The following is a 56085-nucleotide window of genomic DNA, read 5'->3' on the forward strand; positions in this document are numbered from 1 at the left end:
ACAAGAAGGCCGAGGACATCCTTGCCTCAGTCGCTCGCGCGGCACGAGCGCTGGGTAGATGATTTTCAGTGGTATTTCTGAAACACCACACTAGAAACGGGTAAGAAAACGTGAGGGGAAAAACGACTGGCCATTCAGCGAAGCACGGCTCAAGACCTCACCTGAAGCACTGCGAACGCCTCCAGCAGATCTTGCCAGGAGATCACACTTCATCAGGGTCGTTGAGGTAGGCGGCGTTTCTTTCCAGAATATGCAGGCGCAGCTCGAGAGGCCGCTGGCCCTGCGTACAAATATAGGTGAAAGGATTATCTTTGAACGTGTGCAGCATCAGTGGCGCACGTTCGCCAGCCGGAGTAAGGCGCACGATAACCTCGTCCCCAAGGTCGTCGAAGGTGATCGGTGTATCGTTGGTATCCAGCAAGTCGAACAGCGTTGGATAGACGCCATTGAATGGCGAGGTCAACGCGCACACGCAATGTTCCTCATGAATATAAAGCGCGTGCTTGTAGCGAACGGAGGAGCGAACAAACAGCCGATAGCCATCATCTACGCAGCGAAAGTACAGTTGCAAAGGCGTGACGTCGACGACGCTTGGTAGGTGGCCCAAGTAATTCGACTTGTCTTGTTTCTTGCCAGGTATCACTTCGGGTGGAAAGTCGACATATATAGATGCAAATCTGCCTGGCGCGATGTTTTCAGTTCTAGCTGGGATAGTGATTGAAGGCGTCACGAATTCGGCAGGCTTGCCGAGCAACTCGTCGAGAAAGTTCAAGCTACCGTCCACGGCCTCGGCAGTGGCAATAAACGAGCGTTGTCGGTGAGTCAGCATAAGCGTTCTCCTGGGTTGGATGGGCTTATGCAGGGTCCGGTAATACTTGGATGACAGGCACTTGGAAATACGCTCTGAGCACGTTGGGTGATTCTGTTGCCTTGCTTAACCTTTCTCCACCCCTCAGAAAAACAAAAGGCCTCTTTCGAGGCCTTTTCAACGCATCAGCTCAACGCTTGAGCCCGTAGCTCTCATCGAGCATACCCGGCGAGTTCGGCGTTTTTGGCGCGTAGTCGCGTGGCACTTCGGCGGTGTCCTTCGGCGGGGTCAGACGGTCGCGTGGGCCTTGGGCCGCTTCGGAGTGCAGGGCGGCCAGCAGGCGCTGGCGGGTGACGTCGTCGAGGGCCAGGGTGTTGGCGCCATCGGCGAGGTGATCCTGGACATCCTGGTAGCTCTGGGTGAGTTTCTTGACCAGTACGGCGGTGCTGTTGAAGTGGGTGACCACTTCGTTCTGGTAGCTGTCGAAACGCTGCTGGATGTCATCCAGTTGACGTTGCGTGCTGCTCGGCGCGGCATTGGGCAGCAGGCGGGCTACGACGAAACCAACCACCACGCCGATGACCAGGGCCAGGGTCGGCAACAACCAAACAAGGAGCGAGAGTTCCACGAGTCCTTCCTCTATAAACGGCTTTGCTTTACGTTAACGGCTCAGACCTGCGCTGTATACCGCGAGCGATCGCAAATCAGAACAGAATTCCTCACCTAGACGAATCGACCCTTCCCGAGGTCACGGAGTAGTGCCTTGCTTGTCCGCGAAACCCCCTTGTTCATCGATGGCCCTTGTGGCCAGTTGGAAGCCTTGTACCTGGACGTGGCCGATGCCCGCGGCGTGGTGCTGATCTGCCACCCCAACCCGGTTCAGGGCGGCACCATGCTCAACAAGGTGGTTTCGACGTTGCAACGCACCGCGCGTGACGCCGGTTACGTGACCCTGCGCTTCAACTACCGGGGTGTCGGCCAAAGCGCCGGCAGCCATGATATGGGCGCGGGCGAGGTAGCCGATGCCGAGGCGGCCGCCGCCTGGTTGCGCGCGAAGCACCCTGAGCTGCCGGTGGTGCTGATGGGCTTCTCGTTCGGTGGTTTCGTCGCGACCAGCCTGGCAGGGCGCCTGGAAAGCGCTGGGGTTGAGTTGCAACACCTGTTCATGATCGCCCCGGCGGTGATGCGCCTGACAGACGAATTCCCGTTGCCGCAGCGCTGCCCGATCACCCTGGTGCAGCCCGACAGCGACGAGGTCGTCGATCCGCAGTTGGTCTACGAATGGTCTGACACCCTGTCGCGCCCCCATGAGCTGCTGAAAGTGGCAGAATGCGGACACTTCTTCCATGGCAAGCTGACCGATCTGAAGGATCTGCTGCTGCCGCGCCTTTCGAATTGAGCCAAGCCTGAATAAGCGAACACCCATGACCACGCGCATCCTTACCGGTATCACCACCACCGGCACCCCGCACCTGGGCAACTACGCCGGCGCCATTCGCCCGGCGATCCGCGCCAGCCAACAACCCGGTGCCGATTCGTTCTACTTCCTGGCCGACTACCACGCCCTGATCAAGTGCGACGACCCGCTGCGCATCCAGCGCTCGCGCCTGGAAATCGCTGCCACCTGGCTGGCCGGTGGCCTCGATCCGGACAAGGTGACCTTCTACCGCCAGTCCGACATCCCGGAAATCCCCGAACTGACCTGGTTGCTGACCTGTGTCGCTGCCAAGGGCCTGCTCAACCGTGCCCACGCCTACAAGGCCTCGGTGGACAAGAACGTCGAGAACGGTGAAGACCCGGACGCCGGCGTGACCATGGGGCTGTTCAGCTACCCGGTGCTGATGGCCGCCGACATCCTGATGTTCAACGCCCACAAGGTGCCGGTCGGCCGTGACCAGATCCAGCACGTGGAAATGGCGCGTGACATTGGCCAGCGCTTCAACCACCTGTTCGGCCAGGGCAAGGACTTCTTCGCCCTGCCGGAGGCGGTGATCGAAGAGAGCGTGGCGACGTTGCCGGGCCTGGACGGGCGCAAGATGTCCAAGAGCTACGACAACACCATCCCGCTGTTCACCAGCGCCAAGGACATGAAAGACGCCATTTCGCGCATCGTGACCGACTCGCGCGCGCCGGGCGAAGCGAAAGACCCGGACACTTCGCACCTGTTCACCCTGTACCAGGCCTTCTCGACGCCGGAGCAATGCGCCGGGTTCCGCGAAGAGCTGCTGCAGGGCCTTGGCTGGGGCGACGCCAAGCAGCGTCTGTTCCAGCTGCTGGATGGGCAACTGGCCGAGAAGCGCGACCACTACCATCAACTGATCTCGCGTCCATCGGACCTGGAAGACATCCTGTTGGCCGGCGCCGCCAAGGCCCGCAAGATCGCCACGCCGTTCCTCGAGCAGCTGCGCGAGGCCGTGGGCCTGCGTTCGTTCCGCAGCAGCGTGCAGGCCAACACCGAAGTGAAGAAGAAGGCCGCCAAGAGCGCGCGTTTCGTCAGCTTCCGTGACGAGGATGGCAGCTTCCGCTTCCGCCTGCTGGCCGCCGACGGCGAGCAACTGTTGCTGTCGCGCAGCTTTGCCGACGGCAAGAGTGCTGGCGCTGTAAGCAAGCAGCTGCAGCAAGGTGGCGAAGCCGATGTGCGTGCTGAAGGGCTGAGCTTCAGCCTGTGGCTGAATGGCGAGCAAGTGGCTGAAGGGCCGCAGTTCGACACGGCCGAAGCCCGTGATGCGGCTGTTCAAAGCCTGCACGAGGCCCTGGTGCCACAGCAGGGCTGAGACAGTTTGACGCAAGTCTGATTGCCATTAAGCGGGCCTGTCGCTACAGTGACGGCCCGTTTTTTGTTGCCTCGCTAACGAAATCATGACGCCCCTAGAACGATACCAAGCAGATCTGAAACGTCCCGACTTCTTCCATGATGCGGCGCAGGAGACTGCGGTGCGTCACTTGCAGCGCCTGTACGACGACCTGGTGCACGCGCAGAACAACAAGCCGGGCGTGTTCGGCAAACTGTTCGGCAAGAAAGAGCAGACGCCGGTCAAAGGCCTGTACTTCTGGGGTGGGGTAGGGCGTGGCAAGACCTACCTGGTCGACACCTTCTACGAGGCGCTGCCGTTCAAGCAGAAGATGCGGACGCACTTCCACCGCTTCATGAAGCGCGTGCACGAGGAAATGAAAACCCTCAAGGGCGAGAAAAACCCGCTGACCCTCATCGCCAAGCGTTTCAGCGACGAAGCCAAAGTCATCTGCTTCGACGAGTTCTTCGTCTCCGACATTACCGATGCGATGATCCTCGGCACCTTGATGGAGGAGCTGTTCAAGAACGGCGTGTCCTTGGTGGCGACGTCCAACATCGTGCCGGACGGCCTGTACAAGGACGGCCTGCAGCGTGCGCGCTTCCTGCCCGCCATCGCCATGATCAAGCAGTACACCGACGTGGTGAACGTCGACAGTGGCGTCGACTATCGCTTGCGTCACCTGGAGCAAGCCGAACTGTTCCACTTCCCGCTCAATGACGCCGCACACCAGAGCATGCGTGCCAGCTTCAAGGCCCTGACCCCTGAGTGCACCCAGGCCGTCGAGAACGACGTGCTGATGATCGAGAACCGCCCGATCAACGCCCTGCGCACCTGCGATGACGTCGCCTGGTTCGACTTCCGCGCCCTGTGCGACGGGCCGCGTAGCCAGAACGACTACATCGAGCTGGGCAAGATCTTCCATGCCGTATTGCTGAGTAATGTCGAGCAGATGGGCGTTGCCACCGATGATATCGCCCGCCGGTTCATCAACATGGTCGACGAGTTCTACGACCGTAACGTCAAGCTGATCATTTCGGCTGAGGTGGAGTTGAAGGACCTGTACACCGGTGGCCGGTTGAGCTTTGAATTCCAGCGGACCTTGAGCCGGTTGCTGGAGATGCAGTCGCACGAGTTCCTGTCGCGCGCGCACAAGCCTTGAATACTGGGGCCGCTTTGCGGCCCATCGCTGGCAAGCCAGCTCCCACAAGTACCGCGCGGTCCCTGTAGGAGCTGGCTTGCCTGCGATGGGGCGCGTAGCGGCCCCCTAGGCCTCAAGCCTCTTGCATGAACTGCTGCCGATACTGGTTCGGCGACAACTCCGTGTGCTGGCGGAACAACCGGGCAAAGAAGCTGGCATCGTCGTAGCCCACTTCGTAGCTGATGGTCTTGATGCTCTTGCGCGTGCTCGACAACAAGCCCTTGGCGGTCTCGATCCGTAGCCGTTGCAGGTAATGCAGCGGCTTGTCGCCCGTCGCGCCCTGGAAGCGCCGCATGAAGTTGCGAATGCTCATGCCGTGGTTGCGGGCCACGTCCTCGAAGCGGAACTTGTCGGCGAAGTGCTCTTCCAGCCAATGCTGGATCTGCAGAATGATCAGGTCCTGGTGCAGTTTCTGCCCACCAAAACCCATGCGCCCCGGGGTGTAGTTGCGCTGCACTTCGTAAAGGATGTCGCGGGCCACGGCGCGGGCCACGTTGGCACCGCAGAAGCGCTCGATCAGGTAGATATACAGGTCACAGGCCGACGTCGCACCGCCCGCGCAATAGATATTGTCGGCATCGGTCAGGTGCTTGTCCTGGTTCAGGCGGATTTTTGGAAAACGCTCGGCAAAATTGGCGAAGAAACGCCAGTAGGTCGTCGCCTCCTTGCCGTCGAGCAGGCCGGACTCGGCCAGCCAGAACACGCCAGAGGCTTCAGCGCACAGCACGGCGCCACGGGCATGTTGCTCACGCAGCCACGGCAACACCTGTGGATAACGCTGCATGAGGTTGTCGAAGTCGTCCCAGAACGCTGGGAGGATGATGATATCGGCATCGTTCAGGCCGCCGTCTACCGGCAGCTGGACATTACTGAAGCTGTCCACGGGCTGGCCGTCTGGGCTCACCAGGCCAATTTCGAACATGGGCTGCAGGCCCAGGCCCAATTGCTTGCTGTACCGCAGGCTGGCGAGGTGGAAGAAATCCTTGGCTTGCATCAAGGTCGAAGCGAACACCTTGTCAATGGCCAGGATGCTGACGCGCCGCAGCGACGCGGAGGGTTGGGTAAACATCATTGTCATTGTTCTTATAGGGTAGAGTGGTCAATCACCGGCTGGATCGTCTTATTTTTTGGCGATTGTGTCTACCCCGCAGAATTGCACGGTCCCTTTCGCGAGTTCACCCGCGAAAGGGACAGCGTTGCACTGGGTTCAGGGCGCCGGGTTAGGCTGGTCCTGATGAATCGCCTCGATCGCCGCCAGCAGCTCATCGCTCAGCTTCAGGTCCAGGCTCGCCAGGTTGCTCTCGAGCTGTTCGACGCTAGTCGCACCGATAATGTTGCTGGTCACGAACGGCTGGCGTGTGACGAACGCCAGGGCCATCTGCGCCGGGTCCAGCCCATGTGCCTGGGCCAGTTGCACATAGCGGCTGCAGGCCGCCACGGTCTGCGGGTTGGAGTAGCGGGCGAAGCGGCTGAACAGCGTCAGGCGGCCTTTTTCTGGCCGGGCGCCGTTCTCGTATTTGCCCGACAGCATGCCAAAGGCCAGCGGCGAATAAGCCAGCAGCCCGCATTGCTCACGGATGGCGATTTCCGCCAGGCCCACCTCGAAACTGCGGTTGAGCAGGTTGTACGGGTTCTGGATCGACACCGCGCGCGGCCAGCCGCGGGCTTCTGCCAGTTGCAGGAACTTCATGGTGCCCCACGGCGTTTCGTTGGACAGGCCAATGTGGCGGATCTTGCCCGCGCGCACCTGCTCGTCGAGCACTTCGAGGGTCTCTTCCAGTGGGGTGAAGTGGTCCTGTGGCAGGTGCTGATAGCCCAGCTTGCCGAAGAAGTTGGTGCTGCGCTCCGGCCAGTGCAGCTGGTACAGGTCGATGCGGTCGGTTTGCAGGCGTTTCAGGCTTTCGTCCAGCGCCGCGACGATGTGCTGGCGGTTGTGCTTGAGCTGGCCATCACGGATGTGGCTGATGCCGTTGCCGGGGCCTGCGACCTTGCTGGCCAGGATCCAGTCGTCGCGATCACCCTGCTCGCGGAACCAGTTGCCGATGATGCGCTCGGTGGCGGCATAGGTCTCTGGGCGCGGTGGCACCGGGTACATTTCGGCGGTGTCGATGAAGTTGACCCCGGCGGCCTTGGCCATCGCAATCTGCTTGAAGGCCTCGTCCTGAACGTTCTGTTCGCCCCAGGTCATGGTGCCCAGGCACAGGGCGCTGACGTTGAGATCGGTACGGCCGAGCTGGCGGTATTCCATCGGGAAAACTCTCCTTGGTAAAGAAGCCCATAAAAGCAGGTTGAAATTTTTCGCGCAATCTGGATAATTCGGCACCTCTCCGTGTGGCGGAAGTGATGCACCACCACGCAGGAAGAACCCCGTCGAACATTGGCGTGCCCGACCCGAGCCCCCAAAAGCGTCTGTGTTCGGCTGCGCGCTTGCCCTTGGCAAGCTGTGCACTATCCAGTAAGATTCGCCGTCTATTTTTCGCTGGGCGGCCTCTGAGGCTTTAGAGAATGAAAACTTTTACTGCTAAACCGGAAACAGTAAAGCGCGAGTGGTTCGTAGTCGACGCCGCTGGCCAGACCCTGGGTCGTCTGGCTACCGAAATCGCTAGCCGTCTGCGTGGCAAACACAAACCAGAATACACCCCTCACGTTGACACCGGCGACTACATCGTCGTCATCAACGCCGAGCAAATCCGTGTAACTGGCGCCAAGTCTTCCGACAAAATGTACTACTCCCACTCCGGCTTCCCAGGCGGTATCAAGGAAATCAACTTCGAGAAGTTGATCGCCAAGGCCCCTGAGCGTGTTATCGAAACCGCGGTCAAAGGCATGCTGCCGAAGAACCCGCTGGGTCGCGACATGTACCGTAAGCTGAAAGTGTACGCGGGTGCTGCTCACCCACACACTGCTCAGCAGCCTCAAGAACTGAAGATCTAACGGGATAGTTCATTATGTCGGCGACTCAAAATTACGGCACTGGCCGTCGCAAGACCGCAACCGCTCGCGTTTTCCTGCGTCCGGGTACTGGTAACATTTCCATCAACAACCGTTCTCTGGACGTGTTCTTCGGCCGCGAAACCGCTCGCATGGTTGTTCGCCAGCCGCTGGAACTGACCGAGACCGTTGAGAAGTTCGACATCTACGTCACCGTTGCTGGTGGTGGTGTCAGCGGTCAAGCCGGTGCGATCCGTCACGGTATCACCCGCGCTCTGATGGAATACGACGAAACCCTGCGTGGCGCTCTGCGTCGTGCTGGCTACGTCACCCGCGACGCTCGTGAAGTTGAGCGTAAGAAAGTGGGTCTGCGTAAAGCGCGTAAGCGTCCTCAGTACTCCAAGCGTTAATTTCGCTTCGGCAGTCGAAAAAGCCCGGTTCCTTTGGAACCGGGCTTTTTTTATGTCTTGAACTAACCTGTCAGCATGTCCGTGACGGCTTACCGCATAGACGCAGATCAAGCAAAGCGAGGGTTGTAGCCCGCAACCGGGTAATCACCTTGTCAGTGTGTGGATTTGTTTCTTACCATGGCGGCCAATTTTTAGTGCCACAGACATTACCTAAGTACAGGCCTGATCCAACAGGCCAAGCAAGCTGATGGGAGAGGACTGAATGAGCAATGACGGCGTCAACGCAGGCCGGCGCCGCTTCCTCGTAGCCGCGACCTCTGTGGTCGGGGCAGCGGGGGCAGTGGGGGCTGCGGTACCGTTCGTGGGGTCATGGTTTCCCAGTGCCAAGGCGAAAGCCGCGGGTGCACCGGTGAAGGTGAATATCGCCAAGGTCGAGGCCGGGCAGCAGATGGTGGCCGAGTGGCGTGGCCAGCCTGTGTTCATCGTACGGCGAACGGAGGAGATCCTCGGGAACCTCAAGAAAATTACCGCAGACCTGTCCGACCCCGAGTCGAAGGCCTCGGTGCAACCCACCTACGTCGACCCGCAGGTGCGCTCGATCAAGCCGGAAATACTCATTCTCGTAGGCCTGTGCACCCACCTGGGCTGCTCGCCGACGTTCCGCCCTGAAGTGGCGCCCGCCGACCTGGGGCCAAAGTGGGTAGGGGGCTATTTCTGCCCGTGCCACGGTTCCCACTACGACCTGGCTGGCCGTGTCTACAAGTCGCAGCCGGCGCCTCTCAACCTGCCAGTGCCGCCGCACTCGTATGAGTCGGACGACATCATTGTCATCGGCGTCGATCAGGAGAACGCATGATGAGCAAGTTCATGGACTGGATTGATGCGCGCTTCCCCGCCACCAAGATGTGGGAAGACCACCTGAGCAAGTATTACGCGCCCAAGAACTTCAACTTCCTGTATTTCTTCGGCTCCCTGGCGTTGCTGGTGTTGGTCAACCAGATCGTCACCGGTGTGTGGCTGACCATGAGCTTCACGCCCTCGGCAGAAGAGGCCTTCGCCTCGGTCGAGTACATCATGCGTGACGTGGAATACGGCTGGATCCTGCGCTACCTGCACTCCACCGGCGCGTCGGCGTTCTTCATCGTGGTCTACCTGCACATGTTCCGCGGGCTGCTCTACGGCTCCTACCAGAAGCCACGTGAGCTGGTCTGGCTGTTCGGCATGCTGATCTACCTGGCGCTGATGGCAGAGGCCTTCATGGGCTACCTGCTGCCTTGGGGGCAGATGTCGTACTGGGGGGCCCAGGTGATCATCTCGCTGTTCGGTGCGATTCCAGTGATCGGCGACGACCTCACCCAGTGGATTCGTGGTGACTACCTGATTTCCGGTATTACCCTGAACCGCTTCTTCGCCCTGCATGTGGTAGCCCTGCCGATCGTCATCCTGGGCCTGGTGGTGCTGCACATCCTGGCCTTGCATGAAGTGGGTTCGAACAACCCCGATGGCGTCGACATCAAGAAGAAAAAGGACGAAAACGGTATCCCGCTGGACGGCATTCCGTTCCACCCGTACTACACCGTCAAGGACATTGTCGGCGTGGTCGTGTTCCTCTTCGTGTTCTGCGCCGTGGTGTTCTTCTTCCCGGAAATGGGCGGTTACTTCCTGGAGAAACCGAACTTCGAGCAGGCGAACGCCTTCAAGACGCCTGAGCACATTGCGCCGGTGTGGTACTTCACGCCGTTCTACGCGATCTTGCGTGCGGTGCCTGACAAGCTCATGGGTGTGATCGCCATGGGTGCCGCCATCGCCGTGCTGTTCGTGTTGCCTTGGCTCGACCGCAGCCCGGTGCGCTCCATGCGTTACAAAGGCTGGATCAGCAAGCTCTTCCTGCTGGTGTTCTGCGTGGCCTTCGTCATCCTCGGCATATTGGGCGTGCTGGCACCGACACCAGGGCGCACCTTGCTGTCGCAGGTGTGCACGGTGCTGTACTTCGCCTACTTCCTGCTGATGCCGTTCTACACAAGGCTCGAGAAGACCAAACCGGTTCCGGAAAGGGTGACTGGCTGATGAAAAAGTTGATTGCAGTATTTTTGCTGGCAGTGATGCCTGCCTTTTCCTTCGCTGCGGAACACGGCCTGGAGCTGGACAAGGTCGACATCGACCTGACCGACAAAGCGGCCATGCAGGATGGTGCGCGTACCTTTGCCAACTATTGCATGGGTTGCCACAGCGCCAAGTTCCAGCGCTACGAGCGGGTCGCCGATGACCTGGGTATCCCCCACGAGCTGATGCTTGAAAAGCTAGTGTTCACCGGTGCCAAGATTGGTGACCACATGAACATCGGCATGAAGCCAAGCGATGCCAAGACCTGGTTCGGCGCCGCGCCACCCGACCTGACCCTGGTCGCCCGGGTGCGGGGTACCGATTGGCTGTACACCTACCTGCGCAGCTTCTATGAGGACAAGTCGCGTCCTTATGGGGTGAACAACAAGGTGTTCCCTAACGTCGGCATGCCCAACGTACTGGTCGGCCTGCAGGGCAACCAGGTGGTTGGCTGCAAGCAGGTGCAGAGTGTGGTCGATGGCAAGAAGCAGTTTGACCCGCTGACGGGCAGCCCATTGACCCATGAAGCGTGCGACCAGCTGACCATCACGCCGAATTCCGGTACCCTGACGACCGAGCAGTTCGACGAGAAGGTCAAGAACCTGGTGACCTTCCTGGCCTATTCGGCCAACCCGGTCAAACTGGAAAGCCAGCGCATTGGTACCTATGTGTTGCTGTACCTGGCTTTCTTCTTCGTATTCGCCTATTTGCTCAAGCGTGAATACTGGAAGGACGTGCACTGATCACGCAGTAATTTCTGGTAGTTGAACGCGCCCGGGGGGCCCTAGCAGATTTGCCAGGGTACCCCGGGCGCGTTTTCATTTAGAGTTTTACGAGCATCTCGTGCGAGGAGGCGCTACATGGGCGCAACCAACAGGTTAGCCTGCTATTCCGATCCCGCTGATCACTATTCTCATCGGGTACGCCTCGTTCTTGCCGAAAAAGGCATCAGCGTGCAGATCGTCGACGTCGATCCTGGCCGTCTGCCGCCCAAGCTGGTTGAGGTGAACCCCTATGGGAGCGTGCCGACCTTGGTCGACCGCGACCTGGCGTTGTATGAGTCGACCGTGGTGATGGAATACCTCGAAGAGCGTTATCCGCATCCACCCTTGATGCCGGTGTACCCTGTGGCGCGTGGCAACAGCCGCCTGCTCATACACCGCATTCAGCGCGACTGGTGTGCCCTGGCGGACACCGTGCTCGACGCGCGCAGCACTGACGCTGCCCGGGCCGAGGCGCGCAAGGCGCTGCGAGAGAGCTTGACCGGTGTCTCGCCGCTGTTCGGTGAGTTCGCCTGCTTCATGAGTGATGAGCAAAGCCTGGTCGATTGTTGTCTATTGCCCATACTCTGGCGTTTGCCGGTCATGGGTATCGAATTGCCGCGGCAAGCCAAGCCGCTGCTGGATTACATGGAGCGACAGTTCGCCCGCGAGCCTTTCATGGCGAGCCTGTCCTCCGTAGAACGTGAAATGCGCAAGCTTTAAGGAGCTGTTGATGAACTCCAGTCGCCCCTATCTGGTTCGAGCACTGTACGAGTGGATCGTCGACAACGATTGCACGCCCCATATGCTGGTCAATGCCGAATTCCCGGCAGTCCAGGTGCCGCAAGGTTTTGCCAGTGATGGTCAGATTGTCCTGAATATCTCGCCGAGCGCCGTGCGCAGCCTGCACATGGATAACGATGCGGTGAGCTTCGAGGGCCGCTTCGGCGGCGTCGCCCACACGTTGTTCGTGCCGATTGGTGCGATCCTCGGTATCTACGCCCGTGAGAACGGGCAGGGCATGGTCTTCGAGCTGGAGCCGTCGTTGCTGGAAGGCGATGAGCTGGAAGACGACGACGTCGAGCCGGATGATGACGGCCCACCTGAAGGGGGTGGCCAGCCGCCGCGTCCGACAGGCCGGCCGAGCCTCAAAGTGGTCAAGTAACAAAAAAGGCGATCCAACCGGATCGCCTTTTTATTTGCAGCTTCGATTACAGGTCGCTGATGGTGCGCACCTGGTCTTTGTTGATGCGGGTACGTTTGCCGTCGAGTTGCTGGAACTCGTAGAAGCCGGTGGCCTTCTCGTAGCGCGGCGCGTCGACGGCCTGGAACTCGCGGCCGTCGTTCAGGGTGATCAGGCTAGGGGGGGAGCAGCCGGCCAGGGTGGCGAAGGTGCCAATCAGCAGGGCAGGCAGCAGGAGCTTCTTCATGCGGTGTTTCCTGAATTTCTGAAGGGTAAAGCTTTGTGGTGGCCTGTATGCGCCTCATCGCCGGCAAGCCGGCTCCCACAGGTAAACCACGAACCCTGCGAGAGCCGGCTTACCGGCGATGAGATCGGAACAGGCCAATGAATCAGTCGATGTACTCGAACAGCTTGACGATCTTCTGCACGCCCGACACGCTCTGGACCACGCCGGTGGCGGCGTTGGCCTCTTGCTGGGTCACCAGGCCGAGCAGGTAGACGATACCGTTTTCGGTAATCACCTTGATGCGCGAGCTTGGCACGGCGTTGTCGGTCAGCATCTGGGTCTTGATCTTGGTGGTCAGCCAGGCGTCGTTGTTGCGCGCGAGGATGGAGGACGGCTGCATCACCTGCAGTTCGTTGTGCACCTTCTTCACGCGCTGCACTTGGCCTGCAGTCTGCTCGGCCAGGCTCTTGAGGTCGGCGCGCGGGGTTTGGCCGGCGAGCAGGACAATACCGTTGTAGCTGCTGACAACGATGTGCGAGCCCTTGTCCAGGTCTGGGCTGGCCTTGGAAATATTCACCGCAGCCTTGGTTTCGATCAGCGAGTCATCGATCTTGCTGCCAATGGTGCGCGTGCCGCGATCGTCCTCGATTGGCGAATTGCGGGTGGAGGTCAGCACCGAGCTGCAGCCGGTAACGCTCAGGCACAGGGTCAGGGCCATCAGGCCGAGGCGCATAGGGGTCATTCTTCACTCCCGAACAGTTGGCTGTCGATCAGGTCGCACAGGCAGTGGATCGCCAGCAGGTGGACTTCCTGGATACGCGCGGTGACTGTCGAGGGCACGCGGATTTCCACGTCCTCGGGCAGCAGCAGCGAAGCCATGCCGCCACCGTCACGTCCAGTCAATGCTACGACAATCATTTCGCGATCATGTGCGGCCTGGATCGCTTGAATCACGTTGGCCGAGTTGCCGCTGGTGGAAATCGCCAGCAACACATCGCCGGGCTGGCCCAGGGCGCGAATCTGTTTGGAAAAGACTTCGTTGTAGCTGTAGTCATTGGCAATCGAGGTCAGCGTCGAGCTGTCGGTTGTCAATGCGATGGCCGGCAGGCTCGGGCGCTCGCGCTCGAAGCGGTTGAGCAGCTCTGACGAGAAGTGCTGGGCATCGCCGGCCGAGCCGCCGTTGCCGCAGGCGAGCATCTTGCCCTCGTTGAGAAGCGCATTGACCATGACCAGGCTGGCCTGCTCGATGTGCGGTGCCAGGATGTCCATTGCCTGTTGCTTGGTATCGATGCTGGCCTGGAACAGCCGGCGAATTCGGGATTGCATGTCCATCTGGTGACCTTAAGTGGGGCGGTGGCCTTTGCTGCGCGCATCAACGACCAGCCCGCGAAACATAGAGCAAAAAATATGAAGTGGGTTCAGCATTCGAAGGCGTTTTTCAGCCATTGAAGCGGTCTGCCTGCGTGGTGGCTGCCCTGCAGGGCGACAACGTCGAAGCGGCAGGGGTGTGTGGCCCAGCGGCATTCCTTCTGCAGGAAAAGGCTGGCAGCCAGCACCAGCCGTTTCTGCTTGCGCCCGTCGATACTGCCGAGGGCGCCACCGAAGCTCGCGTGCAGCCGGTAGCGGACTTCGACGAATACTACTGTATCGGCGTCGAGCATGACCAGATCAAGCTCACCGCCTTTGCATCGCCAATTGCGTGTCAGCAGCTGCAAACCTTGCCCTTGGAGGTACTCAAGGGCTTGGTTTTCGGCTGCATGGCCGGCCTGGGTAGGCGATGCGTCGGGCATCAGCGGGCGGTGTCTGGCAGGCGCTTGACCTGGCCACCTGCGAACTCGGCCCACGGCAGTTGACGTTCGATGCGCTGGTTGGCGTTCATGCTCAGGCTGCCGGACAGGCCCTGGATGCGGTTATCCGGCAGGGCTTTCAGCTGGCCCAGGCGGGGTGCCAAGCTGTAGGCATCCACACCCATGGCGTACAGGCGGCCGAGGCTGCCGGCTGCTTGTGGCCATTGCTGGACCACTTGCTGGCGCAGGCTGTTGCTGGTGTCGAGCAGCCACGGTGTTTCGCAGAAGCGAATGCCGTTCATGTCGTTGTACTGGTTGACGTCACCGCTGGCGCTGTACAGGTTCGAGGTGGCGTAGACCGGCACGTCGCCCGCGTACTGGAAGTTCAGCGTCGGCTTGATCTGCTGGGCCTGCTGCGGCGTCGAGGCGAGGAAGATGAAGTCAATGTCCTGGCGGCGCGATGGCTGCGCGGCGATGTTGCCGCCTACCGTGCTTTGCAGGCTCTTGGCGCGGCCTTCGCTTTGGCGCAGTTGGAACAGGTCGGCAATTTGCTGGGCCAGGGCGACCGGCTGAGCGATGCGCTCGGCGGCGAGCAGGGTGCCGCCGTTGCTTTCCCAGTCTTTGCGGAAAGCGGCGAGCACGCGGTCGCCCCATTCACCGCTTGGCACCAAGGCAACGGCACGTACCTTGCCGTCGGCGCGGGCGCGGCGCGAGACTTCACGGGCTTCGTCTTCAGCGGCGAGGCCGAACTGGAAGAGTTGCGGCGGGGCTGTTTGGCCGGCGTCTGCGTAGTTCAGTGCCAGTGTGGTGATTGGCAACTGCTGATTAGCAGCGAGCTTCTTCACCAGGGGCTTTTCCAGTGGGCCGACTACAAGTTGCACCCCAGCGGCCTGGGCCTGGCGGTAGAAGTCGTCCAGCGAGGTGATGCGCGAGCTGTCGAATACCTGCACGGCTGGCGCCGGTTGGCCCGACTGCTGGGCCTGGAAGTGAGCGGCCATGAAACCATCGCGCAGCGCGCGGGCGACACCCGCCAAAGGCCCTTCCTGGGGCAGCAGCAGGGCGATCTTGGTCAATGGTTGGCTGGCCAGCTCCTTGAGCTTGACCAGTGCCACCGGCAGTTGCTGGGCGCCTGGGTGGTCCGGGTGCTGTTTGCGCCAGGCATCGATGGCGGCTTGCTGTTGCTCCAGGGTGCCGGCGGTTTTCACCGCCAGGGCCAGGCTGGTCCAGCCGGCCAGGACCGGGTCGGTGGCGGGCTGCTGCAACTGCTCTGCCGGCAATGCGGCGACCAGTGCCCAGATGGCGTCATTGTTGGCGCTGGCGGCCTGGCCGCTGAGCAGCGGGGCGAGCAGGATGCGCTGTTGTGCCGCTGCCAGCGACTGGCCATCGGCTTCAAGGGCGGCCGCGTGGACGCTGTAGGTGCGTGCTTGCTGTTCTACCGGCAGTTCGCCAACGCGCTGCAGGCTGGGGTGCGACAGCGCGCTCAGCGCCGCTTTGGGCTGGTTGCGGCTCATCGCCAGCTCGGCGCCAAGGGTGCTGGCGAACACTTGCTGGGCGGGCTTGAGCGTGTCCATCGGGACCTGCTCGAGAATGCGTGCGGCGCGCGGGTAGTCCTTCTGCTTGTACGCAAGGTCTGCGGCGCTCAGGCGCAGCAGGGCGGCGTCTTCCGCGGACTTGCTGGAGGCGGCCTTTTCGAGCAGTTGCTCGATACTGGCGTCCGGAGTGCGCGGCAGCTCGCCCAGGCTGGATGAGGGCGAGCTGGCGCAGGCTGCCAGCAGGGTAGCGAGGCAGAGGGCTGAGAGCAGCCGCAGGCAAGCGATCATGTAAAGGTCCTGTTACTCGATCAAGTTGGCCGGCAATTGTACCCAAGCACTGGCCGGGGCGCGATGTTGCTGATGCTGATCCTTCACTATAGGCGGCTGGCCGGTGAACGCCTGCGAAGTTCTTTGCGCCCTGTTGCGGGCGCTCGGGCTACAATGGCGCCTTTGATCCGAAAGACAGGTGTGCGCAGTGACTGATGTGGCAGGGGCTTCGAAATCCACCGTGGGTACGCTGTATGTGGTCGCAACGCCCATCGGCAACCTCGACGACATGAGCGCCAGGGCGCTGAAGGTGCTGGCGGATGTCGCCCTGATCGCGGCCGAGGACACGCGCCACTCGATCCGCCTGCTGCAGCATTTCGGTATCGACACACCGCTGGCGGCCTGCCATGAGCACAATGAGCGTGACGAAGGTGGGCGTTTCCTGACCAAACTGTTGGCCGGCGACAACGTGGCGCTGGTGTCCGACGCCGGTACGCCGTTGATTTCCGACCCTGGCTACCACCTGGTGCGCCAGGCGCGGGCGGCGGGTGTGAATGTGGTGCCAGTGCCCGGTGCGTGCGCGTTGATCGCCGCGCTTTCTGCGGCGGGCCTGCCCTCCGACCGTTTCATCTTCGAAGGTTTTTTGCCGGCGAAGACGGCGGGGCGCCGGGCACGGCTGGAGCAGGTGAAGGAAGAGCCACGTACGTTGATCTTCTATGAGGCCCCTCACCGCATCCTCGAGTGCCTCGAAGACATGGAGGCAGTGTTCGGTGCTGAGCGCCCGGCGCTGTTGGCGCGCGAGCTGACCAAAACCTTCGAAACCCTCAAAGGGCTGCCCTTGGCCGAGTTGCGTGCTTTTGTCGCGGCCGATAGCAATCAGCAGCGCGGAGAGTGCGTTGTATTGGTGGGCGGCTGGAGTGCGCCTGAGGGCGAGCAGGCCATCAGTGTCGAGGCGCAGCGTGTGCTGGACTTGCTGTTAGCGGAGTTGCCGCTCAAACGGGCGGCGGCACTTGCGGCGGAAATTACCGGCGTACGTAAGAACCTGTTGTATCAACTTGCCTTGGAAAAGCAGAAAGCACAGTAGTGGCAATTTGATATAGTTTACGGTATCGCTTGTTCTTGAGCGCGGCTGCCGTTAACCTTGTCAGCGGAGAGTCGATTGGACAGTCGCTGCCTGCTTTTGTTCCGCAGCTTTTGTTGCGAAACGGCAGGGGGAGGAAAGTCCGGGCTCCATAGGGCAGAGTGCCAGGTAATGCCTGGGAGGCGTGAGCCTACGGAAAGTGCCACAGAAAATAACCGCCTAAGCACTTCGGTGCCGGTAAGGGTGAAAAGGTGCGGTAAGAGCGCACCGCGCGACTGGCAACAGTTCGTGGCTAGGTAAACCCCACTCGGAGCAAGACCAAATAGGGTTCCATTAGGCGTGGCCCGCGTCGGAACCGGGTAGGTTGCTAGAGGCGTCCAGTGATGGCCGTCGTAGAGGAATGACTGTCCTCGACAAAACCCGGCTTACAGATCGACTCTCCACCTCTCCCTCCCTGCTTGAATCGATAGCAGGCGCGCTCTGGTAATACCGAAAAAATCTTACTCTTAATAAATCACTTTAACTTCGAACTCCATACGCTTGCGTGGGTTTGATTTTTCTCGTGTTTTTTTCCCGCCTGAACTCTTTCCACATTCCTTTATCGCGCTAAATCTCGGTCCTGTAAGGCTTTTCCTTATGAACGTGCCTTGACGGTGCAGCGGGCGGATTCCTATAGTGTGCGCAAGTGGCAGAAAGTGGGATGAAGTGGGTTTTCTGGCACAAAAAAGCTACCATTGTGGGGAATCGCAGCCGTGTTCCGCGGAGCCAACGCCGTCAGCCTCGATGCCAAAGGCCGTCTCGCCATGCCGAGCCGGTACCGCGACGAGCTCGATTCGCGTTGCAATGGTCAGCTGATCGTGACCATCGATGCTGTAGACCCCTGCTTGTGTGTCTACCCCCTCGATGAGTGGGAACAGATAGAAGCCAAGTTGCGTGCCTTGCCGTCGTTGCGTGAGGAAAACCGCCGCCTGCAGCGTTTGCTGATCGGTAATGCGGTTGACCTGGAGCTCGATGGCAGTGGGCGTTTCCTGGTACCGCCCCGCCTGCGTGAGTACGCCAAGCTCGACAAGAAGGCGATGCTGGTGGGGCAACTGAACAAATTCCAGCTGTGGGATGAGGATGCCTGGAACGCGGTTTCGGCAGCCGACCTTGCAGCTATTCAACAACCGGGCGCCATGCCCGACGAATTGCGTGACCTGATCCTGTGACCATAGATAGCGGCTTCAACCACATTACCGTCCTGCTCGACGAAGCTGTCGAGGCATTGGCCCTGCGCGCCGACGGTTGCTATCTGGACGGCACCTTTGGCCGTGGCGGACACAGCCGTCTGATCCTCAGCAAGCTCGGGCCGCAAGGGCGGCTGCTGGGCTTCGACAAAGATCCACAGGCGATTGCCACAGGGCAAGCGCTGGCGGCCGAAGACGGCCGCTTTGTCATTGTGCAGCGCAGCTTTGCCGAGTTGGGCGCGGAAGTGGCCGAACGCGGCCTGGCTGGCAAGGTCAGCGGTATCCTGCTTGACCTGGGCGTTTCCTCGCCGCAGCTGGATGATCCTGAGCGCGGCTTCAGTTTCCTCAACGATGGCCCGCTGGACATGCGCATGAACCCTGACCAGGGCATCAGCGCTGCCGAGTTCATCGCTACCGCACCCGTGGAAGAAATTGCCCGCGTATTCAAAGAGTACGGTGAGGAGCGTTTTGCCGGGCGCATGGCGCGCGCCGTCGTGGAACGCCGCGAAAAGCAGCCCTTCACCCGTACTGCCGACCTGGCCGAAGTGCTCAAGGTCGCCAACCCGGCGTGGGAAAAGGGCAAGAACCCGGCCACCCGCGCCTTCCAAGGCCTGCGCATCCACGTCAACAACGAGTTGGGTGACCTTGAGGCTGGGCTGGAGGCCGCGCTTGATGCGCTGGAAATCGGTGGTCGCCTGGCGGTCATCAGCTTCCACTCGCTCGAAGACCGCATCGTCAAATTGTTCATGCGCAAGCTGGTCAAGGGCGAGGCAGACAACCTGCCGCGCAACCTGCCGGTACAGCACAAGGTCTTTGAACCGAAAATCAAGCTCATCGGCAAGGCGCAGTTCGCGTCCGAGGCTGAGCTCAAGGCCAACCCGCGGTCGCGCAGCGCCGTGATGCGGGTGGCGGAGAAGCTGCGGTGAGCAGGCTGTTTGCCAAGCCATTGCCAGGCGGAAGCTTCCTGATGCTTCTGCTGTTCGTCGGTGTCCTGGTTTCGGCCATCGCCGTGTCCTACAGCGCCCACTGGAACCGTCAGTTGCTCAATACCCTGTACGGCGAATTGAGCGAGCGCGACAAGGCCCAGGCTGAGTGGGGGCGCTTGATCCTTGAGCAAAGCACCTGGACCGCCCACAGCCGTATCGAGAGCCTCGCTTCCGAGCAATTGAAAATGCGCGTCCCTGCGGCTGACGAAGTGCGGATGGTGGCGCCATGATGAAGCTCGAAGGCGCACTCTACCCCTGGCGCTTCCGGGTAGTGATCGGTTTGCTGGCACTGATGGTGGGTGCCATCTGCTGGCGCATCATCGACCTGCAGGTCGTCGACCGTGACTTCCTCAAGGGCCAGGGTGACGCCCGCAGCCTGCGGCATATTCCGATTCCTGCGCACCGTGGCCTGATCACCGACCGCAACGGCGAGCCGTTGGCGGTCAGCACGCCGGTCACCACCCTGTGGGCCAACCCCAAGGAAATGCAGGCCGCCAAGGACCGTTGGCCGCAGCTGGCGGCTGCATTGGGGCAAAACGCCCAGCAGTTGACCGAGCGCCTGACCCAACAGGCCAACAAGGAATTCATCTACCTGGTCCGCGGGCTGACCCCGGAGCAGGGCCAGCAGGTGCTCGACCTGAAAGTGCCGGGCGTGTATGGCCTGGAAGAATTCCGCCGCTTCTACCCGGCCGGTGATGTCACCGCGCACATGGTCGGCTTTACCGACCTTGATGACCACGGGCGTGAAGGGGTAGAGCTGGCCTACGACGAATGGCTGGCCGGCGTGCCGGGCAAGCGACAGGTGATCAAGGACCGGCGCGGCCGGCTGATCAAGGACATTCAGGTCACCAAAAACGCCAAGGCCGGTAAGACCTTGGCGTTGTCGATAGACCTGCGCCTGCAATACCTGGCCACCCGCGAACTGCGCAACGCCATTGCCGAACAGGAAGCCAAGGCCGGCAGCCTGGTGATCATGGACGTCAAGACCGGTGAAGTCCTGGCCATGGTCAACCAGCCGACCTACAACCCGAACAACCGCCGCAGCATGTTCCCTGCCGCGATGCGTAACCGGGCGATCATCGACGTGTTCGAGCCAGGTTCGACCGTCAAGCCGATCTCCATGAGTGCGGCGCTGCAGAGCGGGCGCTGGAAAACCACCGACAAGGTCGAGGTTTACCCGGGCAGCCTGCAGATCGGCCGCTACACCATCAAGGACGTTTCTCGCAGCGAGGGCCCGATCCTCGACCTGACCGGCATCCTGATCAACTCCTCTAACGTCGGCATGAGCAAGATCGCTTTCGACATCGGCGGCGAGGCCATCTACCGGGTCATGTCCCAGGTTGGCCTGGGGCAATACACCGGCCTGGGCTTCCCGGGCGAGCGGGTGGGCAACCTGCCTAACCACCGTGAGTGGCGCAAGGCCGAGACCGCGACCCTGTCCTATGGCTATGGCGTATCGGTGACTGCTCTGCAACTGGTGCATGCCTACGCGGCGCTGGCCAACGACGGCAAGATGGTGCCGCTGTCGATCCTCAAGGTGGACAAGGCGCCCGAGGCTGTTCAGGCGATTCCGAAAGAAACCGCCGAAACCGTCCAAGGCATGCTGCAGCAGGTGATCGAGGCGCCGCGCGGGGTATTCCGTGCGCAGGTGCCGTTCTATCACGTGGGTGGCAAGTCCGGTACGGCGCGTAAGGCGACCGTCGGTTCCAAGGGTTACACCGAAAACGCCTACCGCTCGCTGTTCGCAGGCTTCGGCCCGATGAGCGATCCGCGTTACGCCATCGTCGTGGTCATCGATGAACCGAGCAAGGGCGGCTACTTCGGTGGTCTGGTTTCGGCGCCTGTGTTCAGCAAGGTCATGTCGGGCACCCTGCGTTTGATGAACGTGCCGCCAGACAACCTGCCGCCGCCACCCACCGCACAACCACAAGTCACTGCAGCTACCGCCAAGGGAGGGCGTGGATGATGACAATGCCATTGAGCAAGCTTTTCGCCCACGCCAGCCGCGATCCGCTGATCCGCGAGCTGACCCTGGACAGCCGCGCCGTGCGTCCGGGTGACCTGTTCCTGGCCGTGCCGGGTGCCAAGGTCGATGGCCGCGACCATATCGCCGATGCCTTGGCCCGTCGTGCTGCCGCCGTTGCCTACGAAGAGCAGGGCGCTACCGTGCTGCCGATCACCGACGTGCCGCTGATTCCGGTCAAGGGCCTGATCGCCCAGCTGTCGGATATCGCCGGTCGCTTCTATGGCGAACCGAGCCGCCAGTTGAACCTGGTCGGGGTTACCGGCACCAACGGCAAGACCAGTGTCACGCAACTGGTGGCCCAAGCGCTTGACGTGCTGGGCCAGCGTTGCGGCCTGATCGGCACCCTGGGTACCGGCTTCTACGGTGAGCTGCAGAGCGGCCGCCTGACCACGCCAGACCCAATCGCGGTGCAGTCGACGCTCTACGACCTGAAAAAGGGCGGTGCCAAGGCCGTGGCGATGGAGGTGTCCTCGCATGCCCTGGAGCAGGGGCGCGTCGCCGCGCTGGAATTCGATATCGCGGTCATGACCAACCTGTCCCGTGATCATCTGGATTACCACGGCAGCATGGAGGCCTATGAGGCCGCGAAGGCCAAGCTGTTCGCCTGGCGTAGCCTGCGCTGCCAGGTGGTCAACCTGGACGACGATTTTGGCCGCCGCCTGGCGCTGGCGTATGCCCGCCGTCCGAGTGCCGATCATATCGAGACACGGCTGCTCAGCTACAGCCTGGAAAACCCGGAAGCGTCGCTGTATTGCCGTGAAGCCACCTTCGATGACGATGGCGTGCGCGCAATCCTCGTGACCGCCCAGGGTGAGCGTACTTTGCGCAGCCAGCTGCTTGGCCGCTTCAACCTGAGCAACATGCTCGCGGCCGTGGCCACGCTGCTGGCACTGGATTATTCGCTGGACGAAATTCTCAAGGTCACCCCGCAGTTGCAAGGGCCGGTTGGCCGCATGCAGCGCTTGGGTGGCGGCGACAAACCGCTGGTGGTGGTCGATTACGCCCACACCCCGGATGCCCTGGAAAAAGTACTCGAGGCCCTGCGCCCACATGCGCACGGCAAGCTGCTGTGCCTGTTCGGCTGCGGTGGCGACCGTGACCGTGGCAAGCGCCCGCTGATGGCCGGTGTGGCCGAGCGCCTGGCTGACCGCGTGCTGGTTACCGATGACAACCCGCGCAGTGAAGACCCACTGCGGATCTTCGACGATATCCGCCCTGGTTTTGCCAAGCCAGACAGCGTCGAGTTCGTCGCTGGCCGCGGCGAAGCCATCGCCCACCTGATCGCCACTGCCGCAGCCGATGACGTCATCGTCCTGGCCGGCAAGGGGCACGAGGATTACCAGGAGATTCGCGGCGAGCGCCACGATTTCTCCGATCTGGTCGAAGCCGAGAAGGCACTTGCAGCCTGGGAGGCTCCACATGCTTAAAGCCATGACACTCAGCCAGCTGACCACAGCACTGAGTGCTCGCCTGGTCAGCGCCGACGCCAGCTTCGACGGCGTCAGCATCGACAGCCGCAGCGTCACTGCCGGGCAGTTGTTCGTCGCGCTGACGGGGCCACGCTTCGATGGCCATGATTACCTGGCCGATGTAAAAGCCAAGGGCGCCGTTGCCGCGCTGGTCGAGCGCGAAGTTGCCGATGTCGACCTGCCGCAGTTACTGGTCGCCGACTGCCGTCTGGCCCTGGGCCAGCTCGGGGCGCTGAACCGTGCTGCGTTCGACAAGCCTGTCGTAGCCATCACCGGCTCCAGCGGCAAGACCACGGTCAAGGAAATGCTGGCCAGCATCCTGCGCACCCGTGGCCTGGTGCATGCCACGCGCGGCAACCTGAACAACGACCTCGGTGCCCCGTTGACCCTGCTGGAAATTGCCCCGGAGCACAGCGCGGCGGTGATCGAGCTCGGTGCTTCGCGCATCGGTGAAATCCGCTACACCGTCGGCCTGACCCAGCCCCAGGTGGTCATCATCAATAACGCCGGCACCGCCCACGTGGGTGAGTTTGGCGGCCCTGAGAAAATCGTCGAGGCCAAGGGCGAGATCCTCGAAGGCCTGGGCGAGGGCGGCACGGCCATCCTCAACCTGGACGACAAGGCCTTTGGTATCTGGAAGGCACGTGCAGGGGCGCACACGGTCATCAGCTTCGCCCGCACTAACGCTAGCGCCGATTTCCATGCCACCGACATTGGTCGTGATGCGCGTGGTTGCCCGTCGTTCAAGCTGCATGGCGCCGGTGAAGCTGTAGACGTGCAACTCAACGTGCTGGGCGAGCACAACGTCAGCAACGCGCTGGCCGCCGCCGCCGCTGCCCATGCCGTCGGTCTGAGCCTGAGCGGCATCGCCGCCGGGCTGAACGCCGTGCAACCGGTCAAGGGCCGCACCGTGGCGCAGATCGCGCCGAACGGTGTGCGCGTGATCGACGACAGTTACAACGCAAATCCCACCTCCATGTGCGCGGCCATTGATATACTCGCCGGCTTTTCCGGCCGCACCGTCCTGGTGCTCGGGGATATCGGCGAATTGGGCCAATGGGCGGAAGAAGGCCACCGTCAGGTGGGTGACTACGCGCGTGGCAAGGTCGACGCCCTGTACGCAGTGGGTACCAACATGACACATGCGGTCAAGGCGTTCGGCGCCAATGGCCGTCATTTCGCTACTCAAGCTGAGCTGATCGACGCGGTTAGCGCCGAAAATGCCAGCGACACCACAATCTTGATCAAGGGCTCGCGTAGCGCTGCGATGGAAAACGTCGTGGCGGCTTTGTGTGGTTCAAGCGGGGAGAAACATTAATGCTGCTGCTGTTGGCTGAGTATCTGCAACAGTTCCATAAAGGCTTCGCGGTCTTCCAGTACCTGTCCCTGCGCGGGATCCTGGGTGTACTGACCGCGTTGTCACTGGCGCTGTGGCTGGGCCCTTGGATGATCCGTACCCTGCAGATCCGCCAGATCGGTCAGGCTGTCCGTAACGACGGCCCGCAATCGCACTTGTCCAAATCCGGCACCCCCACCATGGGCGGCGCGCTGATCCTGTCTGCTATCGCCGTCAGCACCCTGCTGTGGGCTGACCTGTCCAACCGCTACGTGTGGGTCGTGCTGATCGTCACCCTGGCGTTTGGCGCCATCGGCTGGGTCGATGACTACCGTAAGGTGATCGAAAAGAACTCCCGTGGCTTGCCAAGCCGCTGGAAGTACTTCTGGCAGTCGGTGTTTGGCCTGGCTGCTGCGGTCTTCCTTTACAAGACCGCCCCGACCAGCGTCGAAACCACACTGATCCTGCCGTTCATCAAGGATGTCACCATCCCGCTGGGCGTTGGCTTCATCGTTCTGACCTACTTCGTCATCGTCGGCTCCAGCAACGCGGTCAACCTCACCGATGGCCTCGACGGCCTGGCCATCATGCCAACGGTCATGGTGGGCGGTGCATTGGGCATCTTCTGCTACCTGTCGGGTAACGTGAAATTCGCTGAGTACCTGCTGATCCCGTATGTGCCGGGTTCGGGGGAACTGATCGTGTTCTGCGGCGCATTGATCGGCGCTGGCCTGGGCTTCCTGTGGTTCAACACTTACCCGGCGCAAGTCTTCATGGGTGACGTTGGCGCGCTGGCGCTTGGCGCCGCGCTGGGCACCATCGCGGTGATCGTTCGCCAGGAAATCGTCCTGTTCATCATGGGCGGCATCTTCGTGGTGGAGACCCTGTCGGTGGTGATCCAGGTCGCCTCCTTCAAGTTGACCGGCAAGCGTGTGTTCCGCATGGCGCCGATCCACCACCACTTTGAACTCAAGGGCTGGCCTGAGCCACGGGTGATCGTCCGTTTCTGGATCATCACCGTGATTCTGGTGCTGGTCGGCCTTGCAACCCTGAAACTGAGGTAGATGAGCGTGTCACTGATCGCTTCCGACCAATTCCGCATCGTTGTCGGCCTCGGCAAGAGCGGCATGTCCCTGGTTCGCTTCCTGGCGAGCCGGGGCATTGCCTTTGCGGTCGCCGACACCCGCGAGCAACCGCCGGAACTGGACACCCTGCGCCGTGATTACCCGCAGGTGGAAGTGCGCTGTGGCGAGCTGGACGTGGACTTCCTGTGCCGCGCCAACGAACTGTACGTGAGCCCGGGCCTGGCCTTGTCCACCCCGGCGCTGCAACAGGCTGCGGCACGGGGTGTGGCCCTGTCGGGCGACATCGAGCTGTTCGCCCGCCATGCCAAAGCGCCAATCATCGCCATCAGCGGCTCCAACGCAAAAAGCACAGTCACCACCCTGGTCGGCGAAATGGCTGCCAAGGCGGGCAAGCGCGTGGCCGTGGGCGGTAACCTCGGCACGCCAGCCCTGGACCTGCTGAGCGATGAGGTGGAGCTGTATGTGCTGGAGCTGTCCAGCTTCCAGCTGGAAACCACAGACCAGCTCAACGCCGAAGTCGCCACCGTGCTGAACATCAGCGAAGACCACATGGACCGCTACAGCGGCCTGCCGGCTTATCACCTGGCCAAGCACCGCATCTTCCGGGGCGCTCATCAGGTGGTGGTAAACCGCCAGGACGCGCTGAGCCGGCCATTGCCGGTCGAAGGCCGGCCGTGCTGGAGCTTTGGCCTGAACCAACCGGACTTCAAGGCCTTCGGCCTGCGTGAGGTCGATGGCGAGAAGTACCTGGCCTTCGAATTCCAGAACCTGATGCCCGTGCGCGAACTGAAAATTCGCGGTTCGCACAACCACAGCAACGCCCTCGCAGCCCTGGCCCTCGGCCATGCCGCAGGCTTGCCGTTTGCACCGATGCTCGACGCCCTGCGCGAGTTTGGTGGCCTGGCCCATCGTTGCCAGTGGGTGCGCGAGCGCAATGGTGTCAATTGGTACGACGACTCCAAGGCCACCAACGTCGGTGCTGCGCTGGCGGCCATCGAAGGCCTGGGCGCGGATATCGCCGGCAAGCTGGTGTTGATCGCCGGCGGTGACGGCAAAGGTGCTGACTTTGCCGCGCTGCGTGAGCCAGTGGCGCGCTTCTGCCGTGCGGTGGTGCTGTTGGGCCGTGATGCCGAGCGCCTCGCCGAAGCGTTGGGCGAAGGTGTACCGCACGTGCGGGTCAAGACCCTGGAAGAGGCCGTCGAGCAGTGCGCCGCCCTGGCTCAGCCGGGTGATGCCGTGCTGTTGTCGCCGGCCTGCGCCAGCCTCGACATGTTCAAGAACTTTGAAGAACGCGGGCGCCTGTTCGCCCAAGCGGCGGGAGGGCTGGCATGATCTTCGGCATCTTCAAGCCGTACCCGTCGCCGCTGATCAGCGGCCGTGGCATCGACCTCGACTTCGCCATGCTTGCCGGCTGCCTGGCATTGCTGGGCCTGGGCCTGGTGATGATCACCTCGGCGTCCTCGGAAGTGGCCGCGGTGCAGTCGGGTAACCCGCTTTACCACATGTTCCGTCACCTGGTGTACGTGGTCATCGGCCTGGTCGCCTGCGGCGCCACCATGCTGGTGCCGATTGCCACCTGGCAGCGCATGGGCTTCATGATGCTGCTGGGCGCTTTCGGCCTGCTGGTGCTGGTGCTGGTGCCGGGTATCGGCCGGGAAGTGAACGGTTCCATGCGCTGGATCGGTTTCAGCTTCTTCAACGTGCAGCCGTCGGAGATCGCCAAAGTCTTCGTGGTCATCTACCTGGCCGGCTACTTGGTGCGCCGGCAGACCGAGGTGCGCGAGAGCTGGATGGGCTTCTTCAAACCGTTCATCGTACTGCTGCCGATGGCTGGCCTGCTGCTGATGGAGCCGGACTTCGGTGCCACCGTGGTGATGATGGGCGCTGCGGCGGCCATGTTGTTCCTCGGCGGGGTGGGGTTGTTCCGCTTCAGTTTGATGGTGGTGCTGGCGGTGGTCGCGGTGTTTGTCCTGGTGCAGGCCCAGCCGTACCGGATGGCACGTTTGATCACCTTTACCGACCCCTGGTCCGACCAGTTCGGCTCGGGCTACCAGTTGACCCAGGCCTTGATCGCTTTCGGCCGCGGTGAGTGGCTGGGCGTTGGCCTGGGCAACAGCGTACAGAAGCAGTTCTACCTGCCCGAGGCGCACACTGACTTCGTGTTCTCGGTGCTGGCTGAAGAGCTCGGCGTGGTCGGCTCGCTGGTCACCATCGCACTGTTCGTTTTCGTCACCGTGCGCGCCCTGTACATCGGCCTGTGGGCCGAAAAGGCCAAGCAGTTCTTCGCCGCCTACATGGCATTCGGCCTGGCCTTCCTGTGGATCGGCCAGTTCCTGATCAATATCGGCGTGAACGTCGGCCTGCTGCCGACCAAGGGCCTGACCTTGCCGTTCCTCAGTTACGGGGGCAGCTCGCTGGTGATCTGTTGCGCCTGCGTGGGCTTGCTGCTGCGTATCGAGTGGGAGAGCCGCACGCACCTGGGCAGCGAGGAACACGAATTCAACGAAAGCGATTTTGCCGAGGAGACCAGTCATGGCCGCTGACGGCAAAAACGTACTGATCATGGCAGGCGGTACCGGGGGCCACGTGTTCCCGGCCCTGGCCTGCGCCCGGGAATTCCAGGCACGGGGTTACAACGTGCACTGGCTGGGCACGCCGAAAGGCATCGAGAACGAACTGGTGCCCCAGGCCGGTCTGCCGTTGCACCTCATCCAGGTCAGCGGCCTGCGCGGCAAGGGCAAGCTGTCGCTGCTCAAGGCGCCGTTCACCCTGGTCAAGGCGGTGCTGCAGGCACGGCGCATCATTCGTCAGCTCAAGCCTGTGTGCGTGCTGGGCTTCGGCGGCTACGTGACCGGGCCGGGCGGTGTGGCCGCGCGGCTGTGCGGTGTGCCGCTGGTCATTCACGAACAGAATGCGCGCGCGGGTACCGCCAATCGGTTGCTGGTGCCACTCTCGGCACGCGTCTGCGAAGCTTTCCCGAACACCTTCGCGGCCAGCGAAAAACGCCGCACCACCGGCAACCCGGTGCGCCCGGAGCTGTTCATGGACGCGCAACGCGCACCCTTGGCCGAACGCCGTGCACGCCTGCTTGTGCTCGGGGGCAGCCTGGGTGCGGAACCATTGAACAAATTGTTGCCTAAGGCCCTGTCTGAAGTGCCTGCAACACTGCGGCCAGAGGTGTTCCACCAGGCTGGCAAGCAACACGCGCCGATCACCGCCGAGCGTTATCACGAGGCGGGCGTCGAGGCTCAGGTAGAGCCTTTCATCAAGGACATGGCCCAAGCTTATGGCTGGGCCGACATCGTGGTGTGCCGGGCCGGTGCCCTGACCGTCAGCGAACTCGCGGCGGCGGGCCTGCCTTCGATGCTGGTGCCGTTGCCCCATGCGATCGACGATCACCAGACCCACAACGCCCACTATCTGGCTCGGGAAGGCGCTGCCTTCCTGATGCCACAAGCGACAACTGGCGCAGCGCAGCTCGCTGAACGCCTGAACGAGGTGCTGATGCAACCCGAGAAACTCAACACCATGGCTGGCACCGCACGGCGCCTGGCCAAACCTGCCGCAACCAGCACCGTGGTCGATATCTGCCTGGAGGTGGCCCATGGTTGAAAGCCAGAAAGCCATGCCGCAGCCAAAAATGGGCCGCATCCGTCGCATCCACTTCGTCGGTATCGGCGGAGTGGGCATGTGCGGCATCGCCGAAGTACTGCTGAACCTGGGCTATGAAGTGTCCGGTTCCGACCTCAAGGCCTCGCCGGTTACCGAGCGGCTGGAGTCGTTCGGCGCAGAGATCTTCGTTGGCCACCGTGCCGAAAACGCTGCCAACGCCGACGTACTGGTCGTGTCCAGCGCCATCAACCCGGCCAACCCGGAAGTCGCCACTGCCCTGGAACGTCGTATTCCGGTGGTGCCGCGTGCCGAGATGCTCGCCGAGCTGATGCGCTACCGCCATGGCGTGGCCGTTGCCGGCACGCACGGCAAGACCACCACCACCAGCCTGCTGGCCTCGGTGTTCGCCGCTGGCGGCCTGGACCCGACGTTCGTCATCGGCGGGCGCCTGACCGCAGCGGGCACCAATGCCCAGCTGGGCACCAGCCGCTACCTGATCGCCGAAGCGGACGAGAGCGACGCCAGCTTCCTGCACCTGCAACCGATGGTCGCCGTGGTCACCAACATCGACGCCGACCACATGGCCACCTATGAGGGTGACTTCAACAAACTGAAGAAAACCTTCGTCGAGTTCCTGCACAACCTGCCGTTCTATGGGTTGGCAGTGATGTGTCTGGACGACCCGGTGGTGCGCGAGATCCTGCCGCAGGTCAAACGCCCGACGGTCACCTACGGCTTCAGCGAAGAGGCCGACATCCGCGCCATCAATGTGCGCCAGCAGGGCATGCAGACGCACTTCACCGTGCTGCGCCGCGACTGCGAGCCGTTGGAGGTGTCGGTGAACATGCCCGGCAACCACAACGTGCTCAATGCCCTGGCAACCATTGCCATCGCCTCTGACGAAGGCATCAGCGACGAGGCCATCGTCCAGGGGCTGTCCGGCTTCCAGGGCGTTGGCCGACGCTTCCAGGTCTACGGCGAGCTGCCGGTCGACGGCGGCAGCGTGATGCTGGTCGACGATTACGGTCACCACCCGACTGAAGTGGCTGCGGTGATCAAGGCCGTGCGCGGGGGCTGGCCAAGCCGCCGCCTGGTGATTGTCTACCAGCCGCACCGTTACAGCCGCACCCGCGACCTGTACGACGACTTCGTACAAGTGCTGGGCGACGCCAACGTGCTGCTGCTGATGGAAGTCTACCCGGCCGGTGAAGAGCCGATTCCGGGTGCGGACAGCCGTCAGCTGTGCCACAGCATCCGCCAGCGCGGCAAGCTCGACCCGATCTACATCGAACGTGGCGCCGAGCTTGCGCCCCTGGTCCAGCCGCTGCTGCGTGCCGGCGACATCCTGCTGTGCCAGGGTGCCGGTGATGTCGGTGGCCTGGCCCCGCAATTGATGAAAAGCCCGCTGTTCGCTGGCGCCAAGCAGGAGAAGTCGAAATGACCAGCGCCTACGACAAGCTGCACTCGACCCTGGACGTCAAGGCGTTCGGCCGCGTCGCCGTGCTGTACGGCGGCAAGAGTGCCGAGCGTGAAGTCTCGCTCAAGTCCGGCGCCGCCGTGATCGACGCCTTGACCCGCGCCGGTGTCGACGTGGTTGCCATCGATGTGGGCGACGACCTGCTCGACCGCCTGCAACACGAGAAGATCGACCGCGCCTTCATCATCCTCCACGGCCGTGGCGGTGAAGACGGCAGCATGCAAGGCCTGCTCGAGTGCCTGGGCATCCCTTACACCGGCAGCGGCATCCTCGCGTCGGCCCTGGCCATGGACAAACTGCGCACCAAGCAGGTGTGGCAGAGCCTGGGCATTCCGACCCCGCGCCACGCGGTATTGGCCAGCGAAAGCGATTGTTTGAAGGCCAGTACGGAACTGGGCTTCCCGCTTATCGTCAAACCCGCCCATGAAGGCTCTAGCATCGGCATGGCCAAGGTGAACAGCGAGCAGGAACTGGTCGCCGCCTGGCAGGACGCCGCCAAATACGATTCCCAGGTACTGGTGGAGCAGTGGATCCACGGGCCGGAGTTCACCATCGCGGTACTGCGCGGCCAGGTGCTGCCGCCGATCGCCCTGGGTACGCCGCACGTGTTCTACGACTACGACGCCAAGTACATCGCCAACGATACCCAGTACCGCATCCCGTGCGGCCTGGACAGCGTCAAGGAACAGGAACTCATCGACCTGACCGCGCGCGCCTGCGATGCCATCGGCATCGAAGGCTGGGGGCGGTTGGATGTGATGCAGGACGAGCAGGGCCGGTTCTGGCTGCTCGAAGTCAACACCGCACCCGGCATGACTGATCATAGCCTGGTGCCCATGGCGGCCCGCGCGGCCGGCTTGGACTTCCAGCAATTGGTGCTGGCAATCCTGGCCGCCAGCGTCGAGACGCGAGGTTAACAGCCATGCAAGGCGCGATGTTACGTCATCAGCAACCCGCCACCGGCCGTAACAAGCCGGTGCCGCGTGGTGCCAGTCGAATGGTGGCCAAAGAGCCCATGTCGGCGCGCCTGCCCAAGGCCAACTTCAGTGGACTCAAGCGCCTGCTTTGGCCGGTGCTGCTGGTGGCAGCAGGCTTCGGCGCCTATGAAGGTGCCATTCGCCTGATGCCCTACGCCGACCGGCCGATCACCAAGATCGCGGTGCAGGGCGACCTCAGCTACATCAGCCAGCAGGCGGTGCAGCAGCGGATCGCCCCGTTCATGGCGGCGAGCTTCTTCAGTGTCGACCTGCCGGCGATGCGCGCAGAGCTCGAGCAGATGCCGTGGATCGCCCACGCCGAGGTGCGGCGCGTGTGGCCGGACGAGGTGGTGATCCGCCTGGAAGAACAGCTGCCAGTGGCACGCTGGGGTGATGAAGCCTTGCTCAATAACCAGGGCCAGGCCTTTACCCCGCGTGAGCTGGCCAACTATGAGCACCTGCCGCAGCTGTTTGGGCCGCAGCGTGCTCAGCAACAAGTCATGCAGCAGTATCAGGTATTGAGCCAGATGCTGCGCCCCATGGGCTTTTCCATCGCTCGCCTGGAACTGCGCGAGCGAGGCAGCTGGTTCCTGACCACCGGTGCGGGCAGCACCGGGCCAGGCATCGAACTGCTGTTGGGGCGCGACCATCTGGTGGAGAAGATGCGCCGTTTCATTGCCATTTACGACAAGACGCTTAAAGAGCAGATCACCAACATCGCCCGCATCGATCTGCGATACGCCAACGGACTTGCCGTTGGTTGGCGGGAACCGATTGCACCGACGACGGCCCAACCCGCCGTTGCGAAGAATTAGAGAGAGGCAGGACCATGGCAAACGCGCATAGCGGCAAAATGATCGTCGGGCTGGACATTGGCACCTCCAAGGTGGTGGCGCTGGTCGGCGAAGTGGGCGAAGACGGCACCCTGGAGATCGTCGGGATCGGTACCCATCCGTCCCGCGGCCTGAAGAAGGGCGTGGTGGTGAACATCGAGTCGACCGTGCAGTCGATCCAGCGCGCGGTAGAAGAAGCGCAGCTGATGGCGGGCTGCCGCATCCACTCGGCCTTCGTCGGCGTGGCGGGCAACCATATCCGCAGCCTGAACTCCCACGGCATTGTCGCCATTCGCGACCGTGAGGTCAGCGTTGCCGACCTTGAGCGCGTGCTCGACGCCGCCCAGGCCGTGGCCATCCCGGCCGATCAGCGCGTGCTGCACACCCTGCCGCAGGACTACGTGATCGACAACCAGGAAGGCGTGCGCGAGCCGCTGGGCATGTCCGGCGTGCGTCTGGAAGCCAAGGTCCACGTGGTCACCTGTGCGGTCAACGCGGCGCAGAACATCGAGAAGTGCGTACGCCGCTGCGGCCTGGAAATCGACGACATCATCCTTGAGCAGCTGGCTTCGGCCTACTCGGTGCTGACCGACGACGAAAAAGAGCTCGGCGTGTGCCTGGTGGACATCGGTGGCGGTACCACCGACATCGCCATCTTCACCGAAGGCGCGATCCGCCACACCGCGGTCATCCCGATTGCCGGCGACCAGGTGACCAACGACATCGCCATGGCCCTGCGCACTCCGACCCAGTACGCCGAAGAAATCAAGATCCGCTACGCCTGCGCACTGGCCAAGCTGGCCGGCGCCGGCGAAACCATCAAGGTGCCGAGCGTGGGTGATCGCCCACCGCGCGAGCTGTCGCGCCAGGCCCTGGCCGAGGTGGTGGAGCCGCGTTACGACGAGCTGTTCACCCTGATCCAGGCCGAACTGCGCCGTAGCGGCTACGAGGACCTGGTGCCGGCCGGCATCGTCCTGACCGGCGGCACCGCGAAGATGGAAGGCGCCGTTGAACTGGCCGAGGAAATCTTCCACATGCCGGTACGCCTGGGCGTACCGCACAGCGTTCGGGGGCTGAGCGACGTGGTGCGCAACCCGATCTATTCCACCGGCGTGGGCCTGCTCACCTACGGCCTGCTGAAGCAGTCCGAGGACATGGTCCTGACCGGTAACAGCAACAGCAGCAGCAACAGCTATGGCGATGAACCGAAGGCCCCAGTGCTTGAGCGCTTCAAGCGGTGGGTCCAGGGCAATTTCTAAGTTTCAAAGCAGTAGTGGTAGGCGCAACAACTAGAGAACTGTAAGGAGAGGGAAAATGTTCGAGCTCGTAGACAACGTCCCGCAAAGTCCGGTCATTAAAGTGATCGGCGTTGGCGGTGGTGGCGGCAACGCCGTCAACCACATGGTCAAAAGCAGCATCGAAGGCGTGGAATTCATCTGCGCCAACACGGATGCTCAGGCGCTGAAAAACATCGGCGCGCGCACCATCCTGCAATTGGGCACTGGCGTGACCAAAGGCCTGGGTGCAGGTGCCAATCCAGAAGTCGGCCGTCAGGCCGCGCTGGAAGACCGTGAGCGCATCGCCGAGGTGCTGCAGGGCACCAACATGGTGTTCATCACCACCGGCATGGGTGGCGGTACCGGTACCGGTGCAGCCCCGATCATCGCCGAAGTGGCGAAGGAAATGGGCATTCTCACCGTCGCCGTGGTGACCCGTCCGTTCCCGTTCGAAGGTCGCAAACGTATGCAGATCGCCGATGAAGGCATCCGCATGCTGGCCGAGAGCGTCGACTCGCTGATCACCATCCCCAACGAGAAGCTGCTGACCATCCTGGGCAAGGATGCCAGCCTGCTGTCCGCCTTTGCCAAGGCTGACGACGTGCTGGCCGGTGCCGTGCGCGGTATCTCCGACATCATCAAGCGCCCTGGCATGATCAACGTCGACTTCGCCGACGTGCGTACCGTGATGGGTGAGATGGGCATGGCGATGATGGGTACTGGCTGCGCCAGCGGCCCAAACCGTGCGCGTGAAGCCACCGAGGCGGCGATCCGCAACCCGTTGCTCGAAGACGTCAACCTGCAGGGCGCCCGCGGCATCCTGGTGAACATCACCGCCGGCCCTGACCTGTCGCTGGGTGAGTACTCCGACGTAGGTAGCATTATCGAAGCCTTCGCCTCTGACCACGCGATGGTCAAGGTCGGCACCGTGATCGACCCAGACATGCGCGATGAGCTGCACGTCACCGTGGTCGCCACTGGCCTGGGCGCACGCATCGAGAAGCCGGTCAAGGTGGTGGACAACACCCTGCAGACCGCTCAACAGGCGTACGAGGCTTCCAACCCGGCACCGGTTCGCCAGGAGCAGCCTGCGGTCAACTACCGTGACCTGGAGCGCCCGACTGTAATGCGCAACCAGGCCCATGCAGGTGCCGCCGCGGCAGCTAAACTCAACCCTCAGGATGACCTGGACTACCTTGATATCCCGGCTTTCCTGCGTCGTCAGGCTGATTAATGGAATTTATCAGGGGTATAAAGGTGATTGGTATTCAGCAAAGGTCGGGTCTGTTATCATCCCCAGCCTTTGTTGATACCTGTTCGCAATTTGCGCTGAAGCGGCCAATGCCATGATTAAACAACGCACCCTGAAGAATACCATCCGTGCCACAGGTGTCGGTCTGCACTCCGGGGAGAAGGTATACCTGACCCTCAAGCCTGCACCTGTTGACACCGGCATCGTCTTCCGCCGCGCTGATCTCGACCCTGTGGTCGAAATCGCAGCGCGTGCGGCCAACGTTGGCGAGACAACCATGTCGACGACGTTGGTCAACGGTGACGTCAAGGTCGATACGGTCGAGCACCTGCTCTCCGCCATGGCGGGCCTGGGCATCGATAACGCCTACGTCGAGCTCTCCGCCTCGGAAGTGCCGATCATGGATGGCAGCGCCGGACCCTTTGTATTCCTGATTCAGTCTGCCGGCCTGGAAGAACAGGACGCAGCCAAGAAGTTCATCCGCATCCTGCGCGAAGTGACAGTGGAGGAGGGCGACAAGCGCGCTACCTTCCTGCCTTTCGACGGGTTCAAGGTGAGCTTCGAGATCGACTTCGATCACCCGGTCGTCAGCGGCCGGACCCAGAGCGCCAGTGTCGATTTTTCCAGCACGTCGTTCGTGAAAGAAGTCAGCCGTGCCCGCACCTTCGGTTTCATGCGGGACATCGAGTACCTGCGCAAGCATAACCTTGCGTTGGGCGGCAGTGTGGAAAACGCCATCGTGGTAGACGAGACAGGCGTGTTGAACGAAGACGGTCTTCGCTATGAAGACGAATTCGTGAAGCACAAGATTCTCGACGCCATCGGTGACCTCTACCTGCTGGGCAACAGCCTGATCGGCGAGTTCAAGGGCTACAAGTCCGGGCACGCGCTGAACAACCAACTGTTGCGCAAGCTCATTGCTGAAACCGATGCCTGGGAAGTGGTCACTTTCGAAGATGCCAGCACGGCACCGATCTCGTACATGCGCCCTGTTGCGGCCGTGTAAGTTCGAACACTCTCTAGTTCATTAAGGCCACCTTCGGGTGGCCTTTTTTATTTCAGCCTTTATCCCGGGCGTGGCTGGCAAGGCGTTCCAGGGCAGCGCGCAATTTCGGGTCGGCAATCCCCTCGGCGGTATCGCGAAGGCTTTCGGCGGCATTGCTCGACAGCGCCGCAGCATGCCCGCCACGCTTGGCAGGCACCAATGGCGGTTGCACCTTGTACAAGATGCGCCGCAGGTTGCCGAACGCTTCCATGGCCTGCAATTCGCGCATGAGGCGCTTTTGCTGATAGCGCAAGCGAGTAGCCCAATGGCCGTCGGTAACCACCAGCAACAATACGCCATCACGCCACGATGCCACGTGGCAGTGCTCGCGGGCAGCCGGTTGCAGCTGGCTTTCCAGCAGGCGCTGCAGGTGTTCCAGGCGTTCGGCCTGGTTCAGCAGCAGGCGCAGCGGGCGCACCTGGCGCAGCAGGGCGGACGGTAGCTGGGCAGGGGAGGGTTTGTAGGCCATGGTGGTCGCAGGAGGTTACAAGAGCGGCAGTTTAACACCTCTGTTGCCTGCACCGGCCTCTTCGCCGGTACAGACCACGCAAGGTAAGACTCATTCTCGATACGTTTCATCTTGCTGAGCCTTGAACTCAGGGAAAATGACCCTATCTAAGAAACGCCCCTGCCAAAACGCTGTATCAGCATCGTGGAAATCCACCACTTTCCTCACCATCGTTTCCGGGTAGAATGCTCGTTCGCATGCGGCCTCAGGGCTGCACGGGCGACTCATGGGGCCGCCCTCCATCCCTACGTGTGGAAGATCCTGCCGATATGTTTGCGCCTTTGTTAAAGAAACTTTTTGGAAGCAAGAATGAGCGTGAAGTCAAACGCATGCTCAAGACGGTGACTATCGTCAATGCCTTCGAAGAGAAGATGGTGGCCCTCTCCGATGAGCAACTGCGGGGCAAGACCGCAGAGTTCAAGGAGCGCTTGGCCAAAGGCGAGACACTGGACCAATTGCTGCCCGAAGCCTTCGCTGTCGCCCGTGAGGCCGGCAAGCGCGTCATGGGCATGCGCCACTTCGACGTGCAGCTGATCGGCGGCATGACCCTGCACGAGGGCATGATCGCAGAAATGCGCACCGGTGAAGGCAAGACCTTGGTCGGTACCCTGGCCGTCTACCTCAACGCATTGTCCGGCAAAGGCGTGCACGTGGTCACCGTCAACGACTACCTGGCCCGCCGTGACGCCAACTGGATGCGCCCGCTGTACGAGTTCCTCGGCCTGTCCGTGGGCATCGTCTCGGCCTTCCAGCCGCCGGAAGAAAAGCGCGCTGCCTACGCCTCCGACATCACCTACGGCACCAACAACGAATTCGGTTTCGACTACCTGCGCGACAACATGGCGTTCAGCCAGGAAGAGAAGTTCCAGCGTGAACTCAACTTCGCGGTGATCGACGAAGTCGACTCGATCCTCATCGACGAAGCCCGTACCCCGCTGATCATCTCTGGTCAGGCCGAGGACAGCTCCAAGCTGTACATCGAGATCAACCGCCTGATCCCACGCCTGACCCAGCACATCGAAGAAGTCGAAGGCCAGGTCACCCAGGAAGGCCACTTCACCATCGATGAGAAGAGCCGCCAGGTCGAACTCAACGAAGCCGGTCACCAGTTCATCGAAGAGATGCTCACCCAGGCTGGCCTGCTGGCCGAAGGCGAGAGCCTCTACTCGGCGCACAACCTGGGCCTGCTGACCCACGTCTACGCCGGCCTGCGCGCGCACAAACTGTTCCACCGTAACGTCGAGTACATCGTCCAGGATGGCCAAGTCCTGCTGATCGACGAGCACACCGGCCGTACCATGCCTGGCCGTCGCCTGTCCGAAGGCCTGCACCAGGCCATCGAGGCCAAAGAAAACCTGAACATTCAGGCCGAGAGCCAGACCCTGGCGTCGACCACCTTCCAGAACTACTTCCGTCTTTACACCAAGCTGTCCGGCATGACCGGTACCGCCGACACCGAAGCGTTCGAGTTCCAGTCGATCTACGGCCTCAACGTGATGGTGATCCCGCCGAACAAGCCGTTGGCGCGTAAGGACTTCAACGACCTGGTGTACCTGACCGCCGACGAGAAATACGCCGCGATCATTGCCGACATCAAAGAGAGCATGACCCAGGGCCGTCCGGTGCTGGTGGGTACCGCCACCATCGAGACCTCCGAGCACATGTCCAACCTTCTGCTGAAGGAAGGCATCGAGCACAAGGTGCTCAACGCCAAGTACCACGAGAAGGAAGCCGAGATCATCGCCCAGGCCGGTGCGCCAGGCGCGTTGACCATCGCCACCAACATGGCCGGCCGTGGTACCGACATTCTGCTGGGCGGTAACTGGGAGGCCGAAGTGGCCGTTCTGGACAACCCGACCCCTGAGCAGATCGCCCAGATCAAGGCCGACTGGCAGAAGCGTCACCAGCAGGTGATCGAGTCGGGCGGCCTGCACGTGATCGCTTCCGAGCGTCACGAGTCGCGCCGTATCGACAACCAGCTGCGTGGTCGTTCCGGCCGTCAGGGTGACCCGGGCTCCAGCCGCTTCTACCTGTCGCTCGAAGACAGCCTGATGCGCATCTTCGCCTCTGACCGGGTGAAGAACTTCATGAAGGCGCTGGGCATGCAGTCTGGCGAGGCGATCGAGCATCGCATGGTCACCAACGCCATCGAAAAAGCCCAGCGCAAGGTCGAGGGCCGCAACTTCGACATCCGCAAGCAGTTGCTTGAATACGATGACGTGGCCAACGAGCAGCGCAAGGTGATCTACCACATGCGCAACAGCCTGCTGGCGGCTGAGAACATTGGCGATACCATCGCCGAATTCCGCAAGGAAGTGCTGGACGCTACCATCAGCCAGCACATCCCGCCGCAATCGCTGCCCGAGCAGTGGGACGTGGCCGGCCTGGAAGCCTCGCTGTCGAGCGATTTCGCCATGAAGCTGCCGATCCAGCAATGGCTCGACGAGGACGACCACCTCTACGAAGAGACCCTGCGCGAGAAGCTGCTGAGCGAGATCACCAGCGCCTACACCGAGAAGGAAGACCAGGCCGGCATCGACGCCCTGCGTACCTTCGAGAAGCAGATTCTGCTGCGCGTGCTGGACGACCTGTGGAAAGACCACCTGTCGACCATGGACCACCTGCGCCACGGCATTCACCTGCGCGGTTATGCGCAGAAGAACCCGAAGCAGGAGTACAAGCGCGAGTCGTTCACCTTGTTCCAGGAGCTGCTCGAGTCGATCAAGCGCGACACCATCCGCGTGTTGTCGCACGTTCAGGTGCGCCGCGAAGACCCGATCGAAGAAGAAGCCCGCCTGCGCCGCGAAGCCGAAGAGCTGGCCAGCCGCATGCAGTTCCAGCATGCTGCCGCGCCAGGCCTTGAAAGCGAAGCGCTGAACGAGGAGGGCGCCGAAGTGGCCGTGGCCGCAGCGCCGGTGCGCAACGACCAGAAGCTGGGCCGTAACGAGCCATGCTGGTGCGGTTCGGGCAAGAAGTTCAAGCATTGCCACGGGCAGATCGAGTGATCTGAGCCAGTCGCAGTAACGTGACAAACGGGGCCGCTGTGCGGCCCATTCGCGGCACAAGGCCGCTCCCACAGGGACCGCACCGGCTCAGAAGGCTGCGCTTGCCCTGTGGGAGCGGCCTTGTGCCGCGAATGGGTCGCGAAGCGGCCCCGCTCTTCCATCATCATTTCACCGTTTTTCTAGGAGCGCTCTAATGGCTGTTGGTCTTGGTCCTTTGCCCACCCTGCACCCGGTTCCGGGTTTTGAACTCGGCATCGCTTCTGCCGGCATCAAGCGCCCTGGGCGCAAGGATGTGGTGGTCATGCGCTGTGCCGAAGGCTCCAGCGTCGCTGGCGTGTTCACCCTCAACGCCTTCTGCGCAGCACCGGTGATCCTCTCCAAGCAGCGTGTTCAGGGCACTGTGCGTTACCTGCTGACCAACACCGGCAACGCCAACGCCGGTACCGGTGCACCGGGCCTGGCCGCTGCCGAGCGCACCTGCGCCAAGCTTGCCGAGCTGACCGGCGTGCCGGCCGAGTCGGTATTGCCGTTCTCCACTGGCGTAATCGGCGAACCGCTGCCGGTCGAGAAGATCGAAGGCGCCCTGCAGGCCGCCCTGGACAACCTGTCGGAAAACAACTGGGCTGAAGCCGCCACCGGCATCATGACCACCGACACCCTGCCCAAGGGTGCCAGCCGCCAGTTCCAGCACGATGGCGTGACCGTGACCGTGACCGGCATCAGCAAAGGCGCCGGCATGATCCGCCCGAACATGGCCACCATGCTCGGCTACATCGCCACTGACGCCAAGGTCGCACCCAAGGTGCTCAAGGACCTGATGCTCGACGGCGCCAACAAGTCGTTCAACCGCATCACCATCGATGGCGACACCTCGACCAACGACTGCTGCATGCTGATCGCCACCGGCAAGGCCAACCTGCCTGAAGTCACCGAAGCCAGCGGTGCGCTGTTCGAAGCCCTGAAAAAGGCGGTGTTCGACGTGTGCATGGAGGTGGCCCAGGCCATCGTCCGTGATGGCGAAGGCGCCACCAAGTTCGTCACGGTGCAGGTCAACGGGGGTGGTAACCACCAGGAATGCCTGGACGTCGGTTACGCCGTCGCTCACTCGCCGCTGATCAAGACCGCGCTGTTCGCCTCTGACCCCAACTGGGGCCGCATCCTGGCCGCCGTCGGCCGTGCTGGCGTGCCGGAGCTGGATGTCAGCCTGATCGATGTGTACCTGGACAACGTCTGCATTGCCAGCCAAGGCGGGCGCAGCCCGAGCTACACCGAAGCGCAAGGCTCTGCGGTCATGGCCCAGGAAGAGATCACCATCCGCATCGAACTGGGCCGTGGTGCCTGCAGCGAAACCATCTGGACCACCGACCTGTCCCACGAGTACGTGAAGATCAACGCCGAATACCGCACCTGATTCAATTGGGGCCGCTTTGCGGCCCTTCGCGGCACAAGGCCGCTCCTACACCGGTCTGCGCTGTACCTGTAGGAGCGGCCTTGCTTCGCGAAGGGCTGGGAAGCAGCCCCAAAACCCCGACAAATGGAGCCGAACCATGAGCTATCACCTGATCATCGGCGACAAGCTGTACTCTTCCTGGTCGCTACGCGGCGCCCTGGCCCTTGAACTGGCCGGCGTCCCCTACGAAGAAACCCTGATCAAACTCAACCAGCCCGACACCCGTCAGCGCCTGCTTGCCTACTCTGCCACCGGCAAAGTGCCGCTGCTCAAGACCGCGCATGGCGTGATCGCCGACTCCCTGGCCATCGCCGAATACCTCAACGAACGCCACCCCGAAGCGCAGCTGTGGCCCGCCGACGTGGCCGCCCGTGCCCAAGCCCGTTCGGCCTGCGCGCAGATGCACAGCGGCTTCTTCGCCTTGCGCGGGGCGATGCCGTTCGATCTATCCCGTGACCAGGCCCTCGAGTCTGTGCCGCTGGAGGTGCAGATCGACATCGACCGTATCGTCGCGCTGTGGTCCGAATGCCGCCTGGTCGCCAAGGACACGGGCCCGTTCCTGTTCGGCAAGCCGACCCTGGTCGATGCCTACTTCGCCCCGGTGGCCGTGCGCTTGCGCAGCTACCGCGTCGAAGTCCCGGCAGAGGCGGCGGCTTACATCGAGACTATTTACCAATGGCCGGCGTTCAAAGCCTGGCAGCAGGCTGGCCTGGCGGAGCGCGAAGGGTGAAACGCATTCATGTAGCAGCAGCGGTGATCCGCGGTGCCGATGGCCGCATTCTGATTGCGCGGCGGGCAGATACCCAGCACCAGGGCGGCCTTTGGGAGTTCCCGGGTGGCAAGGTGGAAGAGGGCGAAAGCGTCGAGGCGGCGCTGGCCCGTGAGCTGCGCGAGGAACTGGGTATCGACGTGACCCGGTCGCGGGCGCTGATCAAGGTCAGCCATGACTACCCGGACAAACAGGTGCTGCTGGACGTTCGCGTTGTCGAAGCGTTCACGGGTGAACCCCATGGCGCCGAGGGCCAGCCTTTGGAGTGGGTAGCACCGCGCGACCTCGCGCAGTACGACTTCCCTGCCGCCAACAGGCCGATTGTTGCCGCTGCACGGCTGCCGGATCAGTACCTGATCACGCCGGAGGGCCTGGAAGTGCCGCAGATGCTCAAAGGCATACAGAAGGCCGTGGCCGACGGCACCCGGCTGATCCAGCTGCGAGCGCCGGACATGTACGACCCCAAGTATCGCGATGTGGCGGTGGATGCGGTCGGCCTGTGCGGTGGCAAGGCCCAGTTGATGCTCAAAGGGCCGCTGGAGTGGCTGGGCGACTTCCCGTCGGCTGGTTGGCACCTGACGGCTGCGCAGTTGCGCAAGTATGCGGCCAAGGGGCGACCGTTCCCTGAGCACCGCTGGTTGGCGGCGTCCTGCCACAGTGCCGAAGAGCTGGCATTGGCCGAGCAGATGGGGGTCGATTTTGTCACCTTGTCGCCGGTGCAGGCGACCCAGACGCATCCTGAAGCGGTGCCTTTGGGGTGGGAAGCGGCGCAGCGGGCGATTGCAGGTTTCAGCCGGCCAGTGTTCTTGCTGGGTGGGGTAGGGCCGGGTGATCGTGAGCGGGCCTGGGAGGCGGGCGCGCAGGGTGTGGCCGGGATCCGGGCGTTCTGGCCTGAGCTCTGAGTCGCTTGTGATTGGGGCCGCGGTGCGGCCCATTCGCGGGCAAGCCCGCTCCCACAGGTAACTGCGCAGGCTCAGACCTTGTCAGGGCCCGGTGGGAGCGGGCTTGCCCGCGAATGGGCTGCGTAGCAGCCCCAGCACGCTCAGCCCTGAGGCTTCTCAGCAGGCTGCCACAACACCTCGGCAACCCCCTGCCGCCGCCCAATGATCCGCGCTGCCACAAACAACAGATCCGACAGCCGGTTGATATACGCCAACCCAGCACCCTCCAACGGCTCCAGCGCATTCAGTTGCTGACACCGCCGCTCCGCACTGCGCGCCAGGCACCGGCACACATGCGCCTGCGCCACCAACGCCGAACCACTGGGCAGGATGAAATTCTTCAACGGCCCCAGCTCTTCGTTCCACTCGTCAATTGCCGCTTCCAGCCGCTCCACCTCGGCCTGGTTCAACGCCTGGTAGCTGGGCATTGCCAGCTCGCCACCGAGGTCGAACAAGCGGTGCTGACAGGGCGCAAGCACATCGCTCACTTCGTCCAGCCCCTGCTCAGCCAGGCCGGCGAGCAGCACCCCTAACTGGCTGTTGAGGCTATCCACCTCGCCGATGGCTTCGATACGCGGGTGGTCCTTGGGCACCCGGCGGCCGTCGCCCAGGCCGGTTTCGCCTTTGTCGCCAGTGCGGGTGTAGATCTTCGACAGGCGGTAGCCCATGTCATGCCTCCGTGGTGTTTGGTGCCGTCGCTGCCGGCTGGCCGAGGGGCAGGCGCAAGGTGAAGCAGGTGCCCTGGCCGGGCGTGGACTGCACCTCCATCTGCCCCTTGTGGTTGTTGGTGATGATGAAATACGAAACCGAAAGGCCAAGGCCTGTGCCCTGGCCGATCTCCTTGGTGGTGAAGAACGGCTCGAAGGTGCGCTTGCGCACCGCTTCAGGCATGCCCACGCCGTTGTCCTCGACCTGGATTTCGGCCCAGGGCGGGTTGAGCCGGGTGCGCAGGGTGATTCGGCCGGGCTCGCTGGGTTGCGGGCGCAGGTGGATGGCCTGGGCGGCATTTTTCAGCAGGTTGAGCAGCACTTGTTCCAGCTCGTTGGCGGTGCAAGGCACTGGCCCAAGGTTAGGGTCGAACTGGCGGACAATGGCCTGGCCCTTGAAGTCAAAGCCAATGGTCAGGTCGAAGTCGTTGCTGGCGATTTCCACAGCCTGGTCGATCAGCGCTGGCAGGTCGCAAGGTGCCAACTGGCGGTTGCTGCGGCGGCTGAAACTGAGCATGTGGGTGACTATCTTGGCCGCCCTGGCGCCGGCCTGTTGAATGCCGTCGAGCAGTTGCGGCACTTCGCGGCTTTCGAGGTAACGGTTGACGGTGGGCAGGTCGATGCCCAGCTCTTCGGCCTGCTCCTGGTTGCGCGGCAACTCCGGGGACAGGCGCCGACGAATATTCTGCACGTTATGCAGGATCGCCCCCAGCGGGTTGTTGATCTCGTGCGCCATGCCCGCGGCCAGGCCGCCCACCGAGAGCATCTTTTCCGATTGCACCATCATTTCTTCCAGTGACAGGCGCTGGGTAATGTCGTCGATGCGGATCACCACGCCGCGGCCGCCGCCGCCCATCAGCGGATAGAACGTCAGGGCGTAGTGGCGCAGGTCCTCGCCCTTGGGCCAGGTCACCCGCTCGATTTTCGCCACCCGGTGTTTCTCTACGGTTTCCTTGAGCTGCGGCAAAAACGGTTTGAGCGGCTCGAAGGCGATGAAGATCGGCTGGTTCAGCGCCTCGTCCAAGGGTGTTCCGGAGAGCACCGTGGCCTCGTGGTTCCACTGGGTGACGTAGAGCTGCTCGTCGAGGGCGATCAGCGCCGAGGGCATGGAGTCGATGATGCTGTTGAGGTAGTTCTGGAAGCCTGTGAGTTTTTTCTCGATCTTGCTACGCACCTGGACTTCCAGCTCCAGCTTGCGGTTGGTGTGGCGGGTTTCTTCGGCCAGGCCCTGGGCCTGGTCATAGGCGGTCTGGAATTCGTCGCGGGTGCGCTTGAGCTGCTGCTCGCGGGCCTCGATGCGCGAGAGCATGGTGTTGAAGGCCTCGGCCAGGCTGCCGATTTCGTCATCGTTGCCGCGGCGGGCACGCAGGGCGTAGCTTTCTTCGCGGGTGACCTGGCGGCTGAGCTCTTCGAGCTGGTTGATCGGCTGGGTGATCAGGCGCTTGATCTGCCGCGCAACGACAATCCACAGCAGGATGCTGAACACCAGGATACCGAGGCTGGCACTGAGCGTGCCGGTGTAGAAGGCGGTCGGCAGTTCGCTGCTGGCCACCAGCAGCAGGTGGGCAGGTGGGTCGGCTTCGCGGGGGATGCGAATCAACTGCGTGCTGCGAAATTCCATCAGGCGCCAGCCGTCGATGTTGCGAAAGCGCTTGGGCAACGCCAGCGGTTCGCCGTGCTGCAGCTGCGCCAGCATACGGCCGTCACCGCCGTAGACGGCGGCGGCGCGCAGTGGCATGTAGCTGTCCAGCTCTTTGAGCAGTGCATTGGCACTGTTTGCGCTGTCGCCGGCACGCGCCGACAGCTGCGGGTTGGCGATCAGTCGGCCGATGGTCTGCAGCGCCTGGGGCGCCATGCTCTCCTGGGTGATCCAGTAGGCGGCGCTGATGAAGGTCAGGTTGGCCACCAACAGAATGGTCACCAGCAGCACCAGCAGGGCCGCCAGCAGCTTTTGCCCGACCGGGAGGTTTTCCAGGCGTTGGCGCAGGGTCATGGGCAAGGCAGTGTCCGTATCCGGTTGAAAGGGCCAGCGTCAGGCGCTGGGCAAGCCGCGTGCCTGCAGGTTATCGACCAGTCGCTGGTGCAGGCGTTCCAGCTCCGGCAATGCCACACCATGCCGCTCGGCGGCGCGGCACACATGGCCGAGCAGGTAATGGACCTCGGTACGTCGGCCTGCGCGCACGTCCTGGTACATGGAAGAGTAGTTGGCGGCGGTGGCGAGGATCACCCGTTGCACTTCTTCGTCCAGGTCCTCGGCAGCTTGGGGTTGGCCACAGCTGTGCAGCAGCTTAGCCAGCTCGTCGCACAGGGCGGTCACTTCGGCCAAGTGCTCCAGCAGGCCGCCATTACGACACTCATGCAGCACGGTCAGCGGGTTGATCGCGCAATTGAGTGCCAGCTTGCGCCACAGCCGGGTGAGGATATCCACGGTCCATTCGGCCGGGATACCGGCATCGTGCAGGTCATCGAACCACGCCGGGATCCCGGGTTTGAGTGGGTCACCCAGCCAGTTGAAGCCGTGGCCGGCGAAGCGCACCTGCCAATCGCCCTCGCGGAACGCCCCTTCGGTGCTGGAGGCGAAGATGCAACGGGCATGGGGCACCTGGTCGGCGACCTCGTCCTGGCTGCCCAGGCCGTTCTGCAGCAGCACCAGCTCTGCACCTTCGGCCAGCCGCGGTGCCAGGCGCTTGATGGCCGGCGCCGCGTCGTACGCCTTGCAGGCCACCAGCAGGCGGTGAATAGGACCATGGGCGTCGGCCGTTTCGGCGGGGATCGCGTAATGCCTGGAGGTGTCCTGCTCGAACAAGGTCAGGCCGCCCACACGTTGATAGGCCAGCAGCCGCTGCTCGTCGCGCAGGATCAAACGTACCGCCTTGCCGGCGCGCGCCAGGCGGCAAGCCCACAGGCTGCCCAGGCTACCCGCGCCGAGAATATGCCAGGTGCTGCTCATATGCGTTTCGCAACCCGTTATAATGAGCCCGCATTTTAACCATCTAACTCAGCGTGCTCCATCTTCAGGCCGAGCGCGCTTTTATTTTTGGAGAATACCCATGCCTTCGTTCGACGTGGTATCGGAACTGGACAAGCACGAAGTGCAGAACGCTGTAGACAACGCCGTCAAGGAGCTCGATCGCCGTTTTGACCTCAAGGGCAAGGGCAGCTTCGAGTTCAAGGACAAGGAACAGACCGTGCTGCTGACCGCCGAGGCCGAATTCCAGCTCGAGGCGATGATCGAGATCCTGCGCGGTGCGCTGGTCAAGCGCAAGATCGATGTCAAATGCTTGGAAACCAAGGATGCCTATGCGTCCGGCAAAGAAATGAAACAGGAAGCCAAGTTCCGCGAAGGCATCGACAAAGAGCTGGCGAAGAAGATCGTCGCCCACATCAAGGATGCCAAGCTCAAGGTCCAGGCTTCCATCCAGGGTGAGCAGGTGCGTGTCACCGGCAAGAAGCGTGACGACCTGCAAGAGGCGATCGCTGCCCTGCGCGCCAAGGAATTCGACATGCCGCTGCAGTTCAACAACTTCCGCGATTGATCGAAGCGTCACCAGGAACCTCGATGGCGTAATGATGTCCATGGGGGCCGTGGCCGCGGAAATGCCCGCGGCCAGTTTTACCGTGCACATGCCGTTCGGCATCAGGAGATGAACATGGATTTGAACGCTGAAGTCGATCAGCTGGTCCGCCAATCCCAAGCCTGGGTCCCGTTGATCATGGAGTACGGCAGCCGCGTGTGCCTGGCGTTGCTGACCCTGGCCATCGGCTGGTGGGTCATCAACAAGGTCAGCGCGCGCTTGGGCAAGCTGGTCGGCCTGCGCAATGCCGACCTGGCATTGCAGGGGTTCATCAGCACCCTGGCCAATATCATCCTGAAGATCCTGCTGTTCGTCAGCGTGGCGTCGATGATCGGCATCGAGACCACCTCCTTCGTTGCGGCTATCGGTGCTGCCGGCCTGGCCATTGGCCTGGCGTTGCAGGGTAGCCTGGCGAACTTTGCCGGCGGTGTGTTGATCTTGATGTTCCGCCCGTTCCGCATTGGCGATTGGATCGAAGCGCAGGGTGTCAGCGGCACCGTGGACAGCATCCAGATCTTCCACACCGTGCTGCGCACCGGTGACAACAAGACGGTGATCATGCCTAACGGCAGCCTGTCCAACGGCATCATCACCAACACCAACCGCCAGCCGACCCGCAAAGTGGTGTTCGACGTGGGCGTGGATTACGAGGCCGACCTGCAAAAGGCGCGCAACGTGCTGCTGGAACTGGCGCAGGACCCGCGTGTGCTGGCCGACCCGGCACCGCAGGCGGTGATTTCGACGCTGGGCGACAGTTCGATCACCGTGTCGCTGCGTATTTGGACCAAGACGTCCGACTATTGGGATGTGATGTTCATGCTCAACGAGCATGCCCGTGACCGGTTGAAGGCCGAGGGCATCGATATTCCGTTTCCGCAGCGAGTGATTCGTGTGGTGCAGGAGACGGCTACCCAGTAACACTGCTGTTCAAATAAGCCGGGGCCGCTGCGCGCCCCATCGCCGGCAAGCCGGCTCCCACAGGTTCAGGTTGTCATCTAACTGTGTGGGAGCCGGCTTGCCGGCGATGGGGCGTGCAGCGGCCCCGGCTTTTTCCACCTCATTACACTTGTTCACAGCTAAACCCCGCCACTTCTGGCATATAGCCTGACCCCACCTGCCTCTACCCGAAGCTCACCATGAAACCACTGCTGTACATCACCCCCCTCCGAGCCTTGCTGTTTGGCCTCACCCTGGCCCTGTTCGAGTTGCTCACTTACCTGGCCAGCGACGCGGTCATGCCGGCCATGCCCGTGGTGGTCGGCGACCTGAACGCCAGCCCCGAATACATCCCCCATGCCCTGAACCTGTACCTGCTCGGTGGCGTGGTCCTGCAGTGGCTGATCGGCCCTCTGGCCGACCGCTATGGCCGTCGCCCGCTGCTGTTGGGGGGCTGTGTGTTCTTTGGCGTGGCGTGCCTGGCGACCTTCTGGGTCCATGACATCGGCTTGTTCAACTTGCTGCGCCTGTTGCAGGGCATCGGCCTGGGCTTTGTGGTCACTGTCAGCTACCCGGCCCTGAACGAGGCCTTCAGCGAAGCAGACGCGGTGCGCATGATGGCACTGCTGGCCAACATTGCCCTGCTGTCGCCGCTGCTCGGCCCGCTGGTGGGGACCTTGCTGCTGCAATGGCTGGACTGGCGTTGGCTGTTCGTGGCCTTTGCCATCGGCGCGGTGCTGGCCTGGGTGCTGCTGTACCGCTTGATGCCGGAAACGCTCGGTGTGGAGCGGCGCGATGGTTCGCGGCTGCCGTTCACCCCAATTCACCTGCTGCCACTGTTGTCCGGCTACGGCCAATTGCTGGCCAACCGGCGGTTTGTCGCTGGCAGCGCTGCCCTTGGCCTGGTCGGCTTGCCTTTGATTGGCTGGATTGGCCTGTCGCCGGTGCTGCTCATCCATGATGAGGGGCTGAGTACGATGGAATATGCCTTGTGGCAATTGCCGGTGTTCGGCGGGCTGATCATGGGCAATCTGATCATCAACCGCATTGCCGACCGTTACCCGCTGCCAGCCCTGGTGCGTGGCGCACTGTGGCCCTACCTGGCTGGCCTGTCGTTGATGGTGCTGGCGACTTGGTACTGGCCGACGGTGACCAGCGTGGTCGCTGGCATGTCGCTGTACGCGCTGGGGTTGGGTGTGGCCAACGCCGTGCTGTACCGCATGACGCTGTTCTCCAGCGAGCAGAGCAAGGGGCTGGTCTCGGCCATGCTGGGGATGATCACCATCGCCTTGCTGGGCCTGGGTGGGGCACTGCTGGCGATGATCGGGGCAGGTGCCAGCCTGCTTCACTTTGCCTTGGCAGCCAGCGTGGCGGGTGCGCTGGCGCTCTGGCCGTTGTGGTTCGTGGTGGGTGGCCGCCCTGGGGAAGGGGCGGTGGCTCAGTAGTTTTAGTTACCTGTACTGGCCTCTTCGCGGGTAAACCCGCTCCCACAGGGATAGCGCAAGGCTCAGGGCCCGTGCGGAACCTGTGGGAGTGTGGCGGGGGCGCTGGCGCTCTGGCCGTTGTGGTTCGTGGTGGGTGGCCGCCCTGGGGAAGGGGCGGTGGCTCAGTAGTTTTAGTTACCTGTACTGGCCTCTTCGCGGGTAAACCCGCTCCCACAGGGATAGCGCAAGGCTCAGGGCCCGTGCGAAACCTGTGGGAGCGGGTTTACCCGCGAAGAGGCCCGCACAAACCACCGCAGTACGCTCAGGGCCGTTCGGCCGCTGGGTTCTCCTCGGGCACGGGCTTGCCGCGCCCGGCCTCCTGACGCCACTGCAGGGCGATCAGAATCAACGTCGGCACGCCCAGCAGGGCGGTGATCAGGAAGAAGTCGTGGTAACCGAACTTCTCCACCATAACCCCCGAATAGCCGCCAATCAGCCGTGGCAGCAACAGCATGATCGAGCTCAGCAGCGCGTACTGGGTGGCCGAGAACTTCAGGTTGGTCAGGCTCGACAGGTAGGCGACGAACGCCGAGGTGGCCATGCCAGAGCTGAAGTTGTCCAGCGAGATGGTGACCACCAGCATGTCCAGGTTCGGGCCCATGTCGGCCAGCATCAGGAACAGGATGTTGGTCGCCGCCGAGGCCGCGCCACCGATGAACAGGATCGGCATGATGCCGAAGCGCACGATCAACAGGCCGCCGACGCCGGCACCGACCAAGGTCATGATCAGGCCGAAGATCTTGCTGACGCTGGCGATCTGGTCCTTGGTGAAGCCCATGTCGATGTAGAACACGTTGGCCATCACGCCCATCACCGTGTCCGACATGCGGTAGGTGGCAATCAGCCCAAGCAGCAGCAGCGCTTGCCAGCGGTAGCGGGCAATGAAGTCGTTGACCGGGGTAAGCACCGGGGCAAGGCCACGCCGGCCCATGGTCGACAGGCACGCCCAAGTCAGCATCGCGTACAGGATCAGGCGCAGGAAGGCGCGGTCTTCGAGCAGCAGGTCGAGGGGCGTCGCATCACCGAAGAACACGCTGGCCCAGTCGGTATTGAACAGCTGGGTGAAGCTGGCAGGCACCGACACCAGCAGCACGATCAACACGAACACCGACGCCAGTTGGTGCACCAGGCCGTAACGCGCCGCCGACAGCTGAGTACGCAGCGGCACTGACGGTTCACGCATGACCAAAGTGGTGAACAGCGCCGGCAGCATCAACAGGGCGAACATGATGTAGGTGCCGGCCCAGGCCTTGTGCAGGTAGCTGAAACCGGTGGAGCCAAACCATTCGGCGAAGAACAGCGCACCGGCCGTGGCCAGCAGGGCCGCCACCCGGTAACCGGCCATGTAGCTGGCAGCCAGGGCGGCCTGGCGCTGGTCATCGGCGATTTCCAGGCGATAGGCATCGACGGCGATGTCTTGGGTGGCCGAGGCGAAGGCAACCAGAACCGCCAGGGCGATCAGCCACGACAGGTGCTGCTGTGGGTCGCACAGGCTCATGCCGACCAGCCCGATCACCACCAGTGCCTGCGACAGCAACAGCCACGAACGGCGGCGCCCCAGGCCGCCGAGCAGGGGCAGGCGCCATTGGTCGAGTAGCGGTGACCAGACCCATTTGAACGCATAGGCCAGGCCGATCAGGCTCGCGTAACCAATGGTCTCGCGGGCCACGCCAGCTTCGCGCAGCCATACCGAAAGGGTCGAGAACACCAGCATGTAGGGCAGGCCGGCGGCAAAGCCGAGCAGCAGAAGTACCAGGGTTGACGGGCTGGCATAGGCAGCGAGCGCAGCGCGCCAGGTTTTACGGGGCATGGGCCAACATCTGCCTCAAGTTTGCGAATACAAAGCGCGCACTCTAACCGCTGTGCTCCATCGGGCGCCAGCCATGGCGCGTCATATCCACACGATTATTGGTCACATTTACGCCTTCTGCGCGCAGCCGTGCCCGTTGTTCGTCGCCAGAGGGCGTGCCTAAAGCCAGGCTCAGCCGCCCGCCAGCGCCCAGTACCCGATGCCAGGGCAGGCGAGTGTCGGGTGGTAGCTGCCCGAGGGTACGCCCAACCCAACGTGCCGCGCGGCCAAGGCCCGCCAGCTCGGCAAGCTGGCCGTAGCTGACCACCTTGCCTTCGGGCACTTGCCCAAGTACCGAATACAGGGCCGTTCGTCGGGCCTCTGGCGTTTCCAATGTGTGCGCGTATGCCTCGGACATCAGTGCCCCCGTGGCCTGTGGATGAAACCTGACCAATGGTGACGGTAAATGAGTGTTGAACTCAATCGCAGGCTCCCGGTCTGTCCTTGCTCTGGTTGTCGGTATCTGGATAATCCCCGGCTTTTTTCGTCGAATCGAACCCGTAGTCCGCTTATGTATTCTAGATCCTTGTTGTGCCTGCTAGCTGCTTCCCTGTGCGCCGCGCCTGCGGTTGCCGACACCGTGTGGATGAAAAACGGTGACCGTCTCAGTGGCAAGATCAAAGTCTTCGACGGTGGCAAGCTGCTGCTGGAGACCCCCTATGGCGGGTCTATCGCGCTGGACTGGAAAGCCGTCAAGACCCTGGAAAGCGACCAGGAACTGCTGGTCAAGCAGGACGCCTACAGCGGTGAGCGGGCCAAGTCGCTGAAGGCCGCCGAAGACGGCAAGGTCACCCTGGCCAATGGCGAGGCGCCCAAGACCGTCGACCTGGCCAGCATCGAACAGATCATGAAGCCCAAGCCGGTGGTCGAAGACCTGGTCTGGAAAGGCAACGTCGATGTTGCCCTGGACTACAAGCGTGCCGAGAACGACACCGACGACTATGACGTAGGCTTCAAGACCACAGCACGGCATGGCCGCTGGCGGCACAACGCCGAGGGCGAATACAACCGCGAGAGCAAGGACGACGTCACCACCACCGATAACTGGAGTGCCGAGTACGCCCTCGACCGCTTCATTACCGAGAAGTGGTTCTGGCAGGGGCGCATGGAATACAAGCGCGACCACATCGAGGACTTGGCTCGCCAGCGTACCGTGGGTACAGGCCCGGGCTACCAGTTCTGGGACGACGAGCTGGGTGCGTTCTCGCTGGGCTCGCTGATCAACCGTACCGATTTCGAGTACCAGGACGGCGCCAAGGACAACTTCTATGCCGCGGCAGTGAAGTGGGACTACACCCGCTACCTGATCGGCAAGAACGTGCAGCTGTTCACCAATGGCGAAGTCGCCAAGCCGCTGGGCAACGTGGCCGACTACTCGCTGGATGCGGAGGTTGGCCTGCGCTACAAAGTCACCGAATGGGCCTCGCTCAACCTCAAGGCCGAGAAGGACATCATCAGCGGCACGCGTGACAGTGACCTGGACAAGACCCGCTACACGGCAGGCTTTGGCGTGACCTGGTAACGCGCCTACAATGGCAGCGGCGGGTGATAATGCTTATCTTGTCACCCATCCAGTCCGCCGCCAGGAGCGCCCTTCGTGAGTAACAAAGCCATCCGCCCCGCCCGGGAACTGCTGCTCAAGGAATACCGCGGCGTGCTCTCGACCCATTCCAAGTCCATGCCCGGCTTCCCGTTTGGTTCCGTCGTGCCGTATTGCCTGGATGCACAGGGCAACCCGCTGATCCTCATCAGCCGCATCGCCCAGCACACCCACAACCTGCAAAAAGACCCTAAATGCTCGCTGCTGGTCGGTGAGCGTGAAGCCGAGGATGTGCAGGCGGTCGGCCGCCTGACGGTGATGGCCGAAGCACACAAGCTGGTGGATGAAGCCGCCATCGAGGCCGCTGCCGAGCGCTACTACCGGTACTTCCCCGACGCGGCCAATTACCACAAGGCTCACGATTTCGACTTCTGGGTGCTGCAGCCCGTGCGCCACCGCTACATCGGCGGCTTTGGCGCCATTCACTGGCTTGACCACGTAACCCTGGCCAACCCGTTCGCGGGCAAGGCCGAGGCGAGCATGATCGAACACATGAACAGCGATCACGCCAATGCCATCGCCCATTACGTCGAACTGACCGACCTGCCACGCACAGCCCCTGCGCTGATGGTCGGTGTCGACAGCGAAGGCATGCACCTGCGTATTGGTCAGGGCATCTACTGGCTGCCGTTCCCAAGCCTTTGCAATACGCCGACACAAGTTCGCGAAGCGTTGGTTTTACTGGCACGCGCCGACCAGTGGCCGGTTGCTGCTGAAGTCGAGGGTTGAAATTGGGAGCGGTCGCATCCATCTGAGGTCTTATTGGAAGGTCTCTTCCGTCGAGGAATCTTTGATGCGTGCTTTTCTACTGTTGCTTCTGCTGTTTCCTGTGCTGGAGCTGTTCGTCTTCGTCAAGGTCAGTGCGGCCATCGGGTTTTTCCCAGCGCTGCTGCTGATCATCGCCGGTTCGGCACTGGGTGTGCTGGTGATGCGCGTGGCCGGGCTGGCCACCGCACTGCGTGCCCGTGAAAGCCTGCAGCGCGGCGAACTGCCCGCTGAGGACATGTTCCAGGGGATGATGCTGGCGGTGGGTGGCGGCTTGCTGCTGCTGCCAGGTTTTATCAGCGACGTGCTGGGCCTGATCTGCCTGCTGCCGTTCACCCGTCACCTGGCTGCGCGCAAGATGCGCCAGCGTGCCGAAGAGCAGGCCATGCGCCAGCGTGCGTTTCAGGATGATCCGTTCCAGGCGCAGCCGCCGCGTGATGCCGGCCACCGCCCCAACGTGATTGAGGGCGAGTACGAGCGCCGCGACAAGTGACATTCAGGGGCCGCATCGCGGCCCCTGTTCTTTTTCCGTTCAGCGCTGATTAAAAATTTTCCGTATCAAGCCTTGTAATTGCCTATGGCGGCCTCATGTATGGGTCACCGCAAGGTTTCTGGTGGCGACACCAGACATAACTCAGGTGGTTCGCCCCGCGCGGGCCACCCCCGGCAACGCCGGACCGCATCAACCCGCCGGTGTCGATACCGGCCGATGAAAACCACAATTTGGGAGAGATCGACAATGAAGCTTCGTCCTCTGCATGACCGCGTAGTCATCCGTCGCAGCGAAGAAGAATCGAAAACCGCTGGCGGTATCGTCCTGCCGGGTTCGGCCGCTGAAAAACCAAACCGCGGCGAAGTTGTCGCCGTTGGCACCGGCCGCATCCTGGAAAATGGCGAAGTACGCGCGCTGGCCGTGAAAGTGGGTGACAAAGTGGTTTTCGGCCCTTACTCGGGCAGCAACACCGTGAAAGTCGACGGCGAAGACCTGCTGGTAATGGCCGAGAACGAAATTCTCGCCGTTATCGAAGGCTGATTTCCCCGATTTCCCGTTATTCCAAAGAATTTCAAGGATTAAACGATCATGGCTGCTAAAGACGTAAAATTCGGCGATTCCGCCCGTAAAAAAATGCTGGTTGGTGTCAACGTTCTGGCTGACGCAGTAAAAGCGACCCTGGGCCCGAAAGGCCGCAACGTGGTCCTGGCCAAGAGCTTCGGCGCACCGACCATCACCAAGGACGGCGTTTCCGTTGCCAAAGAAATCGAGCTGAAAGACGCCTTCGAAAACATGGGCGCCCAGCTGGTCAAGGAAGTCGCTTCCAAGGCCAACGATGCAGCCGGTGACGGCACCACCACCGCTACCGTTCTGGCTCAAGCCATCGTCAACGAAGGCCTGAAAGCCGTCGCTGCCGGCATGAACCCGATGGACCTGAAGCGCGGTATCGACAAGGCCACCGCTGCTGTCGTCGCCGAGCTGAAAAACCTGTCCAAGCCATGCGCCGACTCCAAGGCCATCGCTCAGGTAGGCACCATCTCCGCCAACTCCGACAACTCCATCGGTGAAATCATCGCCGAAGCCATGGAAAAAGTCGGTAAAGAAGGCGTGATCACCGTTGAAGAAGGCTCGGGCCTGGAAAACGAACTGTCTGTCGTAGAAGGCATGCAGTTCGACCGTGGCTACCTGTCGCCGTACTTCGTCAACAAGCCGGACACCATGGTTGCCGAGCTGGAAGGCGCGCTGCTGCTGCTGGTCGACAAGAAGATCTCCAACATCCGTGAGCTGCTGCCAGTGCTGGAAGCCGTTGCCAAGGCCGGCCGCCCACTGCTGATCGTTGCTGAAGACGTTGAAGGCGAAGCGCTGGCTACCCTGGTCGTCAACAACATGCGCGGCATCGTCAAGGTTGCTGCGGTCAAGGCACCTGGCTTCGGCGACCGCCGCAAGGCCATGCTGCAGGACATCGCGGTCCTGACCGGTGGTACCGTTATCTCCGAAGAGATCGGCCTGTCCCTGGAAACCGCTACCATTGAGCACCTGGGTAACGCCAAGCGCGTCATCCTGTCCAAGGAAAACACCACCATCATCGACGGCGCTGGCGTCGACGGTGACATCGAAGCACGCGTCAAGCAGATCCGTGCCCAGATCGAAGAGACTTCCTCGGACTACGACCGTGAGAAGCTGCAAGAGCGTCTGGCCAAACTGGCTGGCGGTGTTGCCGTGATCAAGGTCGGTGCTGGCACCGAAGTCGAAATGAAAGAGAAGAAAGCCCGCGTTGAAGACGCCCTGCACGCTACCCGTGCAGCCGTTGAAGAAGGCGTGGTGCCTGGCGGTGGTGTTGCCCTGGTTCGCGCCCTGAACGCGATCGTTGACCTGAAAGGCGACAACGAAGACCAGAACGTCGGTATCGCACTGCTGCGTCGCGCTGTTGAAGCCCCGCTGCGTCAGATCACTGCCAACGCCGGCGACGAGCCAAGCGTTGTGGCCGACAAGGTCAAGCAGGGTTCGGGTAACTTCGGTTACAACGCTGCTACCGGCGAATACGGCGACATGATCGAGATGGGCATCCTGGACCCAGCTAAAGTGACCCGTTCGGCACTGCAAGCTGCTGCTTCGATTGGCGGTCTGATGATCACCACCGAAGCCATGATTGCTGATGCTCCGAGCGAAGCTCCAGCTGGCGGCGGCATGCCAGACATGGGCGGCATGGGTGGCATGGGCGGCATGATGTAAGCCAGCCTTACCCCTAGCGTCATAAAAAAGCCCCGGCTCGCGAGAACCGGGGCTTTTTTTGTGCTTCGTGGTGAACATTGGGGCTGCT

54 protein-coding genes and 1 other RNA gene are annotated in these 56085 nt (G+C 62.2%); 40 read left to right on the forward strand and 15 right to left on the reverse strand.

Annotated features, from left to right (window positions below):
* Positions 1-202 precede the first annotated feature (202 nt).
* Together D886_RS0111050 and D886_RS0111055 are read right to left on the reverse strand one after the other, a co-directional pair.
* A complete protein-coding gene (locus D886_RS0111050; RefSeq protein ID WP_027593991.1) occupies positions 203-829 on the reverse strand; it encodes a hypothetical protein in 627 nt (208 codons plus the stop codon).
* Positions 830-998: 169 nt separating this feature from the next.
* Positions 999-1436 carry a YhcB family protein gene (locus D886_RS0111055; RefSeq protein ID WP_027593992.1) on the reverse strand — a complete coding sequence of 146 codons (438 nt, stop codon included), beginning with the start codon at positions 1434-1436 and terminating at the stop codon, positions 999-1001.
* A gap of 135 nt (positions 1437-1571) precedes the next feature.
* Between D886_RS0111055 and D886_RS0111060 the strand changes: the two genes are divergently transcribed.
* The 3 genes from D886_RS0111060 to zapE all read left to right on the forward strand — a co-directional run bounded on the left by D886_RS0111060 (position 1572) and on the right by zapE (position 4762).
* Positions 1572-2207, forward strand: a complete 636-nt coding sequence (locus D886_RS0111060) for an alpha/beta hydrolase (RefSeq protein ID WP_027593993.1) — start codon at positions 1572-1574, stop codon at positions 2205-2207.
* 25 nt (positions 2208-2232) lie between these two features.
* Complete coding sequence (locus D886_RS0111065) at positions 2233-3582, forward strand: tryptophan--tRNA ligase (protein WP_027593994.1); 1350 nt, start codon at positions 2233-2235, stop codon at positions 3580-3582.
* A gap of 85 nt (positions 3583-3667) precedes the next feature.
* The gene (gene zapE / locus D886_RS0111070; protein ID WP_027593995.1) at positions 3668-4762 is read left to right on the forward strand and encodes a cell division protein ZapE; all 1095 of its coding nucleotides are present in this window, start codon (positions 3668-3670) and stop codon (positions 4760-4762) included.
* Positions 4763-4874: 112 nt separating this feature from the next.
* On the opposite strand, the gene D886_RS0111075 is transcribed toward zapE, so the two are convergent.
* Together D886_RS0111075 and D886_RS0111080 are read right to left on the reverse strand one after the other, a co-directional pair.
* Entirely contained in the window at positions 4875-5795 is a 921-nt protein-coding gene (locus D886_RS0111075; RefSeq protein WP_172960431.1) for a GlxA family transcriptional regulator, read from the reverse strand.
* A 213-nt stretch (positions 5796-6008) separates the two neighbouring features.
* Positions 6009-7049 carry an NADP(H)-dependent aldo-keto reductase gene (locus D886_RS0111080; protein WP_027593997.1) on the reverse strand — a complete coding sequence of 347 codons (1041 nt, stop codon included), beginning with the start codon at positions 7047-7049 and terminating at the stop codon, positions 6009-6011.
* A gap of 257 nt (positions 7050-7306) precedes the next feature.
* Here D886_RS0111080 and rplM point away from each other — a divergent pair, with 257 nt between their 5' ends.
* From rplM to D886_RS0111115, 7 genes are all read left to right on the forward strand, one after another.
* Positions 7307-7735 (forward strand): 50S ribosomal protein L13, encoded by a 429-nt coding sequence (gene rplM / locus D886_RS0111085; RefSeq protein WP_008097538.1) that lies wholly within the window; start codon positions 7307-7309, stop codon positions 7733-7735.
* A 14-nt stretch (positions 7736-7749) separates the two neighbouring features.
* Positions 7750-8142 (forward strand): 30S ribosomal protein S9, encoded by a 393-nt coding sequence (gene rpsI / locus D886_RS0111090; RefSeq protein WP_009404633.1) that lies wholly within the window; start codon positions 7750-7752, stop codon positions 8140-8142.
* 262 nt (positions 8143-8404) lie between these two features.
* Positions 8405-8998, forward strand: a complete 594-nt coding sequence (petA, locus tag D886_RS0111095; RefSeq protein ID WP_027593998.1) for a ubiquinol-cytochrome c reductase iron-sulfur subunit — start codon at positions 8405-8407, stop codon at positions 8996-8998.
* Entirely contained in the window at positions 8998-10209 is a 1212-nt protein-coding gene (locus tag D886_RS0111100) for a cytochrome bc complex cytochrome b subunit (RefSeq protein ID WP_027593999.1), read from the forward strand. Before petA ends, D886_RS0111100 begins: the two co-directional genes overlap by 1 nt.
* Positions 10209-10988, forward strand: a complete 780-nt coding sequence (locus D886_RS0111105) for a cytochrome c1 (protein ID WP_027594000.1) — start codon at positions 10209-10211, stop codon at positions 10986-10988. Before D886_RS0111100 ends, D886_RS0111105 begins: the two co-directional genes overlap by 1 nt.
* Before the next feature lie 117 nt (positions 10989-11105).
* Positions 11106-11729, forward strand: coding sequence for a glutathione S-transferase N-terminal domain-containing protein (locus tag D886_RS0111110; protein WP_027594001.1), 624 nt, complete (start codon positions 11106-11108; stop codon positions 11727-11729).
* Between the two features lie 10 nt (positions 11730-11739).
* On the forward strand, positions 11740-12171 hold the full coding sequence (locus D886_RS0111115) for a ClpXP protease specificity-enhancing factor (protein ID WP_027594002.1): 432 nt from the start codon (positions 11740-11742) through the stop codon (positions 12169-12171).
* Between the two features lie 46 nt (positions 12172-12217).
* On the opposite strand, the gene D886_RS0111120 is transcribed toward D886_RS0111115, so the two are convergent.
* The 5 genes from D886_RS0111120 to D886_RS0111140 all read right to left on the reverse strand — a co-directional run bounded on the left by D886_RS0111120 (position 12218) and on the right by D886_RS0111140 (position 16022).
* Positions 12218-12436 carry a YgdI/YgdR family lipoprotein gene (locus D886_RS0111120; RefSeq protein WP_027594003.1) on the reverse strand — a complete coding sequence of 73 codons (219 nt, stop codon included), beginning with the start codon at positions 12434-12436 and terminating at the stop codon, positions 12218-12220.
* Between the two features lie 142 nt (positions 12437-12578).
* Positions 12579-13157, reverse strand: a complete 579-nt coding sequence (locus D886_RS0111125; RefSeq protein ID WP_027594004.1) for a BON domain-containing protein — start codon at positions 13155-13157, stop codon at positions 12579-12581.
* Positions 13154-13747 (reverse strand): phosphoheptose isomerase, encoded by a 594-nt coding sequence (locus D886_RS0111130; RefSeq protein ID WP_012274070.1) that lies wholly within the window; start codon positions 13745-13747, stop codon positions 13154-13156. The genes D886_RS0111125 and D886_RS0111130 overlap by 4 nt, the downstream gene beginning before the upstream one ends.
* An 86-nt stretch (positions 13748-13833) precedes the next feature.
* A complete protein-coding gene (locus D886_RS0111135; RefSeq protein ID WP_027594005.1) occupies positions 13834-14205 on the reverse strand; it encodes a YraN family protein in 372 nt (123 codons plus the stop codon).
* Positions 14205-16022: a penicillin-binding protein activator gene (locus D886_RS0111140; protein WP_027594006.1), complete on the reverse strand. Its 1818-nt coding sequence runs from the start codon at positions 16020-16022 to the stop codon at positions 14205-14207. Before D886_RS0111140 ends, D886_RS0111135 begins: the two co-directional genes overlap by 1 nt.
* 187 nt (positions 16023-16209) lie before the next feature.
* Here D886_RS0111140 and rsmI point away from each other — a divergent pair, with 187 nt between their 5' ends.
* The 18 genes from rsmI (at position 16210) to lpxC (ending at position 35644) form a co-directional block, all read left to right on the forward strand.
* Positions 16210-17085 (forward strand): 16S rRNA (cytidine(1402)-2'-O)-methyltransferase, encoded by an 876-nt coding sequence (rsmI, locus tag D886_RS0111145; protein ID WP_027594007.1) that lies wholly within the window; start codon positions 16210-16212, stop codon positions 17083-17085.
* A 67-nt stretch (positions 17086-17152) separates the two neighbouring features.
* Positions 17153-17526: RNase P RNA component class A (rnpB, locus tag D886_RS27460), an RNA gene on the forward strand.
* A 308-nt stretch (positions 17527-17834) separates the two neighbouring features.
* Positions 17835-18290, forward strand: coding sequence for a division/cell wall cluster transcriptional repressor MraZ (gene mraZ, locus D886_RS0111150; RefSeq protein WP_004575120.1), 456 nt, complete (start codon positions 17835-17837; stop codon positions 18288-18290).
* On the forward strand, positions 18287-19234 hold the full coding sequence (rsmH, locus tag D886_RS0111155; protein ID WP_027594008.1) for a 16S rRNA (cytosine(1402)-N(4))-methyltransferase RsmH: 948 nt from the start codon (positions 18287-18289) through the stop codon (positions 19232-19234). Before mraZ ends, rsmH begins: the two co-directional genes overlap by 4 nt.
* A complete protein-coding gene (gene ftsL / locus D886_RS0111160; RefSeq protein ID WP_027594009.1) occupies positions 19231-19524 on the forward strand; it encodes a cell division protein FtsL in 294 nt (97 codons plus the stop codon). The genes rsmH and ftsL overlap by 4 nt, the downstream gene beginning before the upstream one ends.
* A complete protein-coding gene (locus D886_RS0111165; RefSeq protein ID WP_177323892.1) occupies positions 19524-21260 on the forward strand; it encodes a penicillin-binding protein 2 in 1737 nt (578 codons plus the stop codon). The genes ftsL and D886_RS0111165 overlap by 1 nt, the downstream gene beginning before the upstream one ends.
* Positions 21257-22747 (forward strand): UDP-N-acetylmuramoyl-L-alanyl-D-glutamate--2,6-diaminopimelate ligase, encoded by a 1491-nt coding sequence (locus D886_RS0111170; RefSeq protein ID WP_177323890.1) that lies wholly within the window; start codon positions 21257-21259, stop codon positions 22745-22747. The genes D886_RS0111165 and D886_RS0111170 overlap by 4 nt, the downstream gene beginning before the upstream one ends.
* Positions 22740-24107 (forward strand): UDP-N-acetylmuramoyl-tripeptide--D-alanyl-D-alanine ligase, encoded by a 1368-nt coding sequence (murF, locus tag D886_RS0111175; protein ID WP_027594012.1) that lies wholly within the window; start codon positions 22740-22742, stop codon positions 24105-24107. Before D886_RS0111170 ends, murF begins: the two co-directional genes overlap by 8 nt.
* A complete protein-coding gene (gene mraY / locus D886_RS0111180) occupies positions 24107-25189 on the forward strand; it encodes a phospho-N-acetylmuramoyl-pentapeptide-transferase (protein ID WP_027594013.1) in 1083 nt (360 codons plus the stop codon). The genes murF and mraY overlap by 1 nt, the downstream gene beginning before the upstream one ends.
* 6 nt (positions 25190-25195) lie before the next feature.
* Positions 25196-26542 (forward strand): UDP-N-acetylmuramoyl-L-alanine--D-glutamate ligase, encoded by a 1347-nt coding sequence (murD, locus tag D886_RS0111185; protein ID WP_027594014.1) that lies wholly within the window; start codon positions 25196-25198, stop codon positions 26540-26542.
* Positions 26539-27753 (forward strand): putative lipid II flippase FtsW, encoded by a 1215-nt coding sequence (ftsW, locus tag D886_RS0111190; RefSeq protein WP_027594015.1) that lies wholly within the window; start codon positions 26539-26541, stop codon positions 27751-27753. The genes murD and ftsW overlap by 4 nt, the downstream gene beginning before the upstream one ends.
* On the forward strand, positions 27743-28822 hold the full coding sequence (murG, locus tag D886_RS0111195) for an undecaprenyldiphospho-muramoylpentapeptide beta-N-acetylglucosaminyltransferase (RefSeq protein WP_027594016.1): 1080 nt from the start codon (positions 27743-27745) through the stop codon (positions 28820-28822). The genes ftsW and murG overlap by 11 nt, the downstream gene beginning before the upstream one ends.
* Positions 28815-30263: a UDP-N-acetylmuramate--L-alanine ligase gene (murC, locus tag D886_RS0111200; protein WP_027594017.1), complete on the forward strand. Its 1449-nt coding sequence runs from the start codon at positions 28815-28817 to the stop codon at positions 30261-30263. Before murG ends, murC begins: the two co-directional genes overlap by 8 nt.
* Entirely contained in the window at positions 30260-31216 is a 957-nt protein-coding gene (locus D886_RS0111205; protein WP_027594018.1) for a D-alanine--D-alanine ligase, read from the forward strand. Before murC ends, D886_RS0111205 begins: the two co-directional genes overlap by 4 nt.
* Positions 31217-31221: 5 nt before the next feature.
* The gene (locus D886_RS0111210) at positions 31222-32091 is read left to right on the forward strand and encodes a cell division protein FtsQ/DivIB (protein ID WP_027594019.1); all 870 of its coding nucleotides are present in this window, start codon (positions 31222-31224) and stop codon (positions 32089-32091) included.
* Positions 32092-32105: 14 nt separating this feature from the next.
* Positions 32106-33368 carry a cell division protein FtsA gene (ftsA, locus tag D886_RS0111215; RefSeq protein ID WP_027594020.1) on the forward strand — a complete coding sequence of 421 codons (1263 nt, stop codon included), beginning with the start codon at positions 32106-32108 and terminating at the stop codon, positions 33366-33368.
* 55 nt (positions 33369-33423) lie between these two features.
* Positions 33424-34620 (forward strand): cell division protein FtsZ, encoded by a 1197-nt coding sequence (gene ftsZ, locus D886_RS0111220; protein WP_003251871.1) that lies wholly within the window; start codon positions 33424-33426, stop codon positions 34618-34620.
* Positions 34621-34732: 112 nt separating this feature from the next.
* Complete coding sequence (gene lpxC / locus D886_RS0111225) at positions 34733-35644, forward strand: UDP-3-O-acyl-N-acetylglucosamine deacetylase (RefSeq protein WP_027594021.1); 912 nt, start codon at positions 34733-34735, stop codon at positions 35642-35644.
* Positions 35645-35696: 52 nt separating this feature from the next.
* On the opposite strand, the gene D886_RS0111230 is transcribed toward lpxC, so the two are convergent.
* The gene (locus D886_RS0111230) at positions 35697-36152 is read right to left on the reverse strand and encodes a DUF721 domain-containing protein (protein WP_027594022.1); all 456 of its coding nucleotides are present in this window, start codon (positions 36150-36152) and stop codon (positions 35697-35699) included.
* 308 nt (positions 36153-36460) lie between these two features.
* Here D886_RS0111230 and secA point away from each other — a divergent pair, with 308 nt between their 5' ends.
* The 4 genes from secA to D886_RS0111255 all read left to right on the forward strand — a co-directional run bounded on the left by secA (position 36461) and on the right by D886_RS0111255 (position 42317).
* Positions 36461-39196, forward strand: a complete 2736-nt coding sequence (gene secA, locus D886_RS0111240) for a preprotein translocase subunit SecA (RefSeq protein ID WP_027594023.1) — start codon at positions 36461-36463, stop codon at positions 39194-39196.
* Positions 39197-39389: 193 nt separating this feature from the next.
* Positions 39390-40607, forward strand: coding sequence for a bifunctional glutamate N-acetyltransferase/amino-acid acetyltransferase ArgJ (gene argJ, locus D886_RS0111245; RefSeq protein WP_027594024.1), 1218 nt, complete (start codon positions 39390-39392; stop codon positions 40605-40607).
* A 136-nt stretch (positions 40608-40743) separates the two neighbouring features.
* On the forward strand, positions 40744-41376 hold the full coding sequence (locus D886_RS0111250) for a glutathione S-transferase family protein (protein ID WP_027594025.1): 633 nt from the start codon (positions 40744-40746) through the stop codon (positions 41374-41376).
* Positions 41373-42317 (forward strand): Nudix family hydrolase, encoded by a 945-nt coding sequence (locus D886_RS0111255; protein ID WP_027594026.1) that lies wholly within the window; start codon positions 41373-41375, stop codon positions 42315-42317. Before D886_RS0111250 ends, D886_RS0111255 begins: the two co-directional genes overlap by 4 nt.
* Before the next feature lie 140 nt (positions 42318-42457).
* Here D886_RS0111255 and D886_RS0111260 read toward each other — a convergent pair whose 3' ends face one another.
* Genes D886_RS0111260 through D886_RS0111270 form a run of 3 tightly spaced genes read right to left on the reverse strand, consistent with a single transcriptional unit; the run spans position 42458 to position 46013 of the window.
* Positions 42458-43024: a cob(I)yrinic acid a,c-diamide adenosyltransferase gene (locus tag D886_RS0111260; protein WP_027594027.1), complete on the reverse strand. Its 567-nt coding sequence runs from the start codon at positions 43022-43024 to the stop codon at positions 42458-42460.
* Between the two features lies 1 nt (position 43025).
* Complete coding sequence (locus tag D886_RS0111265; RefSeq protein ID WP_027594028.1) at positions 43026-45056, reverse strand: ATP-binding protein; 2031 nt, start codon at positions 45054-45056, stop codon at positions 43026-43028.
* A gap of 39 nt (positions 45057-45095) precedes the next feature.
* Positions 45096-46013 carry a putative 2-dehydropantoate 2-reductase gene (locus tag D886_RS0111270; RefSeq protein ID WP_027594029.1) on the reverse strand — a complete coding sequence of 306 codons (918 nt, stop codon included), beginning with the start codon at positions 46011-46013 and terminating at the stop codon, positions 45096-45098.
* A 100-nt stretch (positions 46014-46113) separates the two neighbouring features.
* On the opposite strand from D886_RS0111270, the gene D886_RS0111275 reads away from it, so the two are divergent.
* The 3 genes from D886_RS0111275 (at position 46114) to D886_RS0111290 (ending at position 49019) form a co-directional block, all read left to right on the forward strand.
* A complete protein-coding gene (locus tag D886_RS0111275) occupies positions 46114-46599 on the forward strand; it encodes a YajQ family cyclic di-GMP-binding protein (RefSeq protein ID WP_027594030.1) in 486 nt (161 codons plus the stop codon).
* A gap of 114 nt (positions 46600-46713) precedes the next feature.
* Positions 46714-47556 carry a mechanosensitive ion channel family protein gene (locus D886_RS0111285; protein WP_027594031.1) on the forward strand — a complete coding sequence of 281 codons (843 nt, stop codon included), beginning with the start codon at positions 46714-46716 and terminating at the stop codon, positions 47554-47556.
* A 218-nt stretch (positions 47557-47774) separates the two neighbouring features.
* Entirely contained in the window at positions 47775-49019 is a 1245-nt protein-coding gene (locus D886_RS0111290; protein ID WP_027594032.1) for an MFS transporter, read from the forward strand.
* 301 nt (positions 49020-49320) lie between these two features.
* Here the strand turns inward: D886_RS0111290 and D886_RS0111295 are convergent, their stop codons facing one another.
* Both D886_RS0111295 and D886_RS0111300 read right to left on the reverse strand, forming a co-directional pair.
* Complete coding sequence (locus tag D886_RS0111295) at positions 49321-50868, reverse strand: AmpG family muropeptide MFS transporter (protein ID WP_027594033.1); 1548 nt, start codon at positions 50866-50868, stop codon at positions 49321-49323.
* A gap of 43 nt (positions 50869-50911) precedes the next feature.
* Positions 50912-51265, reverse strand: a complete 354-nt coding sequence (locus D886_RS0111300; protein WP_027594034.1) for an MGMT family protein — start codon at positions 51263-51265, stop codon at positions 50912-50914.
* Positions 51266-51418: 153 nt separating this feature from the next.
* Here D886_RS0111300 and D886_RS0111305 point away from each other — a divergent pair, with 153 nt between their 5' ends.
* The 5 genes from D886_RS0111305 to groL all read left to right on the forward strand — a co-directional run bounded on the left by D886_RS0111305 (position 51419) and on the right by groL (position 55997).
* Positions 51419-52429, forward strand: a complete 1011-nt coding sequence (locus tag D886_RS0111305) for a DUF481 domain-containing protein (RefSeq protein WP_027594035.1) — start codon at positions 51419-51421, stop codon at positions 52427-52429.
* A 75-nt stretch (positions 52430-52504) separates the two neighbouring features.
* Positions 52505-53236, forward strand: coding sequence for a HugZ family protein (locus D886_RS0111310; RefSeq protein WP_027594036.1), 732 nt, complete (start codon positions 52505-52507; stop codon positions 53234-53236).
* Between the two features lie 64 nt (positions 53237-53300).
* The gene (locus tag D886_RS0111315) at positions 53301-53765 is read left to right on the forward strand and encodes an FxsA family protein (protein ID WP_027594037.1); all 465 of its coding nucleotides are present in this window, start codon (positions 53301-53303) and stop codon (positions 53763-53765) included.
* A 246-nt stretch (positions 53766-54011) separates the two neighbouring features.
* Entirely contained in the window at positions 54012-54305 is a 294-nt protein-coding gene (locus D886_RS0111320) for a co-chaperone GroES (RefSeq protein WP_012274036.1), read from the forward strand.
* Between the two features lie 48 nt (positions 54306-54353).
* Entirely contained in the window at positions 54354-55997 is a 1644-nt protein-coding gene (gene groL, locus D886_RS0111325; protein WP_027594038.1) for a chaperonin GroEL, read from the forward strand.
* Positions 55998-56085 lie beyond the last annotated feature (88 nt).

This window comes from Pseudomonas sp. LAIL14HWK12:I7 (assembly GCF_000483465.1).
Lineage (GTDB): Bacteria > Pseudomonadota > Gammaproteobacteria > Pseudomonadales > Pseudomonadaceae > Aquipseudomonas > Aquipseudomonas kermanshahensis.

What these genes read in the sequence shown, in the direction of transcription:
- D886_RS0111050 (WP_027593991.1), bottom strand. Translation starts at nt 829, where the DNA reads ATGCTGACTCACCGACAACGCTCGTTTATTGCCACTGCCGAGGCCGTG.
- D886_RS0111065 (WP_027593994.1), top strand. Translation starts at nt 2,233, where the DNA reads ATGACCACGCGCATCCTTACCGGTATCACCACCACCGGCACCCCGCAC.
- zapE (WP_027593995.1), top strand. Translation starts at nt 3,668, where the DNA reads ATGACGCCCCTAGAACGATACCAAGCAGATCTGAAACGTCCCGACTTC.
- D886_RS0111075 (WP_172960431.1), bottom strand. Translation starts at nt 5,795, where the DNA reads ATGCAAGCCAAGGATTTCTTCCACCTCGCCAGCCTGCGGTACAGCAAG.
- D886_RS0111080 (WP_027593997.1), bottom strand. Translation starts at nt 7,049, where the DNA reads ATGGAATACCGCCAGCTCGGCCGTACCGATCTCAACGTCAGCGCCCTG.
- rplM (WP_008097538.1), top strand. Translation starts at nt 7,307, where the DNA reads ATGAAAACTTTTACTGCTAAACCGGAAACAGTAAAGCGCGAGTGGTTC.
- rpsI (WP_009404633.1), top strand. Translation starts at nt 7,750, where the DNA reads ATGTCGGCGACTCAAAATTACGGCACTGGCCGTCGCAAGACCGCAACC.
- petA (WP_027593998.1), top strand. Translation starts at nt 8,405, where the DNA reads ATGAGCAATGACGGCGTCAACGCAGGCCGGCGCCGCTTCCTCGTAGCC.
- D886_RS0111100 (WP_027593999.1), top strand. Translation starts at nt 8,998, where the DNA reads ATGAGCAAGTTCATGGACTGGATTGATGCGCGCTTCCCCGCCACCAAG.
- D886_RS0111105 (WP_027594000.1), top strand. Translation starts at nt 10,209, where the DNA reads ATGAAAAAGTTGATTGCAGTATTTTTGCTGGCAGTGATGCCTGCCTTT.
- D886_RS0111110 (WP_027594001.1), top strand. Translation starts at nt 11,106, where the DNA reads ATGGGCGCAACCAACAGGTTAGCCTGCTATTCCGATCCCGCTGATCAC.
- D886_RS0111115 (WP_027594002.1), top strand. Translation starts at nt 11,740, where the DNA reads ATGAACTCCAGTCGCCCCTATCTGGTTCGAGCACTGTACGAGTGGATC.
- D886_RS0111120 (WP_027594003.1), bottom strand. Translation starts at nt 12,436, where the DNA reads ATGAAGAAGCTCCTGCTGCCTGCCCTGCTGATTGGCACCTTCGCCACC.
- D886_RS0111125 (WP_027594004.1), bottom strand. Translation starts at nt 13,157, where the DNA reads ATGACCCCTATGCGCCTCGGCCTGATGGCCCTGACCCTGTGCCTGAGC.
- D886_RS0111130 (WP_012274070.1), bottom strand. Translation starts at nt 13,747, where the DNA reads ATGGACATGCAATCCCGAATTCGCCGGCTGTTCCAGGCCAGCATCGAT.
- D886_RS0111135 (WP_027594005.1), bottom strand. Translation starts at nt 14,205, where the DNA reads ATGCCCGACGCATCGCCTACCCAGGCCGGCCATGCAGCCGAAAACCAA.
- D886_RS0111140 (WP_027594006.1), bottom strand. Translation starts at nt 16,022, where the DNA reads ATGATCGCTTGCCTGCGGCTGCTCTCAGCCCTCTGCCTCGCTACCCTG.
- D886_RS0111165 (WP_177323892.1), top strand. Translation starts at nt 19,524, where the DNA reads ATGAAGCTCGAAGGCGCACTCTACCCCTGGCGCTTCCGGGTAGTGATC.
- D886_RS0111170 (WP_177323890.1), top strand. Translation starts at nt 21,257, where the DNA reads ATGATGACAATGCCATTGAGCAAGCTTTTCGCCCACGCCAGCCGCGAT.
- murF (WP_027594012.1), top strand. Translation starts at nt 22,740, where the DNA reads ATGCTTAAAGCCATGACACTCAGCCAGCTGACCACAGCACTGAGTGCT.
- mraY (WP_027594013.1), top strand. Translation starts at nt 24,107, where the DNA reads ATGCTGCTGCTGTTGGCTGAGTATCTGCAACAGTTCCATAAAGGCTTC.
- ftsW (WP_027594015.1), top strand. Translation starts at nt 26,539, where the DNA reads ATGATCTTCGGCATCTTCAAGCCGTACCCGTCGCCGCTGATCAGCGGC.
- murG (WP_027594016.1), top strand. Translation starts at nt 27,743, where the DNA reads ATGGCCGCTGACGGCAAAAACGTACTGATCATGGCAGGCGGTACCGGG.
- murC (WP_027594017.1), top strand. Translation starts at nt 28,815, where the DNA reads ATGGTTGAAAGCCAGAAAGCCATGCCGCAGCCAAAAATGGGCCGCATC.
- D886_RS0111205 (WP_027594018.1), top strand. Translation starts at nt 30,260, where the DNA reads ATGACCAGCGCCTACGACAAGCTGCACTCGACCCTGGACGTCAAGGCG.
- D886_RS0111210 (WP_027594019.1), top strand. Translation starts at nt 31,222, where the DNA reads ATGCAAGGCGCGATGTTACGTCATCAGCAACCCGCCACCGGCCGTAAC.
- ftsA (WP_027594020.1), top strand. Translation starts at nt 32,106, where the DNA reads ATGGCAAACGCGCATAGCGGCAAAATGATCGTCGGGCTGGACATTGGC.
- ftsZ (WP_003251871.1), top strand. Translation starts at nt 33,424, where the DNA reads ATGTTCGAGCTCGTAGACAACGTCCCGCAAAGTCCGGTCATTAAAGTG.
- lpxC (WP_027594021.1), top strand. Translation starts at nt 34,733, where the DNA reads ATGATTAAACAACGCACCCTGAAGAATACCATCCGTGCCACAGGTGTC.
- D886_RS0111230 (WP_027594022.1), bottom strand. Translation starts at nt 36,152, where the DNA reads ATGGCCTACAAACCCTCCCCTGCCCAGCTACCGTCCGCCCTGCTGCGC.
- secA (WP_027594023.1), top strand. Translation starts at nt 36,461, where the DNA reads ATGTTTGCGCCTTTGTTAAAGAAACTTTTTGGAAGCAAGAATGAGCGT.
- argJ (WP_027594024.1), top strand. Translation starts at nt 39,390, where the DNA reads ATGGCTGTTGGTCTTGGTCCTTTGCCCACCCTGCACCCGGTTCCGGGT.
- D886_RS0111250 (WP_027594025.1), top strand. Translation starts at nt 40,744, where the DNA reads ATGAGCTATCACCTGATCATCGGCGACAAGCTGTACTCTTCCTGGTCG.
- D886_RS0111260 (WP_027594027.1), bottom strand. Translation starts at nt 43,024, where the DNA reads ATGGGCTACCGCCTGTCGAAGATCTACACCCGCACTGGCGACAAAGGC.
- D886_RS0111265 (WP_027594028.1), bottom strand. Translation starts at nt 45,056, where the DNA reads ATGACCCTGCGCCAACGCCTGGAAAACCTCCCGGTCGGGCAAAAGCTG.
- D886_RS0111270 (WP_027594029.1), bottom strand. Translation starts at nt 46,013, where the DNA reads ATGAGCAGCACCTGGCATATTCTCGGCGCGGGTAGCCTGGGCAGCCTG.
- D886_RS0111275 (WP_027594030.1), top strand. Translation starts at nt 46,114, where the DNA reads ATGCCTTCGTTCGACGTGGTATCGGAACTGGACAAGCACGAAGTGCAG.
- D886_RS0111285 (WP_027594031.1), top strand. Translation starts at nt 46,714, where the DNA reads ATGGATTTGAACGCTGAAGTCGATCAGCTGGTCCGCCAATCCCAAGCC.
- D886_RS0111290 (WP_027594032.1), top strand. Translation starts at nt 47,775, where the DNA reads ATGAAACCACTGCTGTACATCACCCCCCTCCGAGCCTTGCTGTTTGGC.
- D886_RS0111295 (WP_027594033.1), bottom strand. Translation starts at nt 50,868, where the DNA reads ATGCCCCGTAAAACCTGGCGCGCTGCGCTCGCTGCCTATGCCAGCCCG.
- D886_RS0111300 (WP_027594034.1), bottom strand. Translation starts at nt 51,265, where the DNA reads ATGTCCGAGGCATACGCGCACACATTGGAAACGCCAGAGGCCCGACGA.
- D886_RS0111305 (WP_027594035.1), top strand. Translation starts at nt 51,419, where the DNA reads ATGTATTCTAGATCCTTGTTGTGCCTGCTAGCTGCTTCCCTGTGCGCC.
- D886_RS0111315 (WP_027594037.1), top strand. Translation starts at nt 53,301, where the DNA reads ATGCGTGCTTTTCTACTGTTGCTTCTGCTGTTTCCTGTGCTGGAGCTG.
- D886_RS0111320 (WP_012274036.1), top strand. Translation starts at nt 54,012, where the DNA reads ATGAAGCTTCGTCCTCTGCATGACCGCGTAGTCATCCGTCGCAGCGAA.
- groL (WP_027594038.1), top strand. Translation starts at nt 54,354, where the DNA reads ATGGCTGCTAAAGACGTAAAATTCGGCGATTCCGCCCGTAAAAAAATG.